The sequence below is a fragment of the Methanomassiliicoccus luminyensis B10 genome, from assembly GCF_000308215.1.
Taxonomy (GTDB): Archaea; Thermoplasmatota; Thermoplasmata; order Methanomassiliicoccales; family Methanomassiliicoccaceae; genus Methanomassiliicoccus; species Methanomassiliicoccus luminyensis.
Genome location: NZ_CAJE01000012.1, coordinates 1 through 57,671 on the forward strand (window position 1 = coordinate 1; position 57,671 = coordinate 57,671).

Annotated in this window: 55 protein-coding genes (1 of these 55 running past the window's edge); 30 read left to right on the forward strand and 25 right to left on the reverse strand. The window is 58.7% G+C overall.

Features of this window, described 5'->3' with window-relative positions:
* The 7 genes from WYS_RS14115 to WYS_RS02850 all read left to right on the forward strand — a co-directional run.
* The coding region (locus WYS_RS14115; protein WP_019176642.1) for a DegT/DnrJ/EryC1/StrS family aminotransferase at positions 1-909 on the forward strand (909 nt) is incomplete at its 5' end.
* Positions 910-1,334: 425 nt separating this feature from the next.
* Positions 1,335-2,222 (forward strand): glycosyltransferase family 2 protein, encoded by an 888-nt coding sequence (locus WYS_RS02825; RefSeq protein ID WP_162137686.1) that lies wholly within the window; start codon positions 1,335-1,337, stop codon positions 2,220-2,222.
* Positions 2,223-2,481: 259 nt separating this feature from the next.
* Complete coding sequence (locus WYS_RS02830) at positions 2,482-3,426, forward strand: NAD-dependent epimerase/dehydratase family protein (RefSeq protein WP_049796232.1); 945 nt, start codon at positions 2,482-2,484, stop codon at positions 3,424-3,426.
* Entirely contained in the window at positions 3,427-4,422 is a 996-nt protein-coding gene (locus WYS_RS02835; RefSeq protein ID WP_019176645.1) for an NAD-dependent epimerase/dehydratase family protein, read from the forward strand.
* An 8-nt stretch (positions 4,423-4,430) separates the two neighbouring features.
* On the forward strand, positions 4,431-5,612 hold the full coding sequence (locus WYS_RS02840) for a glycosyltransferase family 4 protein (RefSeq protein ID WP_026068739.1): 1,182 nt from the start codon (positions 4,431-4,433) through the stop codon (positions 5,610-5,612).
* Between the two features lie 117 nt (positions 5,613-5,729).
* Positions 5,730-6,890, forward strand: a complete 1,161-nt coding sequence (locus WYS_RS14120; RefSeq protein ID WP_236993922.1) for a glycosyltransferase family 4 protein — start codon at positions 5,730-5,732, stop codon at positions 6,888-6,890.
* Positions 6,891-6,964: 74 nt separating this feature from the next.
* Complete coding sequence (locus WYS_RS02850; protein WP_162137687.1) at positions 6,965-8,185, forward strand: glycosyltransferase family 4 protein; 1,221 nt, start codon at positions 6,965-6,967, stop codon at positions 8,183-8,185.
* Between the two features lie 20 nt (positions 8,186-8,205).
* Here the strand turns inward: WYS_RS02850 and WYS_RS02855 are convergent, their stop codons facing one another.
* Entirely contained in the window at positions 8,206-9,717 is a 1,512-nt protein-coding gene (locus WYS_RS02855) for a flippase (protein ID WP_272898441.1), read from the reverse strand.
* Between the two features lie 365 nt (positions 9,718-10,082).
* Here WYS_RS02855 and WYS_RS02860 point away from each other — a divergent pair, with 365 nt between their 5' ends.
* The 3 genes from WYS_RS02860 (at position 10,083) to WYS_RS14125 (ending at position 12,949) form a co-directional block, all read left to right on the forward strand.
* Complete coding sequence (locus tag WYS_RS02860; protein ID WP_019176650.1) at positions 10,083-10,838, forward strand: class I SAM-dependent methyltransferase; 756 nt, start codon at positions 10,083-10,085, stop codon at positions 10,836-10,838.
* A 157-nt stretch (positions 10,839-10,995) separates the two neighbouring features.
* On the forward strand, positions 10,996-11,139 hold the full coding sequence (locus tag WYS_RS15895; protein WP_155897728.1) for a hypothetical protein: 144 nt from the start codon (positions 10,996-10,998) through the stop codon (positions 11,137-11,139).
* A gap of 7 nt (positions 11,140-11,146) precedes the next feature.
* Entirely contained in the window at positions 11,147-12,949 is a 1,803-nt protein-coding gene (locus tag WYS_RS14125) for a hypothetical protein (RefSeq protein WP_019176652.1), read from the forward strand.
* Between the two features lie 35 nt (positions 12,950-12,984).
* Here the strand turns inward: WYS_RS14125 and WYS_RS02875 are convergent, their stop codons facing one another.
* Positions 12,985-14,355 (reverse strand): right-handed parallel beta-helix repeat-containing protein, encoded by a 1,371-nt coding sequence (locus WYS_RS02875; RefSeq protein ID WP_019176653.1) that lies wholly within the window; start codon positions 14,353-14,355, stop codon positions 12,985-12,987.
* Between the two features lie 362 nt (positions 14,356-14,717).
* Between WYS_RS02875 and WYS_RS02890 the strand changes: the two genes are divergently transcribed.
* Together WYS_RS02890 and WYS_RS14130 are read left to right on the forward strand one after the other, a co-directional pair.
* Positions 14,718-16,940 (forward strand): DUF2206 domain-containing protein, encoded by a 2,223-nt coding sequence (locus WYS_RS02890; protein ID WP_162137688.1) that lies wholly within the window; start codon positions 14,718-14,720, stop codon positions 16,938-16,940.
* Positions 16,941-17,099: 159 nt separating this feature from the next.
* Positions 17,100-19,574, forward strand: a complete 2,475-nt coding sequence (locus tag WYS_RS14130) for a sensor histidine kinase (protein WP_019176655.1) — start codon at positions 17,100-17,102, stop codon at positions 19,572-19,574.
* A 3-nt stretch (positions 19,575-19,577) separates the two neighbouring features.
* On the opposite strand, the gene WYS_RS14135 is transcribed toward WYS_RS14130, so the two are convergent.
* The 8 genes from WYS_RS14135 to WYS_RS02935 all read right to left on the reverse strand — a co-directional run bounded on the left by WYS_RS14135 (position 19,578) and on the right by WYS_RS02935 (position 27,567).
* A complete protein-coding gene (locus WYS_RS14135; protein ID WP_019176656.1) occupies positions 19,578-20,510 on the reverse strand; it encodes a glycosyltransferase in 933 nt (310 codons plus the stop codon).
* The gene (locus tag WYS_RS02905; RefSeq protein WP_019176657.1) at positions 20,507-21,448 is read right to left on the reverse strand and encodes a GDP-L-fucose synthase family protein; all 942 of its coding nucleotides are present in this window, start codon (positions 21,446-21,448) and stop codon (positions 20,507-20,509) included. Before WYS_RS02905 ends, WYS_RS14135 begins: the two co-directional genes overlap by 4 nt.
* Positions 21,448-22,497: a GDP-mannose 4,6-dehydratase gene (gene gmd, locus WYS_RS02910; RefSeq protein WP_019176658.1), complete on the reverse strand. Its 1,050-nt coding sequence runs from the start codon at positions 22,495-22,497 to the stop codon at positions 21,448-21,450. The genes WYS_RS02905 and gmd overlap by 1 nt, the downstream gene beginning before the upstream one ends.
* Before the next feature lie 154 nt (positions 22,498-22,651).
* On the reverse strand, positions 22,652-23,752 hold the full coding sequence (locus WYS_RS02915) for a CgeB family protein (protein ID WP_162137689.1): 1,101 nt from the start codon (positions 23,750-23,752) through the stop codon (positions 22,652-22,654).
* A gap of 508 nt (positions 23,753-24,260) precedes the next feature.
* The gene (locus WYS_RS15550) at positions 24,261-25,511 is read right to left on the reverse strand and encodes an ABC transporter ATP-binding protein (protein ID WP_019176660.1); all 1,251 of its coding nucleotides are present in this window, start codon (positions 25,509-25,511) and stop codon (positions 24,261-24,263) included.
* Positions 25,511-26,341, reverse strand: a complete 831-nt coding sequence (locus WYS_RS02925) for an ABC transporter permease (RefSeq protein WP_019176661.1) — start codon at positions 26,339-26,341, stop codon at positions 25,511-25,513. The genes WYS_RS15550 and WYS_RS02925 overlap by 1 nt, the downstream gene beginning before the upstream one ends.
* 57 nt (positions 26,342-26,398) lie before the next feature.
* Positions 26,399-26,638 (reverse strand): hypothetical protein, encoded by a 240-nt coding sequence (locus WYS_RS02930; protein ID WP_019176662.1) that lies wholly within the window; start codon positions 26,636-26,638, stop codon positions 26,399-26,401.
* A complete protein-coding gene (locus WYS_RS02935) occupies positions 26,635-27,567 on the reverse strand; it encodes a glycosyltransferase (protein ID WP_026068744.1) in 933 nt (310 codons plus the stop codon). Before WYS_RS02935 ends, WYS_RS02930 begins: the two co-directional genes overlap by 4 nt.
* A gap of 148 nt (positions 27,568-27,715) precedes the next feature.
* On the opposite strand from WYS_RS02935, the gene WYS_RS02940 reads away from it, so the two are divergent.
* Positions 27,716-28,849 carry a glycosyltransferase family 4 protein gene (locus WYS_RS02940; RefSeq protein ID WP_019176663.1) on the forward strand — a complete coding sequence of 378 codons (1,134 nt, stop codon included), beginning with the start codon at positions 27,716-27,718 and terminating at the stop codon, positions 28,847-28,849.
* 44 nt (positions 28,850-28,893) lie between these two features.
* Positions 28,894-29,310: a VOC family protein gene (locus WYS_RS02945; protein WP_026068746.1), complete on the forward strand. Its 417-nt coding sequence runs from the start codon at positions 28,894-28,896 to the stop codon at positions 29,308-29,310.
* On the opposite strand, the gene WYS_RS02950 is transcribed toward WYS_RS02945, so the two are convergent.
* From WYS_RS02950 to WYS_RS15900, 5 genes are all read right to left on the reverse strand, one after another.
* Positions 29,311-30,105, reverse strand: a complete 795-nt coding sequence (locus tag WYS_RS02950; RefSeq protein ID WP_147654395.1) for a glycosyltransferase family 2 protein — start codon at positions 30,103-30,105, stop codon at positions 29,311-29,313.
* Between the two features lie 231 nt (positions 30,106-30,336).
* Positions 30,337-30,783 (reverse strand): hypothetical protein, encoded by a 447-nt coding sequence (locus tag WYS_RS02955; RefSeq protein WP_019176666.1) that lies wholly within the window; start codon positions 30,781-30,783, stop codon positions 30,337-30,339.
* A gap of 430 nt (positions 30,784-31,213) precedes the next feature.
* Positions 31,214-32,437, reverse strand: coding sequence for a SufB/SufD family protein (locus WYS_RS02960; protein ID WP_019176667.1), 1,224 nt, complete (start codon positions 32,435-32,437; stop codon positions 31,214-31,216).
* The gene (locus WYS_RS02965; RefSeq protein ID WP_019176668.1) at positions 32,413-33,162 is read right to left on the reverse strand and encodes an ATP-binding cassette domain-containing protein; all 750 of its coding nucleotides are present in this window, start codon (positions 33,160-33,162) and stop codon (positions 32,413-32,415) included. The genes WYS_RS02960 and WYS_RS02965 overlap by 25 nt, the downstream gene beginning before the upstream one ends.
* A 129-nt stretch (positions 33,163-33,291) precedes the next feature.
* Positions 33,292-33,438, reverse strand: coding sequence for a hypothetical protein (locus WYS_RS15900; protein WP_019176669.1), 147 nt, complete (start codon positions 33,436-33,438; stop codon positions 33,292-33,294).
* A gap of 139 nt (positions 33,439-33,577) precedes the next feature.
* Between WYS_RS15900 and WYS_RS02975 the strand changes: the two genes are divergently transcribed.
* On the forward strand, positions 33,578-34,618 hold the full coding sequence (locus tag WYS_RS02975; RefSeq protein WP_019176670.1) for a hypothetical protein: 1,041 nt from the start codon (positions 33,578-33,580) through the stop codon (positions 34,616-34,618).
* A 113-nt stretch (positions 34,619-34,731) separates the two neighbouring features.
* Positions 34,732-35,472 carry a hypothetical protein gene (locus tag WYS_RS02980; protein ID WP_147654396.1) on the forward strand — a complete coding sequence of 247 codons (741 nt, stop codon included), beginning with the start codon at positions 34,732-34,734 and terminating at the stop codon, positions 35,470-35,472.
* Between the two features lie 19 nt (positions 35,473-35,491).
* Here WYS_RS02980 and WYS_RS02985 read toward each other — a convergent pair whose 3' ends face one another.
* Positions 35,492-36,622, reverse strand: a complete 1,131-nt coding sequence (locus WYS_RS02985; protein WP_019176672.1) for an acyltransferase — start codon at positions 36,620-36,622, stop codon at positions 35,492-35,494.
* Between the two features lie 245 nt (positions 36,623-36,867).
* Here WYS_RS02985 and WYS_RS02990 point away from each other — a divergent pair, with 245 nt between their 5' ends.
* The 4 genes from WYS_RS02990 to WYS_RS03005 all read left to right on the forward strand — a co-directional run bounded on the left by WYS_RS02990 (position 36,868) and on the right by WYS_RS03005 (position 39,220).
* A complete protein-coding gene (locus WYS_RS02990; RefSeq protein WP_019176673.1) occupies positions 36,868-37,317 on the forward strand; it encodes a flavodoxin in 450 nt (149 codons plus the stop codon).
* A gap of 2 nt (positions 37,318-37,319) precedes the next feature.
* The gene (locus WYS_RS02995; protein WP_019176674.1) at positions 37,320-37,901 is read left to right on the forward strand and encodes a DUF3793 family protein; all 582 of its coding nucleotides are present in this window, start codon (positions 37,320-37,322) and stop codon (positions 37,899-37,901) included.
* 64 nt (positions 37,902-37,965) lie between these two features.
* Positions 37,966-38,652, forward strand: a complete 687-nt coding sequence (locus WYS_RS14145; RefSeq protein WP_147654397.1) for a metal-dependent hydrolase — start codon at positions 37,966-37,968, stop codon at positions 38,650-38,652.
* 46 nt (positions 38,653-38,698) lie between these two features.
* The gene (locus WYS_RS03005; protein ID WP_019176676.1) at positions 38,699-39,220 is read left to right on the forward strand and encodes a hypothetical protein; all 522 of its coding nucleotides are present in this window, start codon (positions 38,699-38,701) and stop codon (positions 39,218-39,220) included.
* Here WYS_RS03005 and WYS_RS03010 read toward each other — a convergent pair.
* Both WYS_RS03010 and WYS_RS14150 read right to left on the reverse strand, forming a co-directional pair.
* Complete coding sequence (locus tag WYS_RS03010; protein WP_147654398.1) at positions 39,195-39,518, reverse strand: hypothetical protein; 324 nt, start codon at positions 39,516-39,518, stop codon at positions 39,195-39,197. The genes WYS_RS03005 and WYS_RS03010 overlap by 26 nt on opposite strands.
* 4 nt (positions 39,519-39,522) lie before the next feature.
* Positions 39,523-40,959 (reverse strand): MFS transporter, encoded by a 1,437-nt coding sequence (locus WYS_RS14150; protein WP_147654399.1) that lies wholly within the window; start codon positions 40,957-40,959, stop codon positions 39,523-39,525.
* Positions 40,960-41,582: 623 nt separating this feature from the next.
* Here WYS_RS14150 and WYS_RS03020 point away from each other — a divergent pair.
* Entirely contained in the window at positions 41,583-42,569 is a 987-nt protein-coding gene (locus WYS_RS03020; protein ID WP_019176680.1) for an FAD-dependent oxidoreductase, read from the forward strand.
* On the opposite strand, the gene WYS_RS15905 is transcribed toward WYS_RS03020, so the two are convergent.
* From WYS_RS15905 to cfbA, 6 genes are all read right to left on the reverse strand, one after another.
* Positions 42,550-42,720 (reverse strand): hypothetical protein, encoded by a 171-nt coding sequence (locus tag WYS_RS15905; RefSeq protein WP_019176681.1) that lies wholly within the window; start codon positions 42,718-42,720, stop codon positions 42,550-42,552. The two genes, WYS_RS03020 and WYS_RS15905, sit on opposite strands and share 20 nt — an antisense overlap.
* A gap of 99 nt (positions 42,721-42,819) precedes the next feature.
* Entirely contained in the window at positions 42,820-44,163 is a 1,344-nt protein-coding gene (locus WYS_RS03030) for a cobyrinate a,c-diamide synthase (RefSeq protein WP_019176682.1), read from the reverse strand.
* Positions 44,163-44,942 carry a nucleotide-binding protein gene (locus tag WYS_RS03035; protein WP_019176683.1) on the reverse strand — a complete coding sequence of 260 codons (780 nt, stop codon included), beginning with the start codon at positions 44,940-44,942 and terminating at the stop codon, positions 44,163-44,165. The genes WYS_RS03030 and WYS_RS03035 overlap by 1 nt, the downstream gene beginning before the upstream one ends.
* The gene (cfbD, locus tag WYS_RS03040) at positions 44,939-46,045 is read right to left on the reverse strand and encodes a Ni-sirohydrochlorin a,c-diamide reductive cyclase catalytic subunit (protein WP_081579794.1); all 1,107 of its coding nucleotides are present in this window, start codon (positions 46,043-46,045) and stop codon (positions 44,939-44,941) included. The genes WYS_RS03035 and cfbD overlap by 4 nt, the downstream gene beginning before the upstream one ends.
* Positions 46,021-47,310, reverse strand: coding sequence for a coenzyme F430 synthase (gene cfbE, locus WYS_RS03045; protein WP_019176685.1), 1,290 nt, complete (start codon positions 47,308-47,310; stop codon positions 46,021-46,023). The genes cfbD and cfbE overlap by 25 nt, the downstream gene beginning before the upstream one ends.
* Positions 47,307-47,702 (reverse strand): sirohydrochlorin nickelochelatase, encoded by a 396-nt coding sequence (cfbA, locus tag WYS_RS03050; RefSeq protein WP_019176686.1) that lies wholly within the window; start codon positions 47,700-47,702, stop codon positions 47,307-47,309. Before cfbA ends, cfbE begins: the two co-directional genes overlap by 4 nt.
* Before the next feature lie 1,186 nt (positions 47,703-48,888).
* On the opposite strand from cfbA, the gene WYS_RS03055 reads away from it, so the two are divergent.
* Genes WYS_RS03055 through WYS_RS03090 form a run of 8 tightly spaced genes read left to right on the forward strand, consistent with a single transcriptional unit; the run spans position 48,889 to position 55,977 of the window.
* Positions 48,889-49,518: a precorrin-2 dehydrogenase/sirohydrochlorin ferrochelatase family protein gene (locus tag WYS_RS03055; protein ID WP_019176687.1), complete on the forward strand. Its 630-nt coding sequence runs from the start codon at positions 48,889-48,891 to the stop codon at positions 49,516-49,518.
* Positions 49,514-50,803 carry a glutamyl-tRNA reductase gene (hemA, locus tag WYS_RS03060; protein ID WP_272898446.1) on the forward strand — a complete coding sequence of 430 codons (1,290 nt, stop codon included), beginning with the start codon at positions 49,514-49,516 and terminating at the stop codon, positions 50,801-50,803. The genes WYS_RS03055 and hemA overlap by 5 nt, the downstream gene beginning before the upstream one ends.
* Entirely contained in the window at positions 50,793-51,731 is a 939-nt protein-coding gene (gene hemB / locus WYS_RS03065; protein ID WP_019176689.1) for a porphobilinogen synthase, read from the forward strand. Before hemA ends, hemB begins: the two co-directional genes overlap by 11 nt.
* Positions 51,731-53,008, forward strand: coding sequence for a glutamate-1-semialdehyde 2,1-aminomutase (gene hemL, locus WYS_RS03070; protein ID WP_019176690.1), 1,278 nt, complete (start codon positions 51,731-51,733; stop codon positions 53,006-53,008). Before hemB ends, hemL begins: the two co-directional genes overlap by 1 nt.
* Positions 53,005-53,895, forward strand: coding sequence for a hydroxymethylbilane synthase (hemC, locus tag WYS_RS03075; RefSeq protein WP_026068751.1), 891 nt, complete (start codon positions 53,005-53,007; stop codon positions 53,893-53,895). The genes hemL and hemC overlap by 4 nt, the downstream gene beginning before the upstream one ends.
* On the forward strand, positions 53,885-54,634 hold the full coding sequence (gene cobA, locus WYS_RS03080) for a uroporphyrinogen-III C-methyltransferase (protein WP_019176692.1): 750 nt from the start codon (positions 53,885-53,887) through the stop codon (positions 54,632-54,634). Before hemC ends, cobA begins: the two co-directional genes overlap by 11 nt.
* Positions 54,631-55,407 carry a uroporphyrinogen-III synthase gene (locus tag WYS_RS03085; RefSeq protein ID WP_081579795.1) on the forward strand — a complete coding sequence of 259 codons (777 nt, stop codon included), beginning with the start codon at positions 54,631-54,633 and terminating at the stop codon, positions 55,405-55,407. Before cobA ends, WYS_RS03085 begins: the two co-directional genes overlap by 4 nt.
* Positions 55,408-55,461: 54 nt before the next feature.
* Entirely contained in the window at positions 55,462-55,977 is a 516-nt protein-coding gene (locus WYS_RS03090; RefSeq protein ID WP_019176694.1) for a hypothetical protein, read from the forward strand.
* A 79-nt stretch (positions 55,978-56,056) separates the two neighbouring features.
* Here WYS_RS03090 and WYS_RS03095 read toward each other — a convergent pair whose 3' ends face one another.
* Positions 56,057-57,127, reverse strand: a complete 1,071-nt coding sequence (locus WYS_RS03095) for a glycosyltransferase family 4 protein (protein ID WP_019176695.1) — start codon at positions 57,125-57,127, stop codon at positions 56,057-56,059.
* 146 nt (positions 57,128-57,273) lie between these two features.
* Between WYS_RS03095 and WYS_RS03100 the strand changes: the two genes are divergently transcribed.
* Positions 57,274-57,671: the 5' portion of a bifunctional cobalt-precorrin-7 (C(5))-methyltransferase/cobalt-precorrin-6B (C(15))-methyltransferase gene (locus WYS_RS03100; RefSeq protein ID WP_026068752.1), read on the forward strand. The gene runs 136 nt beyond the window's last position; 398 of the gene's 534 nt are visible here — the first part of the coding sequence; its start codon is at positions 57,274-57,276; its stop codon lies off the right edge, out of view.

The window sequence follows — 57,671 nt, forward strand, 5'->3', positions numbered from 1 at the left end:
ATGATCGCGCTTGACGTCAAGAAAAAGAATGTTCTCACCACTCCGTTCTCATTCGTTGCAACCGGCACATCCATCGTGCATGCGGGCGGGATTCCGGACTTCGTGGACGTGTCGGCCATTGATTACAACATCGATCCCCGGGGGCTCGGAGCAAATCTGGACAATGGAACGAAGGCAGTGCTGCCGGTCCATCTTTTCGGGCGGCCTGCCAAGATCGATGAGATCCGCGACAGGGTAGGCAACGATGCAAGGATTATCGAGGATGCCGCTCAAGCCCACGGCGCCGAGCTCCACGGCCGGAAGGTCGGCTCTCTCGGCGATGCCGGATGCTTCTCCTTCTACCCGACCAAGAACATGACGGTGGGCGGGGACGGCGGCATGGTCACGACCAACGACAAACGTGTCGCTGACGATATTCGAAAGTTCCGTGATTGCGGACGAGTATCTCGGTACGAGCATGACGTGTTCGGCTTCACTTCCAGATTGAACACGGCCAACGCCGCTTTCGGCAGAGTGCAGCTGAAGCATCTGGACGAGTGGAACGAAAGGCGCAGGGAGATAGCCCGACGTTATCTCTCAAAGTTGAATGATGTCGAGCAGATAACCCTGGCCCCCATGGACGGCAAGGATTCAAGATCGGTATACCATCTGTTCACCATACTTTGCCAGGACCGCAATGACCTGGCCAAGCATCTGGATGCTGAGGGGATAGATAACGCGATACACTACCCGATACCGATCCACATGCAGCCGATATACCGTGAGACATACGGTCCCAAGCAGGGCAAGTATCCGATAGCCGAGGACCTGGCGAATCGGATGCTATCGATCCCCATGTTCCCCGGGCTGACCGATGAGCAGGTGGACACGGTGAGCTCTTGCATCATCGATCACTATGGGGGCAACTAAAAGGCCTGGACCAAACATTATAGCTCGCCAATTGCCATGATTGAAATCAAGAGAGCAATTGGCGAGAAACAACATTTGGCCGAGGCAGTATTACAGGGATATCGAATGGTCGGGCCATAATTGAGAGAGGTTCAAGCCGATTCGCCCCGAAAGGAGGACTGTTCGGGAAAGATGGGGCCGGCGGTCAACGACGGAGCTGGGAACTGTGCTGAGCCGCTCATCTCACTGGCCAGGCATCATTGGATTAATGCACGCATTTATTTTATATAGTCAATAGGCATTAGTCGGATTCAGCTTGGATTATAGGATTATCTCCTGGCGATGGGGAAGGGATGTCGATACCAGCGATGGACATGATCGCCGGCGATTCCGGCCTGACCGATGGAAGTAGCCGTTTCGAAGATCGGTTTTTTACTGGCACAGACTTGAGGTCCGTTCCAGAGATCGTGGCGGTCATACCTGCATACAATGAAGAGGTCGCCATAGGCAGCGTCGTCCTCGGAGCTCTGCAGTATGCCGACCATGTCATCGTGGTCGACGACGGCTCTAAGGATGGCACGGCCAAGCTGGCGGAGCTCGCCGGCGCCCAGGTAATCCGAATACAGAGGAACGGAGGCAAAGCTAAGGCCTTGCTTACCGGCTTGAAGGCGGCTAAGAGAATAGGATGCCATGCGGCGGTCGCCCTGGACGGCGACGGGCAACACCGTTCCGAGGACATCTCCGGTGTGGTCGTTCCCATATTGAACGGTGACGCCGACATGGTGATAGGCTCCCGCTTCATGGGCAAGGAGAAGAACATCCCCCGCTACCGCATCTTCGGCCAGAAGGTCATCAATTCCCTTTCGAACGCGGGCTCCAAGGTCAGCGTGACCGACTCGCAGTCCGGCCTCCGGGCCTTGGGCCCTCGAGCATTGGATAACCTTGACTTCATGTCCGACGGCTACAACGTGGAGTCGGACATGATAATCCATTTCGCTGACAAAGGCCTCACCATAAAGGAAGTGCCGATCGAGGTGAACTATGACGTGCCCAACGGGCACAAGAAGGGCGCCCTGTCCATGGGGATGAGTCTGCTCTCCAACATGGTCTCGGTCATCGGCTACAAGCGGCCATTGTTGATGTTCGGGATTCCCGGCGTCGTTCTGGCGATGGCTGGTCTAGCGCTCGGCCTGCTGACCATGGCGGACGTTCTCCTTACTGGCTATTTAATGCAAACGCTCCTCTCTGTCGGGTTGATCCTAGTCGGCGCGTTCTGTGGCGTGTCGGCATTGACTCTGAACTCGCTCACGCTGCTCATGAAGAGCAAGCTGTGAGCAGGATGCTTCACGCGCCATTGCACCCCATCAGAACGGCGGGAAGAATGTGATTATCAGTGATACCAGTAGCTAACGTGGCTCCTCTGCGGGGTCAGAAAGAATAAATATTCAAACTTCCTGCACTCGATAAAATATTACTCAGTCGTGAGGTGTGGGGTAGACGACGGCCATAGTTGTAGATTGTCGTGAGGATTTGAATCGGACGAACATCTCATTTCAATGTGCTAAATATCAAAAATTCCGGATGGGTTAATCTATGGTTGATTCTTCGAAGATCTTGGTAACTGGGGGATCCGGTTTCATCGGAACGAACCTTGTGAATGAATTGAGATGCCGCGGGCATGAGGTCTTCGCGGTCGACCTTCTCAACAATGAGAGGGACCAATATGCGAGGGCGGATGTACGCTCCATTCGGCAGATCGAAAGGGTGTTAGAGAAGAACAAGTTCGACCTCGTTTACCATCTCGCCGCCGAATACGGCCGCTGGAACGGCGAGGACCACTATGAGAACCTGTGGGAGACCAACGTCATCGGTACCAAGAACATGTTGAGGCTCCAGGAGAGGCTCAAGTTCCGCATGGTCTTCTTTTCGTCCGCTGAGGTCTATGGGGACTACAAGGGACGGATGACCGAGGACGTCATGGAAAAGAACCCCATCTCCGACACTTACCAGATGAACGATTATGCCATAACCAAGTGGGCAGGTGAGCTGATGTGCATGAATTCGGCCAAGATGTTCGGCACGGAGACCGTCAGGGTGCGCCCCGTCAACTGCTACGGTCCCGGGGAGCACTACACCCCCTACCGGGGCTTCATCCCCAAGTTCATCTACCATTCCCTGAACGATAAGCCGTACACGGTATTCCGAGGCCACAAGCGCATCATCGACTTCGTGGAGGATTCCTGCCGCACCTGGGCCAACATAGCGGACAACTTCATTCCCGGCGAGGTGTACAACGTCGCCGGACGCCCTGAATGGGAGAAGGAGATCAAGGAGTACTCTGACATAGTGCTCAAGGCGGTCGGGCGGAGCGACGACATCGTCACGTATCGGGAAGGCGAACCGTTCACCACCGAGATCAAGACGATCGATTGCTCGAAGGCCATCCGGGACCTGAAGCACGACCCCAAGGTCGCTCCGGAGGAAGGCATCAAAAGAACGGTGGAATGGATGAAGTGGTACTATCGGGTGGGGAACTGAATGATCGATCTCTCAAAATTCGATGGCAAGACCATCCTGGTCACCGGCGGGGCCGGCTGCGTGGGAAGCAATCTGGTCAGGAAGCTCTCTGATCTCAGGGCCAAGAAAGTGATCATACTCGACGACATGTCCTCGGCATACCACTGGAACATCCCTCTGGGAAAGAACATCCAGTTCGTGCAGGGCAGTATTCTCGACGACGAGATGCTGCGCAGGGTGTTCAAGGAGCGCCCGGAATACGTGTACCATCTCGCCGCCCACTTTGCCAATCAGAACTCGGTCGACAACCCCGAAAAGGACCTCATGGTCAACGGCATGGGCATCCTCAAGGTCCTGGAACATGCTCACATGGTCGGGGTCGAGCGTTTCGTCTATTCTTCCTCTGGCTGTGGGGTCTACGGTCTTGACTCCAAGATGCCGTTCAAGGAGCACGACATCTCCATCCATCTGCATACCCCCTACCAGGTAACCAAGCTGCTCGGCGAGCTGTACACCAATTATTTCTACGACCTTTACCAACTCCCCATCGTCAATGCCAGGTTCTTCAACGTATTCGGTCCGGGGGAGGTCCCGGGCAAATATCGCAACGTTATCCCCAACTTCATGTACTGGGCCATGAACGGCCAGGCCCTCCCCATCACCGGGGACGGATCGGAGACCCGGGACTGGACCTATGTGGGGGACATCGTCAACGGCCTTCTCGCGATGGGACTGGCCGACAAGGCCATCGGAGAGGCGATAAACCTCGGCTCGGAGAAGGAGCACAGGGTCGCCGACATGGCCCGCATGGTGAACGAGCTGGCCGGCAACAAGGCCGGGATCAAGTTCGTGGAGAGGCGCAATTGGGACGTCAAGACCAGGCTGCTCTCCTGCACCGACAAGGCCCGCCGCATACTCGATTATGATCCCCAGACCTCCTTCGAGGACGGCCTCAAGAGCGTGCACGGCTGGTTCAAAACCAATTGGGACGATATCCAGAAGAGCGCGGAGTTCTGAGGGTCGCCATGCGCCTATTGGTAGTCCAGGAGTCGGACTGGATCGAAAGAGGCCCCCATCAGAGCCACCACCTAATGGAACGGCTGGTCCAGAGGGGCCACGAGGTCCGAGTGATCGACTATCCGATCGGGTGGGAGGAGCATCGCGACGAAGGGCTCATAGCTCATCGAAAGGTATTTCTGGACCAGCATAAGGTCGTTGACGGGGGAGTGACCGTAGTGAGGCCGGGGTTCGTTCGCATATCCGGACTCAATTACATGAGCTTGTACTTCACCCACCGCAGGGAGATCAAGCGCCAGATCAAGGAGTTCAAACCGGACGTGATGATCGGGTTCGGACTGGTCAACGCCCGGTCGGCGATCAAGCTGGGAAAGAGGTACGGCATCCCTTTCATCTACTACATCATCGACGAGCTCCACCGCCTCGTCCCCGAGGAGTTCTTGCAGCCCATCGCCCGGGAGATCGAAAAGAAGAACAATGCCAGCTCGGCGAAAGTGCTCACCATCAATGAGGGGCTGAAGGAATACTCGATAGCGATGGGCGCGGACCCCGCTAAGACAGAGGTCCTCAGGGCTGGGGTGGACCTCGAACGTTTCAGCAAGGCCGACGGGGAGAAGGTCCGGAAGAGGTATGGCTTCTCCAAGGACGATACGGTGCTCTTCTTCATGGGCTGGCTCTATGATTTCTCAGGCCTCGATGAGGTGGCCCGAGAACTAGCGAAGGCGAACAATGATCGGATCAAGATGCTGGTCCTCGGCAAGGGGGAGCTATGGGACAAGCTTAACCAGATCAGGGATGATGAGGGTCTTGGGGACAGGCTCATCCTCGAGGGCTGGAAGCCATACGATGAAGTACCCAATTACGTTGCTGCGGCAGATATATGCCTTCTCCCGGCCAAGCGCAGCAAGATCATGGAGAACATCGTCCCCATCAAGATGTACGAATATATGGCTGCCGGCAAAGCCGTACTGGCCACCGGCCTTTCCGGCATCATGAAGGAGTTCGGCCAGGATAATGGAGTCCTTTACCTGAACGAGTCCAAGGACGCGGTCGCCGTGTGCGCCGACCTGGTCGGCAATGGGCAGGTGCACGTGGAAGGGAAAAAGGCCCAGGCATTCGTCAGCAACAACGACTGGTCCGACATAACCTCGCGTTTCGAGGAGATACTCGAGGAGGTAGCCCGTTCCTGACCGCGCCACGATTATCCGTGTTCTTCGACTGGGCACGCCTGGATGGTTTTATATGCTGGCCGAACATGCTCATCGGCACAGTTAGGTAGGGGCAGGTAGATGCGGATTCTCCAGGTGATGCCATTCTTCACTCCGACCCGTGGGGGGTCGGTCACGGTACCGTACGATCTGATCAAGGCCCTGGGGGAACGGGGCCACCAGATCACACTGGTGACCACCGATTTCGAGTTCGATGAGGAGTACGCACGATCCCTGGAGGGTGTGGAGGTCCTCGCATTTCCCTGCGTGGCGAACTTGAGTCTTTTCCTATACAGTCCGGCCATGGCGAAATGGCTGAAGGAAAATTTGGCTTCTTTCGACATAGTACATCTTCACGAGTTCCGCACATACCAGAACACCGCTGTCCTTAGGTACTCCAAGAAATGGAACGTTCCCTTCGTGGTCCAGGCTCATGGGTCCGCCGCCATCATCGCGGGAAAGGGGATTCTGAAGCGGGCTTACGATCTTGTGTGGGGCAAGAGGATCATCAAAAGGGCAGGAGCATGCCTGGCCGTTTCCGAACTGGAGGTGCCTGACTATTTGGGGCTCGGCGCGGACCGGGCAAACATCAAGGTGATTCCGAACGGCCTTCGGCCGGAAAATTTCCGCCTGTCCGCCCAGCGCGGGAGCTTTCGAAAGGATCTCGGGCTCGGTCATGATGACGTGCTGATACTTTTCTTTGGCAGGCTGAATCGGATTAAAGGTGTCGACGTTCTGATCAAAGCTTTCGCCCGCTTGTGGCAGGTCAGGAAGAACGCGTACTTGGTCATTGCCGGGCCCGATGATGGGCAGGAACAGGAGCTAACGGATCTCGCCAGATCATCGGGGTGTGGGGGTTCCATACGATTCGTCGGTCCGATCCCCTCATCCAAGCGGGCATCCGCCTACGCCGACGCCGATGTCGTCGCATATCCCTCACGTTACGAGATCTTCGGCATGGTGCCGTTCGAGGCGATCATGTGCGGAACTCCCGTCGTCGTCTCCAGTGACTGCGGCTGCGGGCAGATGATTATAAAGGCATCGTGCGGATTGGCCGTCCCCCTGGAGGACGATGAGGCGCTGGCATCCGCGATCGGGGATATCCTCGATGATTCTCAAATGGCCAAAGAAATGGTGACAAGGGGTCAGAAATATATCGTCGAGAACCTACGCGGGGATCTGGTAGCCAAAATGGTGGATGGGGCATATCGCGAGGCCCTAGATAAACGCCGATATAATCTGAAATTGGGAAAGGGATGAGCGTAATGAATGGGTGCGAACATATCCCGAGCGATTTCACTCAGGACAAGCTAGTGAAACCTATCGAAGGCCCTATGAAGATCGCGTTCGTAACCATTGAATACCCTCCCAACCTGATAGGTGGAGCAGGCCTTTATGCCAAAGGGTTGGCGGACGGCTTGGCCGAGGCCAATGAGGTATTTGTATTCACCCCATCCATCGGATTGGAGCAAATCGTTGAGCAAGGTCAAAAACCAACCATCGTCCCTATCCGATTGCCGTTTCCCAAATTATTTCCTGCATTGCAATTCTGGCTGCTGTTGCCAAAGTATATAAAAAAGTACGAGTCCGAAAAAAAATTCGATATAATTCACATCAACGGTGTTGCATATTGGTTCCTGAAAAGGAAACTATCAAACGCTCCAATAGTACTGACCATGCATCATTTGGTGAACGATGCAGTCCGAGGCAACAATCTGTCGAGTCTAGGACGCATCAAGAGATTTGGAAGTGAGAACGGACCGCTGATCCCCTTAATCGAGTCAAGATGCATAAGTTGTGCAGATCTTATTCTGGCAAATAGCGAATATACCCGAAAAAGAGTGATTGAGGAATACAAAATCGAAGAAAGGAAGGTACATGTCGTATATCAGGCAATAAACGTCGATGATTCACAAGTCAATGAATTGAAAATGGGGAACATTAGAGATAAATATGACTTGCATGGGAAAAAAGTGGTCTTGTTTGCAGGCAGGGTGGACGATCCTCGGAAAGGTCTCGACATACTTCTCTCAGCTATTGGCGATATAAAGGAAAGAACGGACTACGCTATTGTCATAGCTGGGAGTGGCAGTCAGGAACACGCGATGGAGATTGCACGATCTCTTGGTATTGAAGACCGGATAAGGTTCACTGGATTCGTCGATGATTCGACACTCTATAACCTATTCGCACTTTGTGACGTATATGTGTGCCCGAGCCGGCTGGAAGGCTTTGGTCGAACCATACTTGAAGCCTTGCACTTCAACAAACAAGTGGTTGCTTCTGATGTAGGTGCGATTTCCGAGATAGCAGATGAGTGTGTGTGTCTGGTGCCGCCCGAAGATTACGTTGAGTTGGGGAAGGCGATTCTATCGGCGATTGATGGGCAAAATAGCAGAGGGGAAACGACCCCATCGCATGTCAGGGACAGGTTCTCTTGGAAGGACGCCACCGACCAGACGAACGCGATTTACTCATGGATACATACGACTTGGTCCTCGCGAGAGGATGGCCATCCTCAGACACCTTCCGCCACCCGTAGGAACAAGATATAATCTGGGGATGGCTGAAATTTTCAGCTCCTCGGTTCTCGACCTTTGAGCTCGCCCTTTACATATGACCACATATCGAGGGGATTCATGACGCTCATCATGAATCTCATGTCCTCTTTCCCCAATTCCCTGAATATGAACAGCAAGGACGTGAAGACGGCATAGCTGACCATTAGCAAGAGCAGCGCGTCATACCAGTGGGTGATGCTCCAGACTCCCGAGATGGCCTCCAGCGTCAGACCGGTGAGCAAAGCCCCCACCAAGTGCAGAAGTAATCGGGGGTTCGACCGTGTCCCTGTTAGGTTGAACGCCAATCGGCGGGCGATAAAGAAAATTGCCGCACATCCGAATATTCTAGCTATAGCGGCTCCGGTATCCCCGAGGGCCAGGAGGTCAATCCCACCTATGTGCGTAGGAACAAGAACCAAGAAAAAGGCGAAACCGGTGACCACTTGGATAATCGTCAGTTTCGCCACTGCGGTAGGACGATTAAACGCGCCTATCTGAGCGATATAAGCGACGTTGATGATCTCTAGGAACATAGCAATGGCCAGGAATCTCAATGATCCCCCGCCGCCTCTGAACTCCGTTCCGAATAACAAGGCCATGATGTCTTCGGAGAAGACTACTAAGATTGCTATCAATGGAATTGAAATCATTGATGTGTACCGTTCGGAGGCCCAGGTCAGGGTCTGTATTTGTTCGTTACCATTCTCCGTGTGGAGCTTTGAGAATGTAGGGAAAACCAGCGAGGAGATGGCAATCCCAATCACACTAATCATCAATACAATGGACCAACTCGCCGAATAATAGCCCACCTCGATGTTGGTCCAGAATACCCCCAATAGGAGTTTGTCCAGGTTGGAGGACACTGTGGCCATAACCGTTACTAAGGCATAGGGGATTGCGAAGGCCACGTAATGGTGCACCAACCTCGGCCTCTTCCAAATGATCTTTTCTCTGGACAGAAGGTAAAGGCTAGATACCATTAACCCGAATCCGCCGATAACATATGCCACCACGAAGCTCACGGCGCTCATCCCGCCCAGGGCGAAGATGACTATGAGGGGCAGGCGTAGAAGCGGATCTATCATGTTTGACGTTTGGGTCCTCGCGGTCTCCTGTCTTGCATCGAATGTAGCAATGGCGATACTGGCCACATCATAGAATACATAGTACAGGATGAACAGAATGACCATGAGCAAGCCATCCCCCTCCAATTGCCTGTACGAGGAAGTAAATAAGAGGAATATGGTCATAAATAGGACCATCAAACCCGTGAGGGACAGCTTGCATAGAGTAAAAGTGCTGATGCACTCGCCGATGTCCTTTCCTTCAGACACACGTTTGATGTGCGCAGTATTAAAACCAAGGTCGGCGACCGTATTGAAAATCACCACCAGGGCCATGGCCCAGGAGAATGAGCCAAAAGTTTCAGCCCCCAGATAACGTGTCATTATCGACAAGCCAGCGAAGGAAAGGATGGCATTGAGAGTCAGGACCACCATTATTAAAAATGATTTGCGACCTAACACGGACTCCTCAGGGGAGATTAACTATATGTATTATCCCCCATCTCCTTCCCCAAATAATCATTCCATGTGTATCATCAACAGACATCGTGAAGGGCCTGGGAAAATGGTTTTGGATACCTTCATGATGTGGTCGGGGAACACATCGCATAGCCGCGGTGGAGGAGGGCCTGGTGTGCCAAAGGAGGAAGGTGTGACTGGAGTGGGGGCAACACACGCCGAGCGCACTGTCCGGGGAACGGATGGCTACGAGTTCAGTGAATGATATGATCCTGCTAACAACCTGCCAAGTAATGGTATGTCAAACAAAGATAATGAATGTGGAAGGACGCGAAGAGATATATATTGCCAGGTAATTCAACTCGGAAATGAGAGAGTTTGTCAGCCCAGCAAACGTGTCCATAGAAAATTTCAGGTACAATGGTTACCGGTCTTATGCCGAATATAACTATCTAAAGCCCGGCTTTGCTTCTAAAATCAAGCTTTGGCATTTTAACATGGCATTGGAGCTCACAGCCCATATCCCGCAAAACGCCACTGTCATTGATTTTGGCTGTTGTGATGGTGCATTTATACCTACTCTGTCAAAATACTTCCGCCATGTCATAGCCGTAGATACGGATGAAACTATGGTATCTATTGCCAAAAAGGTCGTCGAGGAGATGCACCTTGATAATGTTGAGGTCCTCTGCAACACCGGGATGACCCTGGCACAGTCTGTTGCCAACATCGGTGGGAAGCACGATGTCGTCTACCTCCTAGAAGTAATCGAACATTGTGGTGAGATAGATAGACCCTACCCGTCCAGACTAGAGATGCTACAGGAATTGTCGAAGCTCTCGGACAACATCGTCCTGTCGGTACCGGTCATGGTAGGCATCCCGTTCCTATTGCAACGGATAGGATTTGAAATATTAAATGTCGACTCCGAGGAGCTATCCTTGAAAGACCTCCTGACCGTTGGCCTCTTCTACAATACTGACGAGGTTGAGAAGCGCTGGGACCATGGACACGTTGGTTTTGATCATAGGAAGCTTGAGAATGTGATGGATGGCCCCTTTGAAATTGTAAAAAAGAGATCTGGGTTCTTCCAGAATGTTTACCACATCAAAGCAATTCCGTGACGCCTCTTTATGTCAGAGGATCAAGGCACATTGACTTGGATGCGAAACAGATCTGAAGGTAAGGCGTATCCTCCGGAACGCTCGCGGTGCAGCAGCATGAGAGGCTGCAGTGCTGTCAACTTGCCGTCCTAAATGGCACACCGTATCCATGCCTCTGGTGGGCTCAGCCCATTCGACCGAAAAGAGGACCACGGACAACGTGGTGAGGTCAAGGATGCGGTGGGGCAAGGAGAACGAGGCGGCGCTCATGGACCTTGCGTACAACGCCAGGCGAGCGGCGACGCTCGCTGGGAGTAGATGATTTTCATATGGCACCGTGCGACATCCTTATATTTGCTGCCGATGTTCCTCACCGGGACAGGATTTGCCTAAATGACGGGGATAATGCCGTTAAGCAGATTGCCTGTCGGTTTCCTGCCTGGAAGCAAGGTGTTGATCTTGCCGTGAATGAAAAATCGAAGGTCGCCGCGATTCTTGTATATACACTCCTTACCGCCTTGATTCTGCATACAAAGTTCCCTGGCGCAGTGGACAATGCGCTTGTTAGTGATTTGGTCACGGTGTTCCTGTTTTCGGCAGTAATAGCCCTAATCGTTCATCGCTCGCTCAAGATCAACAAGCTCTCCGAGCTGGCAATATTCCTACCAGCTGCATTGGTCATGGTCTTTCTGATAAGAGCTATCCCGAACATCATCCTGGGCTACCCCCCGCTCGAAGACCCCTACTACCATTATGTCTGCGCGACCAATGTCCTGCAATACGGCACAATCCAGCCTCACATGTCCTGGTGGTACTATCAGGCGGACATGCAGCTCACTTGGCCGATGATGCACATCCTGACCGCTCAGCTTGTGGAGATGACAGGATTGGACGCCATGTTCTTCTTCCGCTTTTTCTCTCCTATAGTGGGGACGGCGTTCTTCCTTGGGTTATTTACATTGGCATATATGTTCACAAGGCACTTTGGGATGGCACTCCTGGCCGGCCTGATTGGTTCGATGGGTTCGACGGTGATATTCTATCAATCCGAATATCATCCCCAAGGCCTTGCCTTGGTATTCTTTGTATTTATCCTCTACGGTTTTCTCAAGACCCGAGAAAGGTACGATGTTCCGTTCATCATCATGTCCTCGCTCTTCATCCTCTCGTTCATACTCACCCATCATTTTTCAACCCTCTTCCTTGCCCTGGTATTCTTGGTATTCATAGCGCTCGGGCTGGTAGCCAACAAGATCCCATTGCTGAAGGACATGTTCGGGTTCCTGTCGAAAGACGTCCGGTTCCTGCTCCCGATATCGATTATCGTGCTGATCTTTTCGATTTACACGAATCCTGACATGGTGGAACTGCTGCTCAACTGGACGATTAACCTTAAACCCGTCTCTGGTCTCAGCACCGCGCCGCAGGTGACCACTCCGCTCCTAACAGTCATACTGAACTTTTCTAAATGGATTCCCATTCTGATAGTCCTACTTACCGTGCCGTTCATCCTCAACGGCAAAGACAAGAACCTCAAGCGGCTGCTGGTCATAGTGACGCTGATCTTCGTCATTGGCGCTCTGGGGCTGTTCCTCATATTCCTGCCCCTGGATCGTTTGTTGGCCTTTTCCATGCCCATCGTCGCAGTGATATGCTCGATCACCGTGCTCAGGCTGGTCCGCCCGAAGATATATCCGAGGAAAGTGGCGCTTACGCTCTGCACCATCGCCATCATCTTCGCGATAGTGGCAGGGATGCTCGCGTCTCAGATGCCAGCTTATTTCTTCAAATCATCAGGGACCGACCCCTACTATTGGTATGGGAACGACCTCCCCGACGCCGTGGACACTGGGATGGCTGGCCAATGGTCGATTGAGAATATAGAACGAAATAGGACCTACGGTGTTTCTTTCTCAACCTGGTCTATCCCGTTCTACTATGGCAAGAACCCCAATATGAACATCGGAGGGATCGATGATAGGGACCATTATGACTATGTGGTGGTGAACAAGAACAATTATTATGACGCCAAGAAATCTCTGAACTCGATTGAGGCTGAGGCGAACAAAATCTATTCGGGCCCCAATATAGTCTACTACTCATATCCTTCTGCGAGCAGCCAGATATTATAAGGTTCCTTCACGGAGCCTCCTTTGATTGTGGTGTCTTACCTATAGGCCACCCAATACAGGCTGACCGGCGTTTCGGACGGTTTCGGCAGGCAGACGGCTATCCTGCCCCTGTCCGTCTCTGTCTCATCGACCCAGGCATTGACCGCCCCGCCTCCGGTTCCGCTGGTCAATATAACCGCGGACGGCTTGGAGCCCAGGGAATGATTGATGTAGGCAATGGTCTGGTTGGCCGGAATGATGAGATGGCCGTGGTCCTCATTGCCGAACAGCTCCGAAGATAGGCCGGTGACGCCGGGCCTGAGGGGCAGGCACGACGGGTCGAGGTCACGGGCTTCGACCCCCAGCAGATAGCCCGATTCGGCAATGTAGTAAATCGGCGACCCATATATCCGAGGGTTCTCGATGTTTATCGGACCGGTCATCCAATCTGCGGCTATGGAATGGTTGACCTTGAATCCTATGAATATGCAGTTCGAGATGGTCCAATATCCGCAGTGCGGCCCCTCTATGGAGATGTCCCTCCGGTGGGAGCTGCCTATGACATTGTTCTCTTCAAAATACGACTCCAGGAAGTAGACCTGCTGGGCCCACCATCCCTCAGAGGCATCAGACTGGCCCCTGATGCCAGAGTAAAGACAATTCTCGATTATGCAGCTCCGGAAGGTGACCGTGGTGACCATCCTTAAGATTGCGCCAACTCCGCACCAATCGAACTGGCACGAATCGAAGGTGATGGCAAAGGCATATCCAGGGTCTCCCAGGAGCACGCCGCCGGTGGCAGCGCTGATTGCCCCGTTCTTCATGAACTTGCACCCATTGAAGTTCAGGGCGGTAGCGTTGCTGAGAACGACCCCCCATTCCTTCCAGTCGTAGACCATCACATCGTAGAAGTTCGCGCGGTTCAGGAAATCGACCTTGATGCCAATGTTGCCCTTGTTGTCACCGTCCAGCATGATGGACCGCATTCCGAAGCCCCACTCTCCCATTGAATAGACATTGAACATGGTAATGTTATTCACCGCGCGAAGGATGGTACCAGTATCTATGTTGGAGTAGCCTTCTCCTTGAATGACACAGCGGCTCGTTATATTGACCTGCGCGGTCATGAGGTATATCCCTGGCTTGACGTGGATCAGTCCTCCGGTGCTTTTTACCTGGTCCACCACTCTCTGGAATACAAAGGATGAATTGTCGCTCCTGAAATCTATCGCTCCGCTGGTCCCGTTCCTGGCCACCGTGGAGCTGCCTTCCTTGAATATGATGTACGATGAGGACAGTTCGGAGGGATCTGCACCACTGTCCTGTGAAGCCCCGTATACTACGGATATTAACGCAGATGCTATTATGATCGCGCTGAGCGCCACGCTCAGGACGATAGTGGTTCTGGAAACCCCTTTAATCCCCATCTCCCCCACCCAAGCAAAGAACTCAAATGAGTTTCTAGGAGGTAGTACATGAAGGTTGGCAAGATGACAGCGGGCTTACAGCCCATGTAGCTCAGAGGCAGTTGATTATCGAGAATGCATGAACTGCCCGCAGAGGGTCATCAATCGGAGATTATACTTCGAATACAGAACTGAAATCAAGAATTGCACCAGCGGCGAATGATGACACTCGACATTACTGTATAAATATATTATCCGATGATATGTCGCCTCTCCACTGCAGATGGAGTATAAAAAGGCTCAGATGGAATTGATACATACCGTAAAATATCGGAATGACATCCATAGGGCCAAACCAACCGGACCGACGAAGGTGTCGTGAGTTGACATCATACTCTCGGCCGCCCAAGGCTTTGGAGGGAAAGCGTACGCCCGACCATAAAAACTTAAGCCGTTTTAAGGTCAACGCCAAACTCCTGTTAATGGTGGCTGTGGCCATACTTGCCCTCATCGGTTCGATGTTTCTATCGAGCCTAATCCCTGGGCTATTTTGGGTTCGTACGGTGACAGCTACACTATTTATCCTATTTGTGCCAGGCTTCCTGGCCTTGAAGGTACTGGGCATCCGATTGAAGAGCTTCGCTGAATCGACCCTAATGGCGCTTGGGCTTAGCATATCCATAGTGATGCTTCTTGGTGTAGGCGCCAACATCCTCCTCCCCTATGTGGGCATACGCGACCCATTGAGCCTAGTCCCAATGACGACCATTTTCGTCGTCATGACCACTTTCTTGGCAGTGGCCGCCTCGCTCAAGAACGGTGACGTGTCATTCCGTCTTCCCCTGTCCCTCCTCCGCTTCCGTCCCTATCATCTTTTCCTTGCGTTGATCCCCCTCGTAACGCTCTTGGGAGTGGTGGTCCAGAACTCCTTCTCTTCAAACATCGTCCTGGCGGTCTCGATACTGATGATATGCTCTATCGTAGTGCTTGTTGCCATGGGCAAGGTACCGAGGGAAGCGTATCCGATGACCATTTTTCTTATGGGCATATCCCTGCTCCTCCATACCTCCCTCATTTCTGATTTCCTGTGGGGGTGGGATATACATCTGGAGTATTACGCCGCCACATCCGTCATCGACGCCTCGTACTGGAACCCCGTTCCGACGGACGAGATGCCCCAGGGGCTCCGAAACATATTCTCTATGCTCAGCATCGTGATCCTGGGACCGGTCGTCTCCATACTGGGCGGTGCGGGCATGGACGTGGTGCTCCGAGTCGTCTATCCATTCATCTTTTCCTTCGTGCCGGTGGGCCTGTACATCCTGTTCAAGAAGCAAACTAATGAGGAGATGGCCCTCCTTTCATCGTTCTTCGTGATATCAATGTTCACGTTCTTCACCGAGCTGCCGCAGATCGCTCGCCAGGAGATCGCTGAACTCTTTGTCGTCCTGCTGCTGTTGCTGCTCGTTGATAACGAGATAGCAATATCTCAGAAGAAAGCGCTGTTCGTCATCTTTGCGTTCTCCCTTGTCGTTTCCCACTACGGCACCTACTACTTCATCATCACGATTCTGCTGATCGGATATGTGCTGGGGAAATTGTTCGATTGGTGGAGAGCTGTCAGAAAGCACGAAGCGGCCCCCGTTCCCCGGCTGGATGAAGGATCCACCAGTAATGCCTTCAACCTGACCTTGGTGCCCCTCCTGCTGATTATCTCCTTGTCGGTATTGTGGTATGCTCTTGCATCTGGTTCATCCCCGCTCCTTACGATCATTGATGTCCTTGACAGAATGGGGGATTATATCCTGGGCGGCATCTTCGCAGGGAGCATCATCGAGACCATCGGCATGATCAGTGCAGGCTCCGGTACTCTGTTGGATATGATATGGAATGTGGTGCAGGTTGCACTCATAGTCGCTATCATCGTAGGGATTTACCTCCTCCTGAAGAAAAGAAATGCGGCCAGCCATGCCATCGCCTCGATCAACTTGGCTGCTCTAGGGGTCCTTGCGGTGTGCCTGGCCGTGCCACCTCTCGCCGCCGCTCTCAACGTTTCTCGAATATTCCACCTGGCGCTGCTGTTCCTGGCGCCGTCCCTGGTCCTTGGAGTGGTAGCTGCTCTGGGGATGCTGTCCCGAATCTCCAGGTCCATGGGCTCTTTGAGCCGCCATTCGTTGAAGATAGTCTCCGCGATAGTAATATTGTCTCTGGCATACAACAGTGGTCTGATGCATGTGGCCATCGGTGCGGAGTCCACCTCCTTTGCCCTCGATGAGGACCACGACTTTCCGCGTTTCACCACCGCTGAGGTGATGGGGGTAAAATGGACCGTATCGAATGGACCCCAATGGGTCATGGCCGACGAGTATAGGAGATTGCTGTTCTTTAGCTTCGAGACCACCGCTCCGATGATTCCCCCGCCCTCCAGGGATCTCACATATGTCAATTCATTGTTCTATTTCGGAAAATATAATCTGGACAACCGTGAGATTCTCATCAAGTACGACCATGTCTCTTGGGAAGATAGCGGAATGCTCGCGATGGAACATGAATCGTCCAAGATATATTCCAACCCCTTCTCTGAAGCATGGTACTTCAAGGGATGACCCGGGATGGGGGAACGATTGTTCATGCGTCCGGCGATCGGGTACATGTGCCGCATTAGATGATGATCGGTCCTCTTCATCGTGAATGATCGTCAGGAGGTCCGACGTCCGAGGCAAAGTTATCTGTTCTAGTAGCACGTGCCCCAATCCGGCTAAACGATGGTCGAGGAAGGAATGAACGGTCAGGGCGCGATGTCGAGCGTGCCGGGCGTCCCGGGGCTGGAGCCCGGGCCGATATGGACCCTCGTAGATGAGGGGCTGCGGCGCACCAATCTGTACGTGTTCATCTTCGACCGAAGCAAGCGCTTCCTGTACGTGAGCCCGTCCGCGGCCAGGGAGCTGGGCCGGCCCCCCGGGTCCTTTCAGGGGAGGACCGGGCGCGAGATCAACTTGGAAGGGGACGTCGCCGCGGCCTTCGAGGCCCTGGTCGATCTCGTTATCGCATCAGAGGCCACTCTCCACGGCGAGAGGACGGTCCAGCGCAACGGGTCCCCCCGCATCTACGAGTACGACGCCTTCCGGCTGTTCGGGGGCGGCGAGGACGCCTCCGCCATCATGGTGTTCCTTACCGACCGCACCAGGGAGAAGCGCCAGCAGGCCTTCATCGAGGGACTCAACCGCATCAACCAGGAGATAAGCAGGCTCCAGGACCCCGAATCCATAATGTCCAGGGTGGCGGACATCGCCGGGGACAGCATGGGCGGCGATCCCATGGGCATTGTCCTGCGCGAGGGGGGAGCATGGACGGTCCGGTACATTTACGCCCTCCCGGCAGAGGACGTAGGCTACCGCTTTCGATGGATCGGCGGCCTCCTGGACCGCTCCCTGCACACCGGCGAGCCGCTGGTGATGGACGATGTGAGGGATTTCCCCGAAATGAACAACGAGGACGTGGAACGCCGGGAGATCCGCTCCCTGGTCTCCTTCCCCTTCAGGGTATTCGGCAAGCTGGAAGGCGCCCTCTTGTTCTTCCGCCCCAAGGCGGTCCGTCCGTACGAGGCCCTGGAGATCGATTTCGGCCGCAGGCTCGCCGCGTCCGTGGCAGTGGCCCTCGGCAACTCCATGATGTACCTCGAGGTCAAGAGGTCGGAGGAGGAGAAAGCCGTCCTCCTGGAGCAGATCGGCAGCGAGAAGGAGCTGCTGCATGCGATGATGGAAGGCGCCGGGACCCCCATGGCCCTCATCGACGCCGCGAGCGACCCCCGATTGGTGGCATGCAACGCCGCCTACCGCGCCGCTGTCTCGACCCCTGCCGGCGTCGCCTCCCCAGAAGGACGGCTCATGCGCGACCTGCTGCCCGCCGATGAGTTCGAGGCCGGCCTCAAGATGCACCAGGAGGTCATGCGCGCCCGCCGGCCATGTACCGTGGAGCACCAGCGGACGGGACCCCAGGGCGCCAAAGAACATTTCCTGGTGTCCATGGTGCCGCTCTGCGGCAAGATGGGCCCGCGAGCATTGCTGACGGCCACCAACATCACCCAGACCGTAAAGGACAAGGTCCGAATAGAAGATCTGGCCATAAAGGCGGACGAGGAGCGAAAGCGCCTCCGGGCCATCATCAACAACCTGCCGGTGGGGGTCATCATCGTCGACGCCGACGGGAAAGTGATCGAATCGAACGAGGTCCGCGACCGCATCTGGGGCGGGCCGACCAACATCAGGAGGATACCGAACGACCTAAAGAACCTCCGGGGGCGGTGGGCGGACACCGGCATCAAGCTCGCCGAGGAGGATTGGCCCCTCTATCGCTCTTTCAAGTACAACGAGAAGGTGCTCGGCGCCGCGGTGGACGTCCTTCGACAGGACGGTTCCCGGGGGACGGTGCTGAACTCATCGTCCCCCATACGCAACGAGGCAGGCCAGCGCATAGGGGCGATGGGGGTCTCCCTGGACATCACCGCGCAGAGGCGGATGGAGCACGAGGCGGTCGAGGCCAAGGAGAGGGCCGAACTGTACCTCGACCTGCTGACGCACGATATCAGCAACCTCAATATCGTCACGTCGAGCACCATCCAGCTGGCCATGGCCAAGGAGGATGCCCAGAAACTCAGGGACGGCCTCGAACGGGCGCTCGAGTCCCTCGGCGAGAGCAATATGCTCATCGACAACGTGAGAAAGCTGCAGATGATCGAGTCAAGAGAACTTTCCAGGACCCTGGTCGACCTCGGCTGGGTGCTGGAGGACATCGTGGAGGACCAGAAGGGGCCGGCCGGCAGCGTGCGCATCAACTACCGGCCGCAGCTTCGCCGGTTCGTGCTGGCCACCGATCTCATCAAGGACGTGTTCACGAACATCATCGGCAATGCCGTCAGGCACTCCGGCGGCTCCGTCACCATAGACATCGCTTTGAGCAAAGCGTTCGAGGGCGGGCAGGAGATGTACAAGGTCGTGGTGGAGGACGACGGTCCCGGCATACCCGACGCCGACAAGAGCAAGGTGTTCCTGCGCAAGTTCCGCGGCTCCAGGACCGGAGGCACCGGCCTCGGGCTCTACCTGGTCAAGCGGCTGGTGGAGGACTGCGGCGGCAGAGTATGGGTGGAGGACCGTGTGTCCGGCGACCACGCCAAGGGATCGAGGTTCGTGGTCATGCTGCCGGCGGTGAGCGGCCCGTGCCTCAGCGGTCCGCAAGTGTGAAGCTCACTCGCGGCGAAAGAGGCCTGACAGCATCCCCCTGACCCCGGCCCAGTTCTCCTTCTTCATCTTGAACGCGAAGTGGTGAACGTACCCCTTGTCGAACCAAAGGCTGTAGCGGCGCTCCAGCAGCGCCTGGTAGTCCGGGACGTAGGTGGACACCGGTATCCACTCGGCGCCGTCCCTGATCTTGTAGAAGTCGTACTCCGACGCCTTCGCCAGGTAGTGGTACCACAGCTTGTCGTAGATGCCGTAGCGCATGCGGATGGCGAAGTTCTCCACCTCAATCCTCGAGTCCGGGCGGTTGGACAGCCCCTCCCCGGCCCATAGATAGTAGCCGAGGGAGCCGTCCACCGCGGTGAACTCGGTGTGCATGACCAGTCGGACGGTGTGGTCGAAGTCGGCGGAGGAGCGGAACTGCTCGTCCAGGCAGCCCGCCTTCTCCGTCAGCGACTTCCGGAACATGTAGAACGGTCCGAACAGGAACCGCCGGGTGGCCTCGGAACGAGGCAGCGTGGTCGTATCCTTCCACTTGCCTTCGGTCCCGCCGAACTCTGGCACCACCTTGTACTTGCCGTGCACCAGGCCGATGTCGGGATGCGCGTCGAGGCACGCCGCCTGCTTCTCGATCGAATCGGGGGTCCGCAGGTCGTCCAGGTTCCATATAGCCAGGTAGTCTCCCGTGGAGTTGCGGATGCAGTTGTTCCATGACACCGAGTACGGGACCACCTTCTCCTGCACCGTGTACCTGAGGTGCCCCGGGTACTTCTCCTGGAACTCCTCGACAGCGCACAGTTCCCGGGGCGTCGGCTCGTTGAGGTCGATGACCACTTCCAGCCGATCGAAGGCGGTCTGCTCCGCCGCGTTCTGCAGGAACCGCGGCAGGTACTTCTCGCCGCGGTAGCAGGACGTCAGGGTGGAAACGACCGGCCTGCTCATCTGCGGTTCTCCAGATACCACCCTATGGTCCTCTTCAGGCCTTCCCTGAAGTCGGTGCCGGCCCTGAACCCGAACTCCTCGAAGGCGCGGGAGGTGTCGAGCATCCTCCTGGGCTGCCCGTCCGGCTTGGCGGCGTCCCACACGATACCGCCCTGGAAGCCGGTCAGCTCCTGGATGAGGGCGGCGAGGTCCCTGATGGATATCTCGAACCCGGCCCCCAGGTTCACTGGCTCGGGCTTGTCGTACTTCTCCGCCGCCATCACGATGCCCCGGGCCGCGTCCTCCACGTACAGGAACTCGCGTGTCGCCGACCCGGTCCCCCACAGCTCCACCGACGGAGCTCCGCATTCCTTAGCTTCCACGAACTTCTTGATCAGGGCGGGGATGACATGAGAGGAACGGGGGTCGAAATTGTCCCTGGGCCCGTACAAGTTCACCGGCAGGAGGTAGATGCAGTCGAAACCGTACTGCTGGCGGTACGATTGGGACTGCACCAGCAGCATCTTCTTGGCCAGGCCGTACGGCGCGTTGGTCTCCTCGGGATAACCGTTCCAGATATCCTCTTCCCTGAACGGCACGGGAGTGAACTTGGGGTACGCGCAGATGGTCCCCAGGGCCACGAACTTGGGCACGCTCTTCCGCCGGGCCGCCTCTATGAGCTGGATCCCCATGATGGCATTGTCGTAGAACAGAGTGGCGGGGTTCTCTTGGTTGAACCCGATGCCCCCGACGCTGGCGGCGAGATGGATCACGATGTCCTGTCCGTCCACCGCGTCCAGGCAGTTCTCCCAGACCCTAAGGTCCAGGTCCCTGCTCCTCGGGACGGAGATGTCTGAACGTCCCACGCCCTTCTCGTTCACCAGCTGGTCCACCAAGAACGAGCCCAGGAAGCCCGCGCCCCCTGTCACCAGCACCTTCTTGCCGGACCAGAACGACATCAGTCCACCGCCCACCATCGCCGCGGGAACCTTTGCTCCAGGATGCGGTCCCCCTCCCCTACTGGCTCTAGTCCGGCGGCGCGCATGTCCGCGTCCACCATAATGTGGGCCAGCTCCCTGAACTTGATGCGGGGCTCGAAGCCCAGCGCCTCTTTGGACTTCAAGGGATCGGCGATCAGCACCTCCACCTCGGTCGGCCGGAAGTATTTGGGATCTATCCTGACGTAACGGTCCTTCTTCAGCCCGACGTAGTCGAACACCTCGTCCACGAACTCTTCGACGGAGTGGGTCTCCCCGGTTCCGATGACGAAGTCGTCGGCCCTTTCTTGCTGGAGCATCTTCCACATAACCTCGACATACTCGGGCGCGTAGCCCCAGTCCCTCCTCGCTTTCAGGTTCCCGAGGTACAGGTGCTCCTGCTTCTTGGCGGCGATGGCCGCCACGGCGCGGGTGATCTTGCGGGTGACGAAGGTCTCGCCCCTCCTCGGCGACTCATGGTTGAACAATATGCCGTTGCAAGCGAACATATTGTACCCCTCCCGGTAGTTCTTCGTTAGCCAGTAAGCGTACAGCTTTGAACATGCGTACGGCGAGCGCGGGGCGAACGGCGTCCCCTCCGATTGAGGCGGCGAGGCTGAACCGAACATCTCCGAGGAGGAGGCCTGGTAGAACCGAATATGGTTGCCAGACCGCCTTATGGACTCCAGCAGCCTGGTGGTGCCGGTGGCGACGACGTTGGTGGTATATTCAGGCACATCAAAGGACACTCGAACGTGGCTCTGAGCGCCCAGATTGTATATCTCGTCCGGGCGGACGTTGTACACGATGTTGTTTATGGTCTCGGCGTCGGAGAGGTCGCCGTAGTGAAGCTTCAGCCTCACCCCCTCCTCGTGAGGGTCTGAGTAGATGTGGTCTATGCGAGAAGTATTGAATGTGGATGCCCTCCTGATTATGCCATGGACCTCGTAGCCTTTCGATAGCAGGAACTCCGCGAGGTACGAGCCGTCCTGGCCGGTGATGCCAGTGATGAGGGCCTTCTTGGTGACCAAATACACACCGCACGGCTATACTATTGTTGCCATTTAATTGTTGTTTAGACGCCATGCGTACCGCCCGGTTCTGGCCAGCCCATATTCTTGAGCATCCTTAGAAACTAGGTGAGCTTGCCAATTGGGATGTTCCAACTATTGCCGACGTTACGGTTCAGGTATTCCCTTTCTTTAGGCGGGAGGCCCCGGCAAGAACGGCCTCGATCCGCCTTTCCATCGTATGGTCTTTCAACGTTCGCTCGTATCCGGCCTGGGCGATCGCGGCCCTTTCCTCTTCTCTGTCTAGGTAATATTTTATCTTATCCGCCGCATCATTGGCGTCATCATAGGTGACGATCTCTTTTCCGGGGACATAGTATTCGCCGATGTGATCAGTGTTTTTCGTGACCAAGAGGCTTCCGCATCCAGGAGCCTCAAAGTCACGTCCCTTTATCTGGAGCTTTCCGCCTCGGGAGGCGAAGGAGATGTTGAGGGAGATCTTGCTTTGGTTGTATAAGCGAATGAGATCAGACTGGTTCACGCGAACCCCATTCTCCCAACCCTCGCCGAAAGTGGTCAGTGAGGTACCCCTCTTTTTCATAGTGTCGATGAAGTCCACCCGATCCTTATTGCTTCGCCCGACAAACGAGGCGGCGATCGTCCGTTCCATGTTGAAATTACGGTAGAGGTGATGATTGCATCCCCATTGAGTAAGGACTTGGTTGTCGAGCCCTTCTTTCTGGCGTTTCTCGTAGCTCTCCTTATCTGTGGTGGCGATTACGTCGAACAACTCCCAGACGCTCCTGGTGTCCTCGTATCTCCAGTGATCGTCTGCCAACCATATGATCGTCCTGCACGGCAGCTCTCTCGATATCTCCTTCCACACCTCGTGCTCTATCCAGTCATTGAAATGGAAATAGAATAGGTAATCCGGCTGGTAGTAGAAAGCCACCTCCCGGAGCATTTGGGACATCTTCTCGAAGCCGTACCGGTGTGAGATGCGGTCATAATCAAAATAGATGGTAGTGAGGTCCATGCTGGAAAGGGCCTGGTAGAAATTGTAATGCTCGAAGCTCAACCCCTTGTCTCGGACACCGTAGTCGTAACGAATGCCGACATAGAGGACTTTGGGCCTGTCCCGGTTGAACCGCACCTCCACCTCGTCATTGGCGATGGCCTCTACGGCCCTGTCGTCGAACTTGCGTTCTATCCCATGGAGAATCCTTTCGGTGCTGCGAAATGCAAAGTAACGTACTGAATTGAAGATGCTTCCCAAGTAGACCCTCTCCGACCATCGACTGGACACTATCGTATGGCTTTTTGGACTGTCCAATATCAGATTGGCATGCCCATCCCTCGGATAACCGATGTTCGGATAAATCATTTTGTCTGAGAGCCAGGACTCCATACGTGGGCTTCTTTACCTCTCATGGGCTAGGCAACTGATGGCCGAATCCGGCCAAGTCGGAGTCGTCCCTGGCCAGTATTGGGATCCCACCTAGCGGTCTATCATATGCACCGACCGGGCGAATGCCATGGTCCTGAGGATATGCAGGCGAGAAATGCCCGCTCCAGCAGAGAGCGAACACGAGATTGAAGCTGATCACATGTCCCGACAGTCGTCATACTCGGTTCAATCGTCGAGGTGCCATCAGAGGTCCCCCCCCCCTCTTCGGACCAGATGATGATTTACGCTTGAATAGCATCCTCCCCCGACTCTGACCAACAGGTCTGGGAGGTCATCGGTCTAGGAAGAGCCCACTAATGTGATGTATCGTCCCAGATCACCGCATCTTCTGCAGCTCCCACTTCCTGTCGAGCAGAACCTCCGCGCGGTACGGGTCCGCCGGCCCCCCGGAATTGAAATCCAGGGGGGCGGACACGTTGACCACGCGGTCGACATGGCGGCCCTGCAGCAGGTCGATGGACCCCTGCTTGTGCGCCGTGAGGGCGATGGTATAGTTGCCGGAGGACAGCAGCTTCCCCGGGAACGTCAGGCGGGCCTCGTAGTCGCCGGGAGGAAGGCGCTCCGTGCTGCGGTCCCAATCGGAGAACAGGGAGCGGACCAGCTCATCCCCCAGGCTGGTGTTCACCACTATGCCCATGCGCAGGTTCTCCGCGCTCACCGGCAGGGTAAAGCGCACCACCACCTCGAACGGCAAGCCGCCGTCAATGAGGCCAGTGTTCAGGCCGCGCTGGATCACCTCCAGGGAATCTACGATGATCTCCTCCCCTCTGAGCGGCAGGGCGCCCATCTCGCCCTCCAGGGTCTGGGAGTAGGCGTTGATCACCTCGTCCACCAGCCCCTTGGCGACGACCCTCCCTGACCTGAGGAACACCCCCGTCTCGCACAGCGACCGCACTGCATGCATGTTGTGCGAGACGAAGATGACGGTGCGGCCCTCCCCGGCCACCTCCTTCATCTTCCCCAGGCACTTGGCCTGGAACTGCTGGTCGCCCACCGCCAGCACCTCGTCGGCAATGAGGATGTCCGGCTCCAGGTGCGCCGCCACAGAGAACGCCAGGCGGAGGTACATGCCCGAGGAGTAGCGCTTGATGGGAGTATCCAGGAACTTCTCCACCTCTGCGAACTTCACGATGGCGTCGAACTTGGACTGGATCTCCTTCTTCCCCATCCCCAGGATGGCCCCGTTGAGGAACACGTTCTCTCGACCGGTGAGATCTGGATGGAACCCGGTGCCGACCTCCAGCAAGGAGCCTACGGACCCCCGGAGCACGATCTCGCCGGCGGTGGGATAAGTGATCTGCGAGAGTATCTTGAGCAGAGTGCTCTTCCCCGCCCCGTTTCGGCCGATGATGCCGACCGTTTCCCCCCTCTCCACATCAAGGTTCACGTCCTTCAGCGCCCAGAACACCTCGCTCCCGTAGATGTGCCCCTGGATCGAGGCAAGGGGGTGGCGGACGAAGGTCGAAAGGCTCTCCCCTATCCTCATCCCCACCGGCCGGTAAGCGCCGGCGCCGGAGATGATGTGATAGCTCTTGGACAGCCCCCTTATCTCGATGGCCTTCTCCATCAGATCACATCCGCGAGCTGCCGTTCATAGTGCTTGAAGTACAGCAGGCCGGTGAGGAAGATGGCCAGCGTGGCGAAGATGGAGTAGAGGAGCGGCAGGAAGTCCATTTCCGGCCGTCCGAATATGAAGAACCTCTGGGCCGTGAATATGCCGGTGAGCGGGTTGAGGTTCAGCGCGAGCCGGATGAGGTCGGTGGTCGCCCAGCTGATGGGGTACAGCACCGGGGAGGCGTACATGGCTATGGACACCCCGAACGGCACTACGTACTGCACATCGCGGTACTTAGCAGCGGCCGCGGACAGCCAGAAGCTCACTCCCGCTGACAACAGGAACGTGAGGGCCAGAGGGACGAAGGTGAACACCGCCCAAACGCTGATGCTCTCACCCATGATGAGGATGACCGCTACCACCATGATCGCGGCGATGGCATAGTCCAGCAGACCGGCGATCACCAGGCTCAGCGGTATAAGCACACGGGGGAAGTACACCTTGGAGATCATGGGTGCGTTGGCGATGAGGCTCAGCGACGCGGAGGTGACGGTGCCGGACAAGAACGTCCACAGAATGAGGCCGGCGAACAGGAAGGAATATGGCTCGATGCCCCCGGTGGACAGGTTGGCCAGCCGGTAGAATATGAACCCGAACACGAAGGTCAGGAGGAGCGGCTGCACGATGGCCCAGCCGATCCCCAGGACGCTCTGCTTGTACTTGGTCTTGATTTGCTTCCAGACCAGGAAGTATAGGAGCTCGCGGTACTCCCATATCTCTCCCAGGCCCAGTTCCCAGCGGGAACCCTTGGGGCGTATGACCTTGACCTTCTTTTCCGCCATTTGACATTCTTGTCCTGGGCCCGGCCCTTTGAACCCACCAATAGTCATCTCATGATATTAATTCTTGATTTGCTCAGCCAAGGCGGCAGAGAGGTACGCGGACATTTCCTTGGCAAAGTTCTCGCGCGAGTACCGGTTCAACGCCGTGGTCTGGCATTCCCAAATCTGCCGACGGAGCTCGCCGATAGGCATCTTCGCCACCTCCCTGGCCTTCTGGGCGATCTCCTCGGCCGTGCAGTCCTCCAGCCAGGCGCCGCAGTCCGGGGGCAGGTCGATGCCGTTGTTCCTGCTGATCACAGGATACAGACCGGCCCGCATCGCGGTGGCGGAGGACGTGGAGATGCCCTCGCTGCAGAGGGGGAGATGAAGCAGCAGCACCGCTCCATCACTTCCCTGAACACCCTGCCGTCGGTCCTAAGCCAGCCGTAATAGGTAATGTTCGGCGCGTGAAGGAGGTCATTCCCGTACGCCCTCATGAAATCCTCCTCCTCGTGAGCGTTGCCCACCACGTTCAGGCGCAGGTCGGGGAGCTTCCGGAACGCTTCCAGCGTTAGGTCCAATCCCTTGTGCACCGCTCCGGCGCCGTTGAACCACAGGAACTCGCGGCTAGGGGGGACCAGTGCCTTGGGGGGCTTGATGAAGGCTGTCGAGGACGATGGTGTGACCAATGTGATCCTGTCGCGAAATCTCTCCGGGAACGTGGACAGCGTGACCTCATTCCCGATCAGGGAGATGCGATCCGCGATCTCAAGAGAACTGTCGAAGAGGTCCGGCTCTAGCATCTTGCGCTTTGGAGCGTAAGGCACGCCGGTCCGGCGCTCCATCTCCTCGACCCTCCTAGCTTCGGCGGCATTGTTGAAGCGGGGATAGCTTTCAGTTACATGCAACAGGCGCTGGGTGTCAGGAAGGGCGCTATGGAATCGGGCCATGTTGGTGCTGATGTCGAAATGCACATTGTAGCTGCGTGAGGGGAGGAACTTCTTGTTATCCCAGTTGATGGCGTCGACATCGTAGCCAAAGGATGAAAATATGTGGGCGATGTTCCTGCACTCCCACCTATTGGTGTGCCCGCTCCTCAGTAGCCGGGAGTCCTCCTTGCTGACCACTGCGGCGTTGAGGTACCCCATCAGCGCCCTTCCCCTGGCGGGAGGGACGGCAGGCAGGCTCGTCATCTCCTTCTTCGTCAGGTCCCGGTATATCGTCCGGAAGGTCTGGGCAAGTCTCACGCTAGGTTCACGACCTTGGTGCTCATCGGACCTAAGGGTCGAGGCTTTGCGCGGCTAAAACAATTTCCGTACTGTAAAGTTCGGCTCCATGTCACTATGGATATCCTAATATATGGTGCGATGAAGCATCTCATGTGAAGGCATCGAGATGGTGGCCAAGGTCTTCTACGATCACCAGATATTCTCTTTGCCATCGTATGGCGGCATCTCCCGCTATTATGGGGAATTGTTTCGGCGCTACGCCGGCGACCCCGATCTTGACATCGATCTCGCCCTGGCGTTCAGCGGGAACCAGTACCTTGAGGGGACGAGGTTCTCGAGCAGGTACTGGGCCTCGGACACGCTGCGCAGCAGAACGGTGGCGAAAGCTCGCGACCTCACTGGGATCGACCTCAAGTACTGGACCAACCAGCGCGTTTCCGCCCGGGCCCTGAGGCGGCAGGACTTCGACATATTTCATCCCACATATTACGACCCATACTTCATCGAGCCTCTGGGAAGGAAACCCTGCTACCTGATAGTTCACGATATGATACATGACCTTCTTACCCAATACTACCCGGCGAACGCCAAGGTGATAGGCTGGAAGAAGGCCGTCGTGGATAGGGCCGATCACATCGTCACTGTCTCCGCGAACACCAAGAACGACCTGTGCCGGCTCTATGGGGTGGACGGATCGAGGGTCCGGGTGATCCGCCAGGGCATCTCGCTCGACCCTCCCCCGGGGCCGGTGGAGCGGCCCGATGGGGTCCCGGAGCGCTACATCCTGTTCGTCGGCCACCGGTGGACGTACAAGAACTTCGACCGCTTCCTTGAAGCGGTCTCCCCGCTGCTTGCAAAGGACCGGGAGCTGCACCTGCTCTGCGTGGGGGGCGACCCCTTCTCGGAGGCCGAGGACCTGAGGATCTCCCGGCTCGGTCTGGCCGGGCAGGTGCGCCAGATGAGGGTGGACGACAGCTTTCTCATCGCCCTGTACAAGAACGCCCTGGCTTTTGTGTTCCCGTCCCTCTACGAAGGCTTCGGGTTACCGGTCCTGGAAGCGTTCGCCTGCGGCTGTCCGGCAGTGCTCAGCAACACCTCCTCGCTGCCGGAGCTGGGCGGCGACGCTGCCGAATACTTCGATCCGGGGGACGAGGCGTCCATGGCGGAAGGGATATCGAGGGTAGTGCAAGACGAGGGTCTGAGGGCCCGGATGACCGCCCAGGGTCTGGAGCGCGCCAAGCTGTTCTCCTGGGACAGGACCGCCCGGGAGACCAAGGCGGCATACCTCAGCATGCTCTGACCGACCTCATCACTATGAAATAAACAACCTGCCAATTAGGGTTCATGCCTCTAGGCGACCCCATGGGCGGGGAGGCCCCCGAACAGGAGCGAGGAAAACTGCTCAGGATCGCGCAGCTCCGGGTGCCGGTCAGCGACATCGAGCAGGCCATAGAGCTGTACTCCGAGGTCCTGGGCCTCAGGCTGGCCTCGGACATGAGGGCCATGGGGCAGGCCGAGATCGCTCTGGACGAGGGCGCCACTCTGCTGCTGTACGTCCCGGGGAAGGATGACGAGGACCAGCCCGGCATCCGCACCGGGGCGGTGCTCGCCACTGATTCCATCTATGACTTCCACAAGGTGCTGGTCGACGAGGGCATCGAGTTCACCATGAAACCGCAGAGGGACAAGTTCGGCCGTCTCATCGCCCGCTTCGTTGATGACGACGGGAACGAGTTCGAGGTGGTGGACGCTCCGAAGTAGTCACGCCTGCCCGCGGGCCAGCGAGCTGTTGGTGCGGTAGAAGGCCAGAGGCTCCTCGATCAGCGCGATGGGGAACAGGCACCCCACCCGCAGCTGGAAGTCGCGGTCGTCGTGGCTGCACACCCTCCGGTCGAACGGCCAGAACCCGTCGACGGCCTTCCAGGCCGACCGGGTGAACGAACAGCTGCTCATGGTCATATTGACATCGTTCAGCTCCTTCACCCTCCGCACCTGCTCCGGCCGCAGGACCGTTGCTTCGTGCAGGTATCCGAGGCGAACGGGCAGGTGCGCGCTCAGGCGCAGAGTGCTTGGGTCGGCGAAGGGAATGCTCCCACCGCCTACCAATCTTGCATCGGGGAACCGATCGAAGGTACGCGCTACAGCGTCGTACGCGTACGGGAGCAGGCAGTCGTCGGCATTGAGCACCATGAAGGCGTCATGGTCAGAAGCGGCGATGGCCCGGTTGATGCTCTCCCCCTGCCCCGCGGCCTCCCCGTTCTTCAGCAGCTTGAAGGTGAACTCGTCCTTCAGCCGCTCGATGATCTCGCCGGTGTCGTCGGTCGACTCATCGTACGATATGGTGATCGGCGCATCGCGGGGGCAGGAAGACAGCGCGTCGCGGAGGAACCGCCCGTGGTTGTAGCAGGGGATGATGATCTCCAGCGTGAGGTCCCTCTCCCTGGACGGTACGGGGCGGGAGCCGTACTTGGCCACGAACCTGGCCAGGTTCGGTTCGAACCTCAGGTTCTTCCGGTAGCTCTCACTTCGCCTCAGAACAACGTCGGTCAGCCACATGTTATCCTCCAAACCTTATCGGGATGGCGCTGTGGTGCGGAGATAAGGATGGGGTTTGAAAGAAGTTTCGACCGTGGCCGACGAAGAGAACTGAGGAACTCAGCATGCTCTCGACCCGCCGGTCAGATCTTCTCCCCAGCACCAGCGCGGCAACGACGGAGGCCCCGACCGTTATCGCGACCGTCCCGCGCCCCGGGCAGGGATCATAAAAAAGAGGAGGGGGGAAGGGATTTACTTCGCGGCCGCGGCTGTGACCGCGTCCACGGAAGCGAGGATCTCGTTCTGGACATTGCTGCAGACCTCGCGGTTCACGCCCATGGTCTGGCCGTTCTTCCAGATGATGTTGAGATCGATGGAGCCGTTGGAGAGGTCCACGGAGAAGTTCTTCAGGGACGAGGTGTACATGGACGCCTTTCCCCGGGTGGAAGTGCGGACCTTCCCGGTCTCGGCAAGCAAGCCGATCCCGGCCATCTTCTCGACAAGCTTGTAGCAGGTGGCCAAGGGGATGGAGGTTATGGTGGAGATCTCCCTTACCGTCAGCTCCCTGCGGGCCGTGGCGGCCACGATAATAAGCACGGAGTTGTCTACCAGTGACTCAGCGAGCTCTTCTCTGTGGGTGTTAGCCGTCCTTATGGCCTCGAGAATGCAAACCTCTTCCTGATCGCCGGATGTACGCATAATAATCCTCTTAGTAACCCTTCCCGAACAATAGACTCCTTATTAAACTTTTGAAAGCCGCATGATTCGGTCCAGTCTGCCAATTTACGCACATATTGGACCTCTAATCTATCGTTTTATGCATTATTGGTTCGATATCAGAATGATTGTGGACAGATTAATACAATTAGCATGAATTATCAAAATTTCGAATTGACTGCTGATAATAATCGAAAGATACATCATTGATGAGCCAATCCCCCTTGGTTTCAGGGGCACGTGGATGGCGCCTGGGAACCCCTTATTCTCTGAACAATAGTTTACGCCCGTTCGCCGCGAGCTCGGCATGACGAGGGCCCTCAAAACGGGAGGCGCGCTATCTGTGAAAATATGAAGAACAGTGACCGGAGGGTCCGAAGCCCTCCGGGCCTGAGAAATTAAGGAAAATGGTTTATCCCGACGCCAGGTCGCTCTGGGCGATGGTCTTGTCTATCTCCGCCTTGAGCTCCTCCGGTATGCCCCTGATGCCGACCTCCAGGAACCCCCGGACGATCATGCCGACCGCCTCGTCCTCGGTGAGGCCGCGGGACATAATGTAGTCGACCTGGTCCCGGGCGATCTTGCCCAGCGAGGCCTCGTGGGTCATCTCCACGTCGGGGACCCTGGCATCCAGCTCGGGAATGGCCACGTTCACGCCGTTCTTGCCGAGGATGAGCCCGCGGCATTCCAGGTGGGCCTTGATGTCAGGCGCCTCTCCTACCAGCGTGCCGCGGTTGTATACCGTGCCGCCGGTGGTGATGGACCGGGCTATGATCTCCGCCCTGGAACCCTGGCCGGCAAGCACCGCCTTGGAGCCCAGGTCCAGCACGGAGCCGGGGTGAGCGACGGCGATGGTATTGAACCGCGCCACCGAACCCTTGCCCACCAGATTTGCCGTCGGGTACATCTGGATGCTCTTCACCGGCTTGAGGACGACATAGTTGTTGACGTAGCTGCCGCCCTCTTCCACGATCACGCCGGTGCGCGGCCTCACTCCGACCTGATCGGCCCAGTTGTGGATCATGGTGAAGGTCAGCGACCCGCCCTTCTTGACGTAGAACTCCGAGATGCCCAGGTGGATGGCGGCCTCCACGCCCTTCCGGGTGGTGCAGCCCGAGACCACTTCGAGCGACGCGCCTTCCTCCACCACGATGATATTGTGGACCGTCTGCGCGGTCTGGTTGTGCCCGACCATCAGGCACGTCTGCACCGGCAGCTTGACCTTCTTCCCGGGCAGAGCGTGAATGAAGTATCCGGGAGAGTCGCCGAGGTACGTCGCCGCGGTGTACTTGTCAGCGTCGACCTGCACCGCCTTCCAGGAATAGTCCCTTAGCCAGGAGTGCTTCTTCAGCGCCTCCCGGGTGTCCAGGAGCTCGAACCCGTCGCCCTCGATGTCGCGGGCGACCATGGAGCTGTCCAGGACCACCAGGCTTCCCTCGCGGCCCTCCCCGGTGGGGATGACCCCGGCGCCGAGGAGCGTTTCCTTCATGTCGTCAGGAAGCTCGCTGAGGCGGGAGACCGGTATGTCTCTAGCGCCGTCCTTGAACTTATCGAGGTCGATGTCCTCGCCGTACTTGGCCTGCTTGTTCAGGGCCTTCCGCGCGCGTTCCTTCAGCCCGTCCTCACCAGTCGGCATTTCACACACTCCTCGTATCCCTTGGCGCGTATCTCTCTCAGCAGTTCCCGGGGGTTCCCTTGGCAGGTGATGACCCCGTCGCACAGCACATATCCATGGTCAGCTTCGATGTAATCAAGTATCTGTCCGGTGTGAGTGATCACCAGGGCGCTCTTACCGTGCGCCTCCCGCTCCCCGGCGCACTTCATCCCGGTGGTGAGAAGGTGGCGGACCATGTTCCCGACCTTCTCTATGCTCTCCAGGTCAACCCCGGACTCCGGCTCGTCCAGCATGTACATGCAGGGGTTCTGGGCCGCCAGCTGCAAAAGCTCCGACCTCTTGATCTCCCCGCCGGAGAAGCCCACGTTCACGTCCCTTCCCAGGAAGCGCTCCATCCCCAGCGTGGACGCCAGTTCCCTGGGGTCCACCTTGCCGTGGCCGGTGACCTTGAGCATCGTCTTGAGCGTAACGCCCACCAGGTTCGGGGGCCGTTGGGACATCAGGCCGATGCCCAGCTTGGCCCGCTGGTCCACCGGCATGTGGGTGATGTCATGTCCGTCGAATCGTATCTCGCCTCCCACGATCCTGTACGCGCCCACCCCCATGATGGAGGACAGCAGGCTCGATTTTCCCGAGCCGTTCGGTCCGAACAGGACGCTGGTGGAGCCGGAAGCCACCGTCAAGTTGACGTCCTTGAGGACCGTCCTGCCCCCTACCTCTACCGTCAGGTCCTTGATCTCTAACATGCTCTCACGTCAGGGTAGGCAGGGATTTCATTAATAATTATCTCAAAAGGGGAGCTAAAACTGCTTAATAATTCACAATAGTTAAGAATGCTGGAACAGGTCAATCATCTGGAATATGGCTTGAAGATCTCAGAGATCGTCCTCCGCATGGGTGACTATCATTGTCCCGGGTAGCTCCTGTATCAGATCCCTGCCGGTGACCTCGCCGTACCGGTATTCGACCCCCATGTGAACGGCGAACGGGGGCGAGGTGCACCCGGCCCTGAACTGGTCCAAGGGACAGAGGGGTCTGTCGAGTGATCAAACTCCCTCCTCATTATTACTGCTCCATCCAGTGACCTCGCAAACAAATTATATACTTTTACTGTATACGCTATTTTCACCAAGCGGTGAAAAAGATATAATAGTGAAAATCATGGATGAAACAGACTACAAGAAAGCTATCGAATCATTGCTGTCCAGGGTCGGAGACTTGGAATGGAGCAAATATGAAAAAGACGATGTTGGCACTGGCAGGGTAGACGCAACAGCCAACTTGAAAATCGGAAATAGGAAGAAGAAGTTATTGATCGAGCTCAAATCATCGGGCGAGCCGAAGGTCATTGCGGAATATGTCGGTCGCTTGAGCAACAGGCCAATCGGGGACTGCTATCCCATTATCATCGCTCCTTTCTTCAGCGATCGCGGGAGGGAGATGTGCGAGAGGTCCAACATAGGCTGCGTGGACCTCTCAGGAAATGCCTATCTGGAATTCGATGGCATTTACATTAACAAGTGGGGCAGTGACAATAAGTATAAGGTTAAGCGGAAGCAGCAAAAGCTACTATCGCCAAAGAGCTGCTGGGTGATCAGGTGCATGCTTGAGAATCCCGGCAAGGAATGGACAATGCAGGAACTATCTAATTATTCCTCGGTGAGCCTAGCTCAGATCTACAAGGTCTTTGACGGTCTGGAAGCTGAGAACTATATCGAGAAGAGGAGGGGCGGGACCAGGCTTGCCGATCCCTCGGGCCTGTTAGACTTGGTGTCAGAGAAATATAGGTACGATCGCCAGGAGATCACTGGCTACTACACATTTCTGAAAGGCTATGACCAGATATTTTCGAGGTTGAGACAGCTTCCCGATGTCGATTACGCGGTCACTCTGGGGGCTGCGGCCCGGTTGGTGTTGCCAATAGTGAGGTCAACGGACACGCATGTTTATGCCGGGGACCCAAAGGTTCTCAGGGACGCTCTGGACCTGGAGCCCGTGGAGTTTGGCGGTAACTTGTACTTGATTACTCCAAAGGACAATGGGGTGCTGAAGCACATCCAGGTGATCGACGGTGTCAAGGTGGTATCCAACCTCCAGCTGTACCTAGACCTATACAACTATCCTCAGCGTGGAAGGGAGCAGGCTGATGCTATCCGGAGCGATCTGCTGGGGGTGAACGATGTCTCCAAGGCTATCCACTGACTACGATGGCGGAGTGGCCAATGCCTCTCTTTCTGCCCTATTAGAATTATCCATCGCGTTGGGTTCTTACAGGGATTCGTTGGTGCTTGTCGGAGGCTGGGGCCCCGTTCTTCTTGATCGAGGAGTTTGGGCGTGGAGATTTCTCCCACGTCGGGTCGATCGACATTGACATCGCCGTCAATCCAGAACTGGTCGGGGATGATGAGCATTCAACAATAGTGGATCTCATCGAGGAGCGTGGTTATTCTCTGCGGCGTGGGGTTGATGGACAACCTATCGTCTTCAGCTTCGAACGGGAAATATCATCGAGAGTGGATGGACGAAGCTACAGAATATCAATCGACTTCCTTACCAGCACGACCGTGAATTCTGGGAATCACAGGCATAGGAGGGTCCAGCCATCGCTCCCGGCGAGAATCGCGAACGGATGTGATATCGAGTTCCAACACAACTTCAAAAAAGAGGTCCGAGGAACGCTTCCCGATGGCGGTGAGGCAAGGGCCCAGATACAAATGTTGGACATCGCTGGTTGCATTGGGATGAAAGGGGTCGTCCTCGGTGAAAGGTACAAGGAGAAGGATGCTTATGATATCTTTAGTGTGATGTCCCAGTGCCTTGATGGTCCTGCCGCCGTGGCTCGGAAAGTAAGACCATTCCTGGCAGAGCAGAGCATGGGGCTGGGCATGACAAACATAAAAGATAAGTTCAGATCGGTAGAAGCTGAAGGCCCTACATGGGTGGGGACTTTCCTGGCCAACGCTGATGCTGAGCAGAAAAAGAGGTACCAGGCGGAGAGCTACGCTTCGGCCAAGCGGTTCCTGCGAGAGCTGGACCCCAGCAGTGCCGGTCAATGAGGCCGCTCATGTCCTGACCTCAGCTCTTCCGCCCTTCCGCCGACCGTGATCGCATGCTCTTTTCGGAAGTCTTCTTCTTCGTCCTTACTCCGGTCGCATAGTGCCCCAGCGGCAGCTTGTTGATCACCCACAGAGCCAGGAAGCTCAGCGCCACGGTGATGGGGTAGAGGGCCAGATAGAACGCGGCGTCCCCGTACCCCAGTCCTGCCGTCAGCAGCCCCTTCACCACTACGGCGATGATCAGCACGTGGATGAGGTATATCCCGTAAGAGTACACCCCTATCGCCTGCAGCCCCCTCGACACCCAGCCGGGGCGGGCCATTAGCCAGTACGATGCCCTCGCCAGCAGCGCGAACATGACGATGCTGAACGGCAGGACCAGCATGGCCCACCAGAACCCTGTCTTCAGGAACATCAGGCCGACGGCCATGATGGCGGCCGCGGGGACCAGCGCTATGCCGCTCAGCGTCCTGTACCATCGGGACGTGAGAGAGGGGCTGCGGCAGGCAAATATCCCCAGCACGAAGAAGATCAGGTAGCCTGGGAAGAGGCGCTCGGCCACGATGGCCCCCAGGTCCGGCACCACGGAGCCGCCCACAAGGTCGATCGCGTACTGGGTGGCCGGGAACAGCACGCTCCACCACAGTACGTAGAGGACAAGAGAGTACCCCGCCAGCCTCCATCCCTGCCCCCTCGCCTCCAGGCGGGCGTACCACCGGGTCAGGAGCGGGAACAGCAGGTACAGCTGGATGATGATGGCGATGAACCAGAACGCCCCCGCCGCGTCGAACAGGGCGAAGGACAGCGTTGCCCGTTGGACCGACGTATCCACGAACAGGACGCTATAGATTCCATAGATCGCCGTGAACACCACGTACGGCGGTACGATGAAGGCCAGGCGGCGCACGTAGAACTTCGGTGCGCTGTCGACCTTGAAGTACCTCAGCGTGAGAACGAACCCGGAAATGAAGAAGAACAGGGGAACGCCGAAGTCGGCGAAGTGGGTGAGGAACTCGTTAATCGGGGCGATCGCGCTGGGATGCCCGATCATCACGTAGAAGGCCCCGACGTGGATCCAGACGATCGCCAGGATGGCGAATCCCCGGAGGTAGTCGAACTCGCCCCTCCATCCGCTCTTCCCTGCCGACATGTTCCGGCGCTAACGTGGGAGAGGAGACATTATAACCTTAATGGCGCCGGAGCGGCCCACGCAACCCGCCCCCGGCGGGAAGGGACGCTTTCGTGACGGGCCCTCCGCGCCCCGAATTATCTCCATACTCGCGCGGTACCGGATGTCACGTCGAAAAGTTTTTACATGAATTTAGGTATCCCTAAACTATTTAGGGCATCCTAAATACCAGTCCTGCGATCGCAGGCTGGACCGGAGAGAACGATATGAGCAAGGTCGCAATAGTATATTGGAGCGGCACCGGGAACACCGAGGCCATGGCCTCCCTTGTGGCAGAGGGAGCGAAGAGCGCGGGCGCCGAGGTCGAGGTCTATCAGGCCAAGGACTTCGCCCCGGGAACGGCGGAGAGGTACACCAAGATCGCCTTCGGGTGCCCGGCCATGGGCGACGAGATGCTGGAAGAGGATGAGTTCGAGCCCATGTTCGCTTCGGTGGAGCCGACGCTGAAGGGGAAGAGCGTCGCCCTGTTCGGCTCCTATGACTGGGGGGACGGCGAGTGGATGCGCAGATGGGAGGAACGGTGCGCATCCACGGGGGCCAACATCGTCGCCGTGACGATGGCCCACGAAGCCCCTGACAAGGACGCGGAAGCCGCCTGCAAGGCGATGGGGGCCGAGCTGGCGAGGGCAGGGACGTCCCAGGTCCCCGGTGGTTGAGCATGTCGAGGGACGACCTAGGCGAGAGGTTCGAGAGGCAACTGGTGAGACATTGCTCGCCGACGCTGGCCGGGCTCAAGTCCGGAAACATTTTCAACCTTTTCATCGACCTCGGGCAAAGGCGGTCGCTGGATCAGAGCATCAGCGCCTGGAACGCGCGGCTGAACGGAAAGGGCATCTACTTGACAGTTCTAAAATCGGACGGGGCCAGGGCGCTGGTCTACGTGTACCGCAGGGGAATGCTGGCCGAGGACCTGGGGTCGGAGGCCGCCGCGCGGTTCCTTTCACCGTACGGGTACCGGAGCCCGGACCCCGACGCCTCCATCGAGCGCCTGAAGGAGCGAATCGACAGCGCCTCCCCCTTCCCCCATGAGATCGGGCTGTTCCTGGGCTACCCTCTCCACGACGTGGTCGGCTTCATCGAGAACGGCGGCCAGGCCCCTATCCTCTCGGGATGCTGGAAGGTGTACTCGAACGCCGATCAGGCCAGGGAGCGGTTCGAGATGTTCCGGAAATGCAGCGGGGAGTACCTGAACGTGTTCAACTCCGGGACCTCCGCCGATCAGCTGGCGGTGGGTCCGTAGGGAGGGTTCTCTCCCCCTTTACCGACAGTAATTATTTTACCCACCTGTGATATCGAAGCATTCCATGTTGGTGTTCTGCCACCTCTTCATCGGAGCGGTCTTGGGCTTGTTCCTGTACCAGGCCACCGGGAAGCGTTGGATGGTCCCGGTGGCGGCGGCCGGTGCCATGGTGCCGGACCTTATCGACAAGCCGCTGGGGCACCTTATCCTCCAGAGCACTCTGGACTCCGGCCGCATCTTCGGCCATTCCCTGCTGTTCCTGTCGCTGCTGGTCATTGCCGGCCTGATCATATGGAAGTGGCGCTCCTCACTGGCAGGCCTGGTCCTATCGGCCGGCATAGTCTCGCATCTCATCCTCGACTCCATGTGGGAGAACCCCACGACGGTGTTCTGGCCACTCCTGGGGCCGTTCCAGGCGGGCCACTATCCCGACTACTTCGGCAGCTCCTTTATCGTCGAGATCACCTCCCCCACGGAGTGGGTGTTCGGTATCGCCCTGGTGTGGGTGTTCCTAACGCTCTACAAGGATGATATCTTCAGGCCGCTGGACCCGCTCAGGAAGAACCTGGACCCGCTGTCCAAGCCGCTGCTGGGGGCCATGATCGTCCTCGGCATCGGGTACCTCATCATCGGCATCCTGGACATGATCAACGAGCCCGGTGCCGGCACCGCCACCCTCATGCTCGGCGTAGCCTCCCTGTCCGGAGGGGCGGCAATGCTCTCCCGGTACCGGGACGACCCCCTCGTCTGACCCTCTTATTTATACCCTGAGCTACGAAAAGTTCTCGGGGAGCCGTGTGGGAATCGAGGAGCCCGTCATAGTGCTGGGAGGCCTGGGGCCGTCAAGGCTGGGCCTTCTCATGGGCCAGGTCAGGCGCGACCTGATACGGGTAGGGGACCTCATCAACGACATCGACTGGATGATAGCGTCCTCCCCGCCGTTCCTCCGCCCGCTGGCGGAGCAGGGCTTCGAAGCGCGCATGGGCATAGGCCTGAGGGACTGGGAAAATACCACCGACGCCCTCCTGGAGTCGCTCCGGGACATGGAGAGGGCCAGGCTGGACCGCGATACTGACCTGTTCATGCGCCATGCCGGGACCTTCCTGCCCGACAGCCTCGGCGCGGTCGCCTCCCTGAGGACAGTACTGAACGGCATAAGCGCGCTGCCCAGCGAGGCGCCGTCGGAGATAGGGGCCGAGCTGGAAGGGCTGGTGCTCCGCCAGGCCGAGATGGTCGGCGACCTCCTGATATCGCTGGAGATGCTGAACCGCCAGCTCGGCCGGGGGAGCGATCTCATTTCCTCGAAACAGACCTTCTGATCGAGATCGCCACGCCCGCCGCGAGCGCAGAGAGCACCGCGATCGGGAATACCACCGCGGCGAACTCGGGGGCGGCCAGGGCCACCGCGAAGATGGCCAGGCCGCCGGCGCCGGCGGCCAGCAGGGGCCAGTAGACCTTCAACAGGTCATTGCCGGAGCCGTTGAGGGGCTTGGCCCCCGACCCGCCAGCGGCCTTTTTCGACAAAGAGCGGACCATGAGCAGGGCCCCGGCCATGAACGCGAAGGCGATGGCCAGGGGCTCGAGGAGATAATAATAAGCAGGGCGGCGAGGTGACAAGGTATCACCGCCTCAGGAAAAGAAAGTTCAACGGCAGGATGCCGCGGCCCCGGCGTCTCCGCCGGGCCCGGACCGCCGTGGACAGCCCTGCGGAAGCGGCATGGGCCTGCTCCCGGAGGTGGGACAGGGAGCACCCGTCCCTGACCTCATGGCACAGCTCCATGACCACGACCTTCTCGCGAACCTCCCCCTCCTCCCTGACCTTGGTCAGGCGGTGGAGGGAGAACAGGCCGAGCACGAAGGCGACCAGGAAGAAGTACTCCCACTGGGGGGAGTACATCGCCACTATGCCGCCTATCAGCGGGGCGATCCCGGCGGCCAGGGAGCTGAACAGGGTCGACGACGCCAGGTATGCGGTCGCCTCGCCCTTCGGGGCCAGCTTCAGGCCGATGTTCTGCGAGGCCAGGTTGACCCCCGCCTGGGCCATGCCCATCAGCACGTGGATCGCGATGACCATGGGCACGATGACCGGGGTTCCCTGGAACAGGACCGAGGCGGCCCACAGCAGGATGGACCCGATCATGAGGGGCCCGCTGACCCTCATCACGGACTTGTTGGAGAAGCGGTCGGACAACCGTCCCCAGATCCGGAAGAAGGCCAGCATGGAGGCCTGGCTGATCACGGTGAACACCACCACGGTGGAGGTGTCCAGGCCGAGGGTGGTGAGCATATACACCGTCAGGAACGGCAGCGCCAGGTTCACCGCGAAGCTCCAGGAGGACAGGAACATGATGAGGTTCTTGAAGTTCCCGTCCCTGAACGGCTTCTTTAACAGCTCCTGCAGCTTGGGCATGTCGTGCCTCTCCATCTGGGGCTCGGGTATGCCCTTTATCACGAGCACGCCCATGAGCCCGGCCAGGAAGCCAGCCACGAACAGGATCGAGTAACCGGCGATCTCCAGCTCCGGGAAGGCCGTCTTCCACCACGAGATGAAGAACCCCGCGGCCAGGGCCAGGGGGATCCCCACTGCGGTGGAGAGCAGCATTCTCTTGGAGAAGAACCTGCCAAGGTTCTGCTTAGGTACCAGGTCATGGATCCAGGAGTTCCAGCTGCATCCTCCTATGGAGGCCAGCAGCGACTGCATCACCAGGCCCACCAGGACCAATGGCAGCGCGACGCTGAAGGGGAAGATGAACGGGACGAAAGCGATGAGCAGCAGGAAGGACCTGCTGAGCGCGGCCGCCATGACCGTTATGGACCGGCGGACCCTGAGCTTCTCCACCAGGTAGATGGTGGGGATCTGAATGACGTTGGAGAGCGGGGGAATGGTGGCCAAAAGGCCGATCACCAGGTCCGAGGCTCCCAAGGCCAGGGCGAACGCTACTAGGAACACGCTTCCCGTCAAGGTGGACATGACCTGGGTGGCCAGACCATCCATTATGATGTGCCGGAGCCCCTTCTGGACCTCGGTCTCACTGAGTGTTTTAGTAGTGCATCCCATCTCGAATCACGCAGAGCCTTTTGGGCTCTATTCTCTCCGACGACAGGGAGGTTATAAACTTATGACGACCTGATTATCAGTCATGATATCGCAGGCTTTCAGAAGCATCCGAAAGGGTCAAAATAAATATACTGGGTATGCCTGGCCGCCCGGCCGGTCCGGCCTGCGTTTTCCATCTTTATATAATGATAATATCGGCCCGATGAAAAGGTAACGGGAATGGCGTACCTACTTATCCAGCATAGGGCATCGAAAGGTTAAGTATGGGATAACCGATTACATCAATTCCTGCGCGGCCTCATGGGGGCGGCGCGGACTGACAGAACACTGACCAAAGGCGCCTGCATTCGAGGGTCCAGGAGCGTCCGGCCGTCCCCGGTGTCGTCCACCGGGGATCATCCATGGTAATGGGATTCCAGCATTCCGTCGGGAGTGCTGAGGACATAATGAGGAGAGTGGGGTCGGACGCGGCGGTCTTTCAGAGGAGGGTGCGGGCGCCGTTAGATACCATCAGAGGACATTTACCGGAGTGGCAAGGGGTCGGGGGCGTACGTGGCGGGCTGAGGGAGGACGGAACGCCCCCCGCCACTCCATGAGAGGGTGATATTCTGGCATCTAAGGTATTGATCATCGGCGGCGGGATCGCGGGCATCAGCGCCGCTCTGGCCCTGGCCGACCTGGGCCACGCCGTGGAGATAGTGGAAAAAGAAGCGTCCCTGGGAGGCCAGGCGGGTCATCTCGCCATAACGTTCCCCGGCGGCGCCCCCGGGAGCGGCGTGGTCTCCTCTCTGGTGGAGAAGCTGTCCGGGAACGGCGGCATCAAGGTGGACCGGGGTGCCAGGCTCTCCTCCCTGTCCCGCCTGGACGGCCGCTTCGAGGCCGAGCTTGACATCGGCGGCACCGTCAGTGCGGACGCGGTGGTCCTGGCCACCGGCCTGGAGCCGATCTCGCCCTCTGCATATCCAGAGCTGGGGTACGGCGTCCATAAGGGGGTGGTCACCTCCTGGGAGCTGGAGTCCATGATGGATGACGGTCCCGTCAGCAAGGCGGACGGGTCCCCGGCGAAACGGGTCGTGTTCGTGCAGTGCGTTGGGTCGAGGGCGGAGAGGAAAGGGGTACCGTACTGCACGGGGGCCTGCTGCCCCAACGCCATCAAGGAAGCGCTCGCCCTGAAGGAGCGCGACCCGGCTGCCGAGGCGTACGTCCTGTACATCGATATCAGGACCTCGGGGAAGGGACAGGAGGCCATGTACCGCCGGGCCCGGAAGGCGGGGGTCCGGTTCATAAGGGGCCAGCCGTCCATGGTCGTGGAGAAGGACGGCGGCCTGGTGGTGTGCGGAGAGAACACCCTGCTGCGCGAGCTGTACGAGATACCGGCGGACCTGGTGGTCCTGGCCGTCGGTTCGAGGCAGTCCCCGGAGAACCTGCTCCTCCTGGACATGCTGGGGGTACGGCAGGGCGCGTCGGGCTTCCCGGAGCACTTCCAAACCTCGGACGGCGTGTTCCTGGCAGGCTCGGCGGAAGGCCCCATGGACATCCCCACGACCGTGGCCAGCGCCCGCTCCGGCGCCCTGGCGGTCCACAGCTATCTTACCGCTCGCTCAGCCTGATCACCAGGTCGGTGCCGATCCCCATGATCGCCACCACGGCGACCCCGGCCACGGCCATCCGTTCCACCAGGGTCGCGCCGCTGAACAGACCGCCCGCCGAGTTCGAGCAGACCGCGACGGCCATGACCGAGGCTAGGAGCAGCAGGCCCATGCCCAGGAGAAATGATCGGGACGCGGTATCACCATGCTCTTTTGGGAGCGCCGGGGATTTCTAACTATCCACTTATCGTATAACGTGCCGGCCCCGGGTTCACTCGATCAGGTTGACGAACCCCTCGCCCCACCCCGGGGACGAAAGCGCATGCTGGTGCATGTACGTCCCTACCGTCCTGCGGACCATGGCCCCGTCGACCCCATTGCCGAACCCGATCCCCCTGCTCACATCGTAGGCGTACGGCCCGGGGGGAGCGGGGCTCAGTTGCGAGTAGTGGAACTCGTGCGCGCGTATCTCGCGGCCCGGCATGATGAGGTTCTGGGGCGTTCCCTTGGCCCGCACGTAGGTGGGACCCTGCCGTCCCGCGGCCATCATGGCCACGGGGTCGAACACCCCGACCATCTCCACCGCCTCGGAGCCATCGTCGATGGCCCGGCACAGGGTCATGAGGCCGCCGCACTCGCCGTAGACGACCCGCCCTTCCAGGGACATCTGCTTCACTCCTTCCAGGAAGTCATGGTTGGTCGACAGCTCGTAGAGGTACAGCTCAGGATAGCCGCCGCCGAGATAAATGGCGTCTGCGTCAGGCAGCTTCTCCCCGTCGGCGGGGCGGAAGTGCACGATCTCGGCCCCCGCAGCCTTGAGAGCCTCGAGGTTCTCGGGATAATAGAAGCAATACGCTTTGTCCTTGGGCACGGCGATCCTGACCCCCTGAGGGGACCGCCGTGGGAACGGGGAGGAGTCATCAAAGTGGCGCTCCGGCGCCGATTCAGCTATGGCCAGCAGCCTGTCGAGATCGATGCCGGCCACCATGTCCTCTATCTTTCGCAGCACCGGGCCAGCCTCGTGCGGTTCCAGGGTGTGCAGGCCCAGGTGCCTCTCCGGGAGCTTTTCCTTCTGCCCCCTGATGACCCCGATGACCTCTGTCCCAGTAAGGGACTCGACAGCCTCCACGGCCTTCTGCTCGTGCCGGTCGTTGCTGATGTGGTTCAGGATGACCCCCTTGATGTTCACCGTGGGGTCGAGCATCTTGAACCCCAGCACGTGGGCGGCAGCGCTCTTGGCCAGGCTCCTGGCGTTGACGATGAGGATGACGGGAGCGTCGATGTATTTGGCGATCTCGGCGGTGCTGCCGACGTCCGCGGTGGAGGTGAGGCCGTCATACAGGCCTCGCACGCCCTCGACAATGGAGATGTCAGCATCCTTGCTTGCCCATCCGAACACGTTCTGCAGCGTCCCCTTCTCTAGCAGGAACGAGTCGAGGTTCCTCGACGGCCGCCCGGTGGCGGCGGTATGGAACATCGGGTCGATGAAGTCCGGGCCCACCTTGAAACCCTGGACCCTCCTCTCCTTGCTCAGCCGGGCCATCAGCCCGGCGGCGATGACGGTCTTCCCGACCCCGCTGCCGGCCCCAGCCAGCACCACGCGGGGGATGGACATCAGCTCATCTCCCGGAGCAGCGCGCGGATGTTCTCCGGGTCCATGGGGCTGGGCACCGCCAGCTGCCGGTTCGACATGATGGCCCCGCCGAGGCGCCGGTAGGCGCCAGCCTGAGAGTCGTCGGGAGCATGCTCTATGACCGTCATGCCCTGGTTCTCGCACTCGCGCACCACCGCGCTGCGGGGAACGAAGCCGATGAGCTGCGAGCCGATGCGGGTGGCGAACTCTTTGACGATGGCCTCCTCGTTCGCCACTTCCCGGGAGTTGCAGATGATGCCGCCCAGGGGGACGTCGAGGTTCGCCAGCCCTTTGGCGATGTTGTTGGCCGCGTACAGCGCGAGATACTCTCCGCTGGTGACGATGTACACCTCGTTGGCGAACTTCTCCCGGAGCGGGGCGGCGAACCCGCCGCACACAACGTCCCCCGGAACGTCGTATATGAGGACGTCATCGCTCTCCCGGAAGTACGACCTGGAGAGCTCGCCCACCGCCACGATGATGCCGCGCCCGGCGCACCCTACGCCGGCCAAAGGACCTCCGGTCTCCACGCACTTTATCCCGTGGAAGCCTTCGAACACCGCCTCGGTCCTGCCTTCTTTCCTCTGCTCCAGGAATGTCGGTATCTTCCTTCCCCCCAGCAGGGTCATGCTCCCGTCGGACTTGGGGTCACAGCCTATGTACCAGACCTTGAGGCCCGATTCGGCGAGGGCGGCGCATACGTTCGCCGACACTGTGGACTTGCCGATGCCTCCCTTGCCGTAGACGGCGATCTGCCTCATGTCCACCCCTTGTCCGTTATCTCGCGTATGGTGTTCCCGAGCTCGTTGTACAGCACCTTGCTCGTTCCCATGACATCGGCGTGGGTGGTGATCTCCCCCACCGACATGTGGTATCCCTGATCGATGTAGTTGCGCAGCTCCCGTGGCTGATCGGTAACAAGAACATCGTCCTTGCGCAACCCGGGGACGGCATGGGGAAGCCCGGCGATGACCCGCAGGTCCGCCGCCGAAGCGTCAAGCGCCGCGGCGGCCTTGTCCCCGGTGACCGGATATTCATCCAGCCCGCCGGTGATGACATCGACAGCCACGCCCGCCTCATCGAGGTCGCGCAGGATGTCGCTAGAGTAGCGCCGTATGCGCGGCAGCCCCACCTCGGGATCGAGGTTCCCGATGTAAGTGGCGGTGCCGCCGACCTTGCTCCTGGCGTACTCCACTGCTCTCATGACATCGGCGAACCCGTACGCCGTCTCCTTCTTGGCGTTCAGCGCGACGGCCACCTTTCCGCCCTCGCGCAGGGTGTTCACTATGCGCAGGCCTGCGGACAGCTTGGTGGACCCGGGATGGGGCTCCAGGTACTCCCTGCTGGTGAGGCCTCTCTCCTTCTCCAGAAGGGTGGCCTTGGTCAGCATGCTCTTCTGCCGGTCCCGCTCCTCGTACGAGATGACGCGCTTCTCCGCCGCCACCTCCAGCGTCCTGATGGCGCCGGCAGTGTTCGGTCCGGAGCACCCGTGCACATCGACCGGGAGCACCGTGGCCCTCACCCCGGCCTTCTTGACCGCGGCGTCGAGGTCCTCCCCGATGATCATGGACGCGCAGGTGCCGACCACCCCGATCAGTTTGGGCCGGTAGCGTTCGTCCACGCTCTTCAGTATCCGAGCGAGCTTATCGTTCGCGCCGAAGATGAGGTCGTCCTCGTTCATCCCCGTGGTCATGACCCTGACCCCCGCTTCCTCCAGGCGGCGGGCGGCCATGAAGCCGCACCCGGCGGGGCCGTGCATCAGAACGATATCGGCCTCCAAGTCCCTCATGGTGTACATGGCGGCGATGATGGGGTTCGGCCGGGGATGGAGAACATCGATCAGAGGTAGCCCTCCTTGATGCATTGCATCAGCACCTTGTGCCTGCCCCGGACGTCCACGAAGCTGTCGATGCGCCGGAAGCCGGACGGCTCGAACCCCGGCATGTTGATGACGTACTGCCCCTTCACCGCGGGGTGCTTGGACAGGGCCTCGCGCACGTCGTCGAGGACCAGCTTCTCGCACACCTTCTGGTTCACCGGGTCCACCGCCACGCCGATGTCCTCTTGGCCATAGTATCTCTCCAGCACGCTCACGTTCCACTCGATGGAGCCTGCGCTGACGCCTGGGTTTCTTTCGCTGATCAGGTACCAGCCCTTCTCCTTGCTCACCTCGCCCCGCCCGGGAACGCCGCCGAAGCTGCTGAGGCTTCCGATGGCTGCGTCCATGTCCATGCCCAGGGCCACCGCCGCGGCGATGGCGCTGTTGAACGCGGTCTTGTAGCTGGGAACGAGGAAAGTGCCGGGCAGCTTGGTCTTGAACGCGTCGCCGTAGATCTCCACGTTCAGCGGGACCGCCTTCCCCAGCTTCAGCTGCTTGGGCAGGGTGGCGCTGACGTCGCCCCCCGGTCCGAAGGTTATAACATCGGTCCCCTGGGGGACGTGCTTCTCCCACAGGCCCGCTTCGGCCTGGGGGTACACCGCGGCGCTCTTGGCGCTTTCTATCATCTGGACCTTGCCGTCGAACGCCTTCCGGGTCCCCGCCGCGATGGGGTAGTCATCGAGCCCAGTGACCACCGACACGTCCGCGAGCCCGGTCCCTCCGATGCTGACCTCGAAGACCCCGATGTCGACCTGGAGGTCCATCTTTGCTACCGACAGCACCGATGGCGGCGCGATGCTGACCTTGTCCTTCAGGATGGCCCCGGTGCACTCCTCCACGATGGAAAGGCCCTTGCTGGTGAGCAGGGCGACCTTCTGGCCTTCCTGGGCCAGCATGTGGGCGAGGACGTGGCACGCCGAGGTCTTTCCGCGGGTGCCGGTGAACTCCACGGTGGGGTATGGGAACTTGGCGAGCTCGCCGGTGGCCTGGTGGGCGGTGATGCGGCGGGCCATCTTAGCCTCCCCGATGAAATGGTCGGGACAATGGATGGGGACGATGCCCAGATCAAAGGTTTCGGCAGGAGCGGCCTCGGCCACCCTTATGCCGGCCGCGATGAGCTCGCTCTTGAGCTCGGGCTTGCCGGTGTGGTAGATGTCCACTATGGTGACCTGGTCGCCTCTCTCCGCGTACTCGTACGCCAGCACCTCACCTCCATGAGTGAGGTCCAGCACCAGGACCTTCTGGCTCATGCTTTCTGCATCCTGGTCCTGACGCGATCGGCCAGAATCGCGGCGATTCGGTCGTCGTCGCCGATGGGGTCGCAGTATCTGAGGGTGACGGTCTTTCCGTCCACTGTCATCTTGGTCTCGGTGTCCCCGGCCTTCAGGCCTATCTCGCCGGGAATGTCCTCGGTGAGATGTGCACCGGACGCGAGGAAGCAGGGCTGAATGTATATATCGTCGACACCCTGGCCAACCAATGTCTTGATCCCTTCCTTGATGGTCGGGGTGTTGAGCTGCATGAACGCGGCGGCGACCGGGCCGAGGTTCATTTTGCCCATCTTCTCGGCGGTGCTGACCACCAGGTCCTTGTTGTACTGCAGCTTGCTTCCGTGCCCTATTAATAGAACTCCGTTCGTCATTTTCTAAATCCCCTTTTGTCACGTGGCCGCCGGAGCGGTCGATGGCCATAATGCGATATTCGTTAATAAACTTGTGATGAAAGGTGTTACGCAAATTTACATACTGCATACCCGCAAAATCCCGGCTCTGGAATTTAAATGGGGAACGACGGGAAATAAAGAGGAGCCTATTGTGGAATCATGGCCTTTTGCAAGGGCCGCCGTTCCCGATTAAAGGAATAGTCGTGTTACTAATTTAATGTTTCGTAATACTGATGCGTGATGAAGCGGAAGGCGCAACCCGTTCTTTTATCCCGCCCACGGGGCCGTTCGCCTGGGCAATGGCCCCGATCTAGTTGAAATGGCCCGACGCATCCCGAGGGATAAAAACGGACAACGATGATATGGGGCTCCCGGACCCTGATCCCACCTGATACAAGATCGCTGCAGGTCAGCTCAGCTACTTGTCTCATAATCTACACTGGTTGCTACACCTAATGCAATGGATTAAATACCGAACTCGCGCACTTTGGTCCAGAATAGAAAAGAACTATCGCGACAGGTGATCTGGATTTTTGAGGATCTAGGGAGGAGTTGAGCAATTCCCTTGCCGAACCGCAAATCTCAGAGCTGTGCCGCCTGTCGCGAGGTCAGTGTGAGCTAAAGTTGAGCCGATGCTCAGTTGGCTTAAAGGATGAATCTATACCTATTTATCATTGGCCGTTGCCGGTCTCGTTTTGTCGAACGCTACAGTTAATTGTTAATTTGTGCTGATGCGTCAACCCACATGAGATGAACGACAGGTTCAACGGTCGAGGTCATGGTTCTGACCGGCCGCGCCCTGTTCTTTATTACCTCTCTAATGAAAACGGACACTGCATCAGCTATCAACGTCGCTTCGAAGCCCCTTGAGCCGCGACAGGTCCCCTAAAAGGCCCCCCCCTCCCGGCCGCTCCGATCCGGAAAGAAAGAGATCTTATTTTATCGACTATATAGTATTGATAACGATTATTTATTGCATTTTTTAAGCATAGCCAGATGCATAAATTTATTCTTGGCCGAGCATGATGGAAAATTAGCTTGTTCAGATAACTAAAAATAGTATCCTGTGATTATGGTTTAAATTGGATATATCATCCAACTCTGGAAGGAAATTGGAGCGGGCGAATATATTTAGGCTCGTGCAAGGCTTCGGTTCGGGGGTTCCATGATACCGGTGTTCATCGATCTCAAGGGAAGGAGGACGGTCGTGTTCGGAGGAGGGCCGGTAGGGTTCCGCAAGGCCAGCTACCTCGCCCAGGAATCTGATGTCACCGTCGTAAGTAGAGAGTTCGTACCGGAATTCCAAAGCTCCCGCATCGCCCGGGTGACAGCGGACATCAGAGAGGTCATGGACGAGTGGATCGAGCGCTCGGACTTCGTGGTGGCCGCGACCGATGACAAGGACATCAACGACGCCATATCCCGCAAGGGCAAGGCCCTCGGCAAGTACTGCAACCGGGCCGATGGGATGAGCGACTTCATTATCCCCTCGACGATAACGAAAAGGAACTACACGGTGGCAGTATCGACGCTGGGGAAGAGTCCAGGGATGTCGAAGTATCTCCGGCTGCACCTGGATGAAATGCTCGAGCCTCGGTTCGAGCAGATGGTGGACCTGCAGGAGGCTCTGAGGACGGAGCTGAAGGCGAAGGTCCCCGACCAAAGAGAAAGGGAGCGCCTGCTGTGGAAGGTCCTGGACGATCAGGCTGTCTGGGACGCGCTGGGCGATGATATCGGACCGGCGAAGAAGATCGCGATGACCAGGATGGTGAGGAAGGACGGACAGCATCATTAGCGCATGCGTCACCCACAAGCAGGTGATGATGTCTCAGATCGAGAAGCTGGGCGAGTTTGATCCAAAGGACATGCTTCTGGCAATGGGCAGGATCGAAGGCGTGCGCGAATGCGTGGTGCTGAAGACCTGCAACCGGGTGGAGATCTACATCTCCTCGAGCTCGCCAGAGGCCACCCGCAGAGGCTTGGAGAACTTCATCAACGGCCAGGTCCCCTTCGGCACCTCCACCGATCTCGTCCAGTACCTCACCGGTCCCACCTCGGTCCGCCACCTCCTCAGGGTGTCCTGCGGGCTGGAGTCCATGATCCTGGGAGAGGACCAGATCCAGGGACAGGTCCGAGAGGCGTTCGAGCTGGCGCAGAGCGAGGGTTTCGTCGGTCCAACTTTGTCAGTGGTGTTCCGCAAGGCCATCTCGGTGGGCAAGAAGGTCCGGACCGAGACCAGGGTCAACAAGGGCTGCGTGTCCGTTGGCTCCGCCGCCGTCGAGCTGGCCGAATCAAAGGTCGGATCGTTAAGGGGCAAGAACATCCTGGTGGTCGGCGCGGGCGATATGGCCACCCTGATCGCCAAGCACCTGGCGGGAAAGGGGCCCCAGGCAGTTTTCGTTTCCAACCGTACCTACTCCCGAGCTGTAGACCTCGCCTTCGCCCTAAACGGCAAGGCCGTCAGATTTGACAGCATCATCGATTTCCTGGGCCAGGCGGACGTGGTGCTGGTGGCCACCGCCGCCACTCATATCCTGCTCACCAAGGACCGGTTCGAGCAGGCCATGGCCGGCCGGGAGGACAGAAGGCTGGTGGTCATCGACGTCAGCTTCCCCCGGAACGTGGAGCCGCAGGTGGCCGAGGTGCCGGGGGTCGAACTGTACGACATCGATGGCCTGAGGGGCGTTGCCGAAGTAAGCATAATGCAGCGCAAGGCGGAGATCAAGAACGCTGAGCTTATAATCGCCGACGAGCTTGAGTCGCTCGACGCCCGCATCAAGGAGATGCGCGCGGACGAGCTGCTGAGCAGGCTCTACTTCAAGTTCAACTCGCTAAAGGACAGGGAGATGCGGAAGGCCGCCAATCGGCTGGCCGCGGGGACGGAACCCCCGGCCTCGGTGCTGGCGGACTTCGCCAATTCCCTTACCAAGAAGTTCCTCGCCGATCCCACGGAGGTGCTGAAGGAGGCGTCCCGGACGGGGGACGTTGAGATGCTGGAGATCGTGGGAGAACTGTTCAAAGTGGAGGATGACAATATTGTTTCCAGAAAATCGGCCTCGAAGATTGCGGATGAGCAGTAACCTCCGGGACATGGTCCGGGAAACGGACCTCTCGGTCAAGGACCTCATCTATCCCATGTTCGTCAACGAGAACCTGCGCGCCCCCAAGCCCATAGGCTCGATGCCCGGGGTGAAAGCGTACCCGGTCGGCAAGGCCGCTGCCGAGGCCAAAAGCGCCGAGGCCCTTGGCATACCGGCGGTGCTGCTGTTCGGCATCCCCAAGAGGAAGGACGAGAGGGGCAGCGAGGCCTGGAACGAGAAGGGCGTGGTGCAGCGCGCCATCAGGGAGATCAAGAAGGAGACGGACCTCACGGTCATCGCCGACCTGTGCCTGTGCGAGTACACCGACCATGGGCACTGCGGCGTACTGCACGGGGAGGTGGTCGATAACGACTCCACCATCGAGCTCTACGGCCTCACGGCCATCGCGCAGGCGGAGGCGGGGGCGGACATCATCGCCCCGTCGGGCATGATGGACGGTCAGGTCGGCCTGATCCGCGAAGCTCTGGACGACGCGGGGTTCGAGAGCGTGCCCATAATGTCCTATTCCGCCAAGTACGCCTCGGCGTTCTACGGGCCGTTCCGCGACGCCGCCGAGAGCACCCCCCGGTTCGGGGACCGCCGGACCCATCAGATGGACCCCGGGAACCTGCGCGAGGCCATGAGGGAGATGGCCGCTGACATCGACGAGGGAGCGGACATCCTCATGGTGAAGCCTGCGCTGCCATACCTCGACGTGATACGCGAGGCCCGCCTTGCCTTTGATCTGCCCATCGCGGCGTACAACGTCAGCGGGGAGTATGCGATGGTGAAGGCGGCCGCCGCCAACGGGTGGCTGGACCACGACCGCGCCATGATGGAATCGCTGCTGTCCATCCGCCGGGCCGGGGCGGACATGATAATCACCTACTTCGCCAAGGAAGCCGCGGCCAAGCTGGGGGAGATGTAATGGGCTCGAAGCGCTCAGAGGAATTATACGAGAGAGCGAAGCAGCTCCTGCCCGGCGGAGTGTCATCGCCGGTCAGGGCGTTCCAGCCGTACCCGCGGTACATCGCGAAGGGAAAGGGCTCCCGCCTCTACGACGTGGACGGGAACGAGTACATCGACTACTGCATGGCCTTCGGGCCGCTCATACTCGGTCATGCGCATCCTGAGGTGGTCAAGGCCGTCCGGGAGCAAGCGGAGAACGGCACGCTCTACGGCGCTCCCATTGAAGCGGAGGTAAAGTTCGCCGAGACCATATCGAGGCTCTACCCCTCGGTAGAGATGATGCGCTTCGTCAGCTCCGGCACCGAGGCCACCATGCACGGCATCCGCCTGGCAAGGGGGTACACCGGCAGGAAGAAGATAATCAAAGTGGAGGGGGCGTTCCACGGGGCCCACGACGCCGTGCTGGTGAAGGCCGGCTCCGGGGCCACCACCCACAGCGCCCCCAACTCCCTGGGTATTCCCGAAGAGGTAACGCACAACACCGTCCTGGTGCCGTACAACGACCCCGCTGCCGTCGAGAAGGCCATAAGGGACAACAAAGGCGAGATCGCGGCGATGATACTCGAGCCGGTCATCGGCAACGCTGGACCGATACTTCCCCGGGAGGGGTACCTTCAGGAGCTGAGGGAGATCACCCGCAGGAACGACGTACTGCTCATCTTCGACGAGGTCATTACGGGCTTCAGACTGAGCATCGGCGGGGCCCAGCGGTACTTCAAGGTCGTCCCGGACATGACCATCATGGGCAAGATAGCCGGCGGAGGACTGCCGATAGGCATCTTCGGGGCGTCCAAGGAGATGATGTCCATGATCTCCCCGGTGGGCAAGGTGTACCAGGCCGGGACGTTCTCCGGCAACCCCCTGTCGCTCGCCGCCGGGCAGATGACCATCAAGGAGCTCGAAAGGCTCGGCCACGAGGACCTGTCCCGCAAGGGTGAGCTGATGCGCGCCGGGCTGAGGCAGGTGTTCGATGATGCCAAGGTCCCCGCGCAGGTCCAGGGCCTCAGTTCGATGTTCCAGGTGTTCCTATCAGACAAACCGGTGCTCGACTACCAGGGCGCGTTGCAGGCCGACGGCAAGAAGTTCATGGAGCTGTTCAACAGCCTGCTCGAGCAGGGAGTGTACCTGCCGCCGTCGCAGTACGAGACCAACTTCCTGTCCACCGCCCACACCGAGAAGGACGTGGAGCGGACCGTGGATGCGTTCGCCCAAGCCGTGGCAGAGGTGTTCGAGTGATCATAGGGACTCGCGGCAGCGCCCTCGCCATGGCCCAGACCAGAAAGGTCGTGGCCAATCTCACCAGGTTCGCCCCCGACCTCGAGGTCGAGATCATGGAGGTCCGCACCACCGGGGACAACGTTACAGACCGCCCGCTCAACGCGCTGGGCGGTTTCGGGGCGTTCGTGAAGGAGCTTGACCTGAAGATAGTCGCCGGGGAGATCGACGTCGCCGTCAACAGCCTCAAGGACATGCCGGTGGACCTGACCCCCGGAACAGAGCTCGCCGCGGTCCTGCCCAGGGGGCCGGTGGAGGACGTCCTTCTTTCCAAGGTGCCGCTGGACCGGCTCCCTCAAGGGGCCAAGGTAGGCTCGTCCAGCGTCCGAAGGAGGGCGCAGCTGCTGAACCTCCGCCCCGACCTGAACGTGGTGGACCTCCGGGGGAACGTAGGGACCAGGATACGGAAGTGGAAGGAGGGGGAGTATGATGCCATCGTCCTCGCTCACGCCGGCATGATGCGCCTCGGACTGCCGATAGAAGGTTTCCCCCTGGACCCGCGCGAGTTCATCCCCGCGGTGGGACAAGGCGCTATCGCCGTAGTGTGCGCCGAGGGGAGCAAGTATCTAGATGCTCTCAAGAAGCTGGAGGACCCCCGCACCAGGGCGGAGGTCGACGCGGAGCGCTACATTTTGAGGAAGCTGGGCGGCGGGTGCTCGGTGCCGCTGGGGATACTGGCGGTGAAGGAGGACGAGTGCATGCGCATCCGCGCCATCGCGGTATCGGACAACCCCATGGACGCGCTGAGGATCGACCAGTCCGTTCCCCTGAGCGACCTGGAGCCGGGATTGGACGAGATAGTGGACGCGCTCCGCCGCGGGTGGGGGGGCGATTTCCTTGTCCGCTGACGGTGAGGTGTACCTCGTGGGCGCGGGGCCCGGCGATCCCCGGCTCATAACCGTCAAAGGCCTTGAGCTCCTGCGCCAGGCCGACGTCATCGTGTACGACTACCTCGCCGGCGAGGAGCTCCTCAAGGAAGTGAAGAAGGGCGCCGAGCTGATCGACGTGGGCAAGAAGGGCGGATGCCACAAGGTGAAGCAGGACGGCATCAACGACATCATCGTGGCCAAGGCCAAGGAGGGCAAGAAAGTGGTCCGCCTCAAGGGAGGGGACCCCTTCATGTTCGGCCGCGGGGGCGAGGAGGCAGAGGAGCTGCGCAAGCATGGGGTGGCGGTGCACGTCGTCCCCGGGGTCACCTCGGCCATCGCCGCGCCGGCCCTGGCCGGCGTTCCCGTGACCCATCGCGATCACGCCTCGTTCGTTACCTTCGTGACCGGGCACGAGAGCGACTCCAAGGAAGAGGATATCATCGACTGGAAAGGCCTCGCTCAGCTGGGCGGCACCATCGTCATATTGATGGGCATGGGCCACCTGGAGAAGAACATGGGGAGCCTCATCGACGGCGGCCTGGACCCTTCGACCCCTGTCGCCGTGGTGCACAGAGGCTCCACTCCGGCCCAGAGGTCGGCGGTAGGGACCGCTTCCGACATCGCCGCAAGGTGCAGGGAACAGAACATATCCTCGCCCGCCGTCGTGGTGGTCGGATCGGTGGCGAGACTGAAGGACGTATTGGGTGACCTTAGATGACACTGCTTGCAGTAATGAGGCCGCGGGAGAAGATGGCCGAGTCCGAGCAGGCCGCGAAGGCCATGGGCTTCGACACCATCTGCGCTTCCCCGCTGGAGATACAGACGAACGACGTGCCTGCCTTTGACCAATTCCTAGAGGAGCTGGGAGGGGGCAAGGCGGACCTCGTCATACTGACGAGCTCGACCGGCGTTGCCTCGGTGATGGAGCTGGCGTCGAAGAGGATGCCGTCGGAGCGCTTCGCCAAGCTCATGAATGGAACTCGCGTCATAGCGATCGGGCCGCTGACCGCCAAGGCCATGGATGAGTATCACCTGGACGTCGCCGGCATGCCCGAGGTGTACTCGTCCGAGGGCCTGGTGGACATGCTCGGCTCCTCGTCCGGCAGAAGGGTCTTCATCCTCCGCTCCGACCACGGCGAGGGCCTGCTGCTGTCAGGACTGAGGGAGGCGGGCAACAACGTGACCGAGGTGGTGGTCTACAACCTCGTGGCGGTGGACAGCGACAGGCTCGACCGCCTGGTCAGCGAGACCGTCGCCGGCAAGGTGGACGTCTTCGCGTTCACCTCCGCGCTGTCGGCGCAGACGTTCATCGAGGCGGCGGAGAAGAGGGCGCCGCGTGATGAGGTGGTGAAGCTCCTCAACTCCCGCCTGGTGGCGGCGATGGGAGCGCCCACCAGGGACAAGCTCGCCGCCATGGGCATCGACGTTCATGTGGTGCCTTCGTCGGCCACGTTCCAGGGCATGCTCGAGGCCATCAGGGCCGCACAGTGATGCCCTGGTTTTTATTTCATTATAATTCCATCAGCGTTATAAGAAAGTGCTCGAATGAATAACCCCGAACGTCAAACCCATGATGTCGTGATAGACTGCTTTAAATCAGCTTGTGAAGCCGCGCTTGTCGCACCATACTCGACGGAGAAAGAGATCCAGTGGTACACCACTTACAGGTTGGCCCAGACAACGGGCATGTCGATTGTGCGTGAGGAGCGGACAAGATGCGCCTATTACACCGATGAAGCAACGCGCCTTTTGGTCAGGGCAGATGAACCAGTGCCGGGAAGGAAAAGGAGCCGAGGCTACATCGATATTGTTTGTCATGGAACGCAGCGATGGGCCATCGAGATAAAGTGCCCCCTTGGCCAGGGCCAGGCAGAATACTACAATGTGAGCATACGGCGCGATCTGCAAAAATTGCATGATATGGACTATGTCGACAGGAAGTATTTTCTATGCCTGATCGGCGTGCCATTCGAAAGGCAGTTCAGATCGGAATTGAACAAGTGCCGTGAGGAAGGACTTCTGGATGGGATAACCGATCATGTAGAGGTCCTCAGCACATAATCCCCGGCAGGCGGTCATGTGCTCACGCCGCGGTTCCCTGCTGGTACCGCGGATGACGCCGTCGTCATGGGCAGCGTGCTCACGCCTTCCCCTCCTCCATGACGTGATCGAACACCTCCGAATAGGACTCCGCCGTGGCATCCCAGGAAAAAGTCTCAGCGATCTTCAGGGACCTCTCCCCCATCTCTTTGGCCCTGGAGCGGTCGATGTCCCTGAGCCGGGCCGCAAGCTCGCCGGTGTCGTTCGAGATGTATCCGTTCTCCCCGTTCCGGACGAGCATGTAGTTGTTGCCTTTATCGGTGGTGACGACGGCCTTTCCCCGGCTCAGCGCCTCCATGATGCTCCCGGAGGTGGTGATATCCTCGAACGGCATGAAGAAAACGTCCGATGCGGCGAAGTATTCCGATACCTCCTCATCGCTCAGGTGCTCCAGGCGGACGGTGAAGCGGCCGGGGTGCTTCCGGGAGCACGAACCGATAAGCTCCTTGATCTCCTCGTTCCGGCATCCCCCGGCGAGGACCCCGTGGTACTTGTCCGGCATCTGGGCCATAACTTCCAGGTAGTCGCGGACGCCCTTGTTCCACCGGCTGGGACCCAGCATGAGCACGATGACCTTGTCCTCCGGGAACCCCAGCTTCCGTCTCGCGGCGGCGGGATCGGCAGGATGCACCAGGTCGAAGTAGTTCGCCAGCGGCACCACCGAGATGTCCAGGCCGGTGCCGTACCTTTTCTGGAGCTCTTCCTTGGTCCGGGCGCTGTGCACGATGCCCGCCTCGGCCCAGTCAATCATGTATCTCATGGCCGCCTCGTCGGCCTCCCTGCTCCCGAACTGCACCGAGTGAGGCGAGAGATTGTGGACGGTCCAGATGACATGGACGCCCAGGATCCCGCACAAGCCGCGCACCAGGCGCATCTGATAGCGGTGATTGAACGGCATCCAGTTGATGTTGAGGGTGCGGTACCCCATCAGGCGGTACGCGATGAGCTGGGCGACGGAGAACGGGGTCTGTTTGCCGAACCAGGACACCATGCGCACTTTGGCGCCCTCTTGCTCAAGATACTTCTTCAGCAGGACCAGGTGCGGCCCGGAAGCGTTGGGGCAGAGCATGATCTTCCGGTCCTTCGGCGGCATGTCCGCTACCCCTTCCATTCCTGCGCCTCCCAGCTGATGTCCAGGACGTGATGGCCGTCAGTTTATTTTTCATTTGCCCTACTTTAATCAGAATGATTATCATTATTTCTATCTGGATGCTGTCTCCATCATTAAATACTAGTTGGATGATTCATCCAATCACTATGCAAGAGGGGTTGAAAGGTGGGCCGACGCAGGACGAAGTGCTCGCGATATCCTTGCAGAAGCTGGGATTGAGGAGCGGCGACCGCTTCGCCGACGTGGGCTGCGGGACCGGAAAGGTCTCCATAGCCGCATCCAAGGAAGTAGATAGCGTTCTGGCCATCGATCTGAGGCCGGAGGCGTTCGCGTACGCCCAGCAAGAGATATCCAAGAGCGGCCGGGAGAACATCAAGCTCGTAGAGGGCAACGCGGTGGACGTGCTGAGGTCCGAGGACCGCGTGGACGCCGCGTTCGTGGGCGGTTCCAAGCATCTCGACGAGGTGCTCTCCATCCTCGTGGAGAAGGGGGCCCGCTCCATAGTCGTGAACGCGGTGCTGGTGTCCACCCTTCACCAGGCGGT

Coding starts and splice junctions, on each gene's coding strand:
- hemB (WP_019176689.1), top strand. CDS start 50,793: ATGAGCAGTAACCTCCGGGACATGGTCCGGGAAACGGACCTCTCGGTC.
- WYS_RS02905 (WP_019176657.1), bottom strand. CDS start 21,448: ATGTCGTTCTGGTCCGGCAAGAAGGTGCTGGTGACAGGGGGCGCGGGC.
- WYS_RS03055 (WP_019176687.1), top strand. CDS start 48,889: ATGATACCGGTGTTCATCGATCTCAAGGGAAGGAGGACGGTCGTGTTC.
- WYS_RS15905 (WP_019176681.1), bottom strand. CDS start 42,720: ATGGGCCTGCTGCTCCTAGCCTCGGTCATGGCCGTCGCGGTCTGCTCG.
- WYS_RS03095 (WP_019176695.1), bottom strand. CDS start 57,127: ATGGAAGGGGTAGCGGACATGCCGCCGAAGGACCGGAAGATCATGCTC.
- WYS_RS14120 (WP_236993922.1), top strand. CDS start 5,730: ATGCCATTCTTCACTCCGACCCGTGGGGGGTCGGTCACGGTACCGTAC.
- WYS_RS02985 (WP_019176672.1), bottom strand. CDS start 36,622: ATGTCGGCAGGGAAGAGCGGATGGAGGGGCGAGTTCGACTACCTCCGG.
- WYS_RS02960 (WP_019176667.1), bottom strand. CDS start 32,437: ATGCCGACTGGTGAGGACGGGCTGAAGGAACGCGCGCGGAAGGCCCTG.
- WYS_RS03030 (WP_019176682.1), bottom strand. CDS start 44,163: ATGTCCATCCCCCGCGTGGTGCTGGCTGGGGCCGGCAGCGGGGTCGGG.
- WYS_RS02860 (WP_019176650.1), top strand. CDS start 10,083: ATGAGAGAGTTTGTCAGCCCAGCAAACGTGTCCATAGAAAATTTCAGG.
- WYS_RS02995 (WP_019176674.1), top strand. CDS start 37,320: ATGTCGAGGGACGACCTAGGCGAGAGGTTCGAGAGGCAACTGGTGAGA.
- cfbA (WP_019176686.1), bottom strand. CDS start 47,702: ATGACGAACGGAGTTCTATTAATAGGGCACGGAAGCAAGCTGCAGTAC.
- WYS_RS02875 (WP_019176653.1), bottom strand. CDS start 14,355: ATGGGGATTAAAGGGGTTTCCAGAACCACTATCGTCCTGAGCGTGGCG.
- WYS_RS02950 (WP_147654395.1), bottom strand. CDS start 30,105: ATGTGGCTGACCGACGTTGTTCTGAGGCGAAGTGAGAGCTACCGGAAG.
- WYS_RS03085 (WP_081579795.1), top strand. CDS start 54,631: ATGACACTGCTTGCAGTAATGAGGCCGCGGGAGAAGATGGCCGAGTCC.
- WYS_RS14150 (WP_147654399.1), bottom strand. CDS start 40,959: ATGGGATGCACTACTAAAACACTCAGTGAGACCGAGGTCCAGAAGGGG.
- WYS_RS02840 (WP_026068739.1), top strand. CDS start 4,431: ATGCGCCTATTGGTAGTCCAGGAGTCGGACTGGATCGAAAGAGGCCCC.
- cfbE (WP_019176685.1), bottom strand. CDS start 47,310: ATGAGCCAGAAGGTCCTGGTGCTGGACCTCACTCATGGAGGTGAGGTG.
- WYS_RS02955 (WP_019176666.1), bottom strand. CDS start 30,783: ATGCGTACATCCGGCGATCAGGAAGAGGTTTGCATTCTCGAGGCCATA.
- WYS_RS14125 (WP_019176652.1), top strand. CDS start 11,147: ATGGCACCGTGCGACATCCTTATATTTGCTGCCGATGTTCCTCACCGG.
- hemL (WP_019176690.1), top strand. CDS start 51,731: ATGGGCTCGAAGCGCTCAGAGGAATTATACGAGAGAGCGAAGCAGCTC.
- WYS_RS14145 (WP_147654397.1), top strand. CDS start 37,966: ATGTTGGTGTTCTGCCACCTCTTCATCGGAGCGGTCTTGGGCTTGTTC.
- WYS_RS03090 (WP_019176694.1), top strand. CDS start 55,462: ATGAATAACCCCGAACGTCAAACCCATGATGTCGTGATAGACTGCTTT.
- WYS_RS02835 (WP_019176645.1), top strand. CDS start 3,427: ATGATCGATCTCTCAAAATTCGATGGCAAGACCATCCTGGTCACCGGC.
- WYS_RS02850 (WP_162137687.1), top strand. CDS start 6,965: ATGAAGATCGCGTTCGTAACCATTGAATACCCTCCCAACCTGATAGGT.
- WYS_RS02830 (WP_049796232.1), top strand. CDS start 2,482: ATGGTTGATTCTTCGAAGATCTTGGTAACTGGGGGATCCGGTTTCATC.
- WYS_RS02975 (WP_019176670.1), top strand. CDS start 33,578: ATGGATGAAACAGACTACAAGAAAGCTATCGAATCATTGCTGTCCAGG.
- WYS_RS15550 (WP_019176660.1), bottom strand. CDS start 25,511: ATGGAGAAGGCCATCGAGATAAGGGGGCTGTCCAAGAGCTATCACATC.
- WYS_RS03035 (WP_019176683.1), bottom strand. CDS start 44,942: ATGAGGCAGATCGCCGTCTACGGCAAGGGAGGCATCGGCAAGTCCACA.
- WYS_RS02945 (WP_026068746.1), top strand. CDS start 28,894: ATGCCTCTAGGCGACCCCATGGGCGGGGAGGCCCCCGAACAGGAGCGA.
- WYS_RS02965 (WP_019176668.1), bottom strand. CDS start 33,162: ATGTTAGAGATCAAGGACCTGACGGTAGAGGTAGGGGGCAGGACGGTC.
- WYS_RS14135 (WP_019176656.1), bottom strand. CDS start 20,510: ATGAGCAGGCCGGTCGTTTCCACCCTGACGTCCTGCTACCGCGGCGAG.
- WYS_RS02940 (WP_019176663.1), top strand. CDS start 27,716: ATGGTGGCCAAGGTCTTCTACGATCACCAGATATTCTCTTTGCCATCG.
- WYS_RS02925 (WP_019176661.1), bottom strand. CDS start 26,341: ATGGCGGAAAAGAAGGTCAAGGTCATACGCCCCAAGGGTTCCCGCTGG.
- cfbD (WP_081579794.1), bottom strand. CDS start 46,045: ATGCATCAAGGAGGGCTACCTCTGATCGATGTTCTCCATCCCCGGCCG.
- WYS_RS02990 (WP_019176673.1), top strand. CDS start 36,868: ATGAGCAAGGTCGCAATAGTATATTGGAGCGGCACCGGGAACACCGAG.
- WYS_RS14130 (WP_019176655.1), top strand. CDS start 17,100: ATGGTCGAGGAAGGAATGAACGGTCAGGGCGCGATGTCGAGCGTGCCG.